Source organism: Mycobacterium sp. IS-2888 (assembly GCF_001954215.1).
GTDB lineage: Bacteria > Actinomycetota > Actinomycetes > Mycobacteriales > Mycobacteriaceae > Mycobacterium.
Genome location: NZ_MBET01000026.1, coordinates 1 through 55000, shown reverse-complemented (window position 1 = coordinate 55000; position 55000 = coordinate 1). Strand labels below are relative to the sequence as shown.

The 55000-nt window shown below is 66.2% G+C and carries 60 protein-coding genes and 1 pseudogene (1 of these 61 cut by a window edge); 36 read left to right on the top strand and 25 right to left on the bottom strand.

The genetic code is table 11. From position 1 onward, the window contains the following. Positions 1-477 carry the 5' portion of a methylated-DNA--[protein]-cysteine S-methyltransferase gene (locus A5745_RS04775; RefSeq protein ID WP_076115283.1) on the bottom strand. Its footprint begins 123 nt before the window's first position, so 477 of the gene's 600 nt are visible here — the first part of the coding sequence; it begins with the start codon at positions 475-477; the stop codon falls past the left edge of the window. Beyond that, on the bottom strand, positions 474-977 hold the full coding sequence (locus A5745_RS04770; RefSeq protein ID WP_076115282.1) for an RNA polymerase sigma factor: 504 nt from the start codon (positions 975-977) through the stop codon (positions 474-476). Before A5745_RS04770 ends, A5745_RS04775 begins: the two co-directional genes overlap by 4 nt. Positions 978-1115: 138 nt before the next feature. Between A5745_RS04770 and A5745_RS04765 the strand changes: the two genes are divergently transcribed. From A5745_RS04765 to A5745_RS04730, 8 genes are all read left to right on the top strand, one after another. Continuing rightward, on the top strand, positions 1116-1790 hold the full coding sequence (locus tag A5745_RS04765) for a S9 family peptidase (protein ID WP_076115356.1): 675 nt from the start codon (positions 1116-1118) through the stop codon (positions 1788-1790). A gap of 52 nt (positions 1791-1842) precedes the next feature. Continuing rightward, positions 1843-2355, top strand: a complete 513-nt coding sequence (locus A5745_RS04760) for a methylated-DNA--[protein]-cysteine S-methyltransferase (RefSeq protein WP_076115281.1) — start codon at positions 1843-1845, stop codon at positions 2353-2355. Further along, positions 2355-3068, top strand: coding sequence for a 2OG-Fe(II) oxygenase (locus A5745_RS04755; protein ID WP_076058633.1), 714 nt, complete (start codon positions 2355-2357; stop codon positions 3066-3068). Before A5745_RS04760 ends, A5745_RS04755 begins: the two co-directional genes overlap by 1 nt. A gap of 31 nt (positions 3069-3099) precedes the next feature. Next, complete coding sequence (locus A5745_RS04750; RefSeq protein WP_076115355.1) at positions 3100-3765, top strand: nitroreductase family protein; 666 nt, start codon at positions 3100-3102, stop codon at positions 3763-3765. A 48-nt stretch (positions 3766-3813) separates the two neighbouring features. Next, positions 3814-5619 (top strand): N-acetylglutaminylglutamine amidotransferase, encoded by a 1806-nt coding sequence (locus A5745_RS04745; protein ID WP_076115280.1) that lies wholly within the window; start codon positions 3814-3816, stop codon positions 5617-5619. After that, positions 5616-7409: an N-acetylglutaminylglutamine synthetase gene (gene ngg / locus A5745_RS04740; RefSeq protein ID WP_076115279.1), complete on the top strand. Its 1794-nt coding sequence runs from the start codon at positions 5616-5618 to the stop codon at positions 7407-7409. Before A5745_RS04745 ends, ngg begins: the two co-directional genes overlap by 4 nt. 131 nt (positions 7410-7540) lie before the next feature. Further along, a complete protein-coding gene (locus A5745_RS04735) occupies positions 7541-9181 on the top strand; it encodes a PPE family protein (RefSeq protein ID WP_076115278.1) in 1641 nt (546 codons plus the stop codon). Between the two features lie 99 nt (positions 9182-9280). After that, positions 9281-10144, top strand: coding sequence for an SMP-30/gluconolactonase/LRE family protein (locus tag A5745_RS04730; RefSeq protein ID WP_076115277.1), 864 nt, complete (start codon positions 9281-9283; stop codon positions 10142-10144). A gap of 342 nt (positions 10145-10486) precedes the next feature. Here the strand turns inward: A5745_RS04730 and A5745_RS04725 are convergent, their stop codons facing one another. The 5 genes from A5745_RS04725 to A5745_RS24580 all read right to left on the bottom strand — a co-directional run bounded on the left by A5745_RS04725 (position 10487) and on the right by A5745_RS24580 (position 12261). Beyond that, on the bottom strand, positions 10487-10909 hold the full coding sequence (locus A5745_RS04725; protein ID WP_076115276.1) for an SRPBCC family protein: 423 nt from the start codon (positions 10907-10909) through the stop codon (positions 10487-10489). A gap of 16 nt (positions 10910-10925) precedes the next feature. Next, complete coding sequence (locus A5745_RS04720) at positions 10926-11144, bottom strand: hypothetical protein (protein WP_076115275.1); 219 nt, start codon at positions 11142-11144, stop codon at positions 10926-10928. Between the two features lie 129 nt (positions 11145-11273). After that, on the bottom strand, positions 11274-11438 hold the full coding sequence (locus A5745_RS24585) for a hypothetical protein (RefSeq protein WP_170874419.1): 165 nt from the start codon (positions 11436-11438) through the stop codon (positions 11274-11276). Between the two features lie 287 nt (positions 11439-11725). Then, entirely contained in the window at positions 11726-11971 is a 246-nt protein-coding gene (locus A5745_RS04715; protein WP_076115274.1) for a hypothetical protein, read from the bottom strand. Positions 11972-12087: 116 nt separating this feature from the next. Further along, entirely contained in the window at positions 12088-12261 is a 174-nt protein-coding gene (locus tag A5745_RS24580; RefSeq protein WP_175879760.1) for a hypothetical protein, read from the bottom strand. A 99-nt stretch (positions 12262-12360) separates the two neighbouring features. Between A5745_RS24580 and A5745_RS04710 the strand changes: the two genes are divergently transcribed. Further along, positions 12361-13188, top strand: coding sequence for a DUF1906 domain-containing protein (locus tag A5745_RS04710; RefSeq protein ID WP_076115273.1), 828 nt, complete (start codon positions 12361-12363; stop codon positions 13186-13188). Between the two features lie 29 nt (positions 13189-13217). On the opposite strand, the gene A5745_RS04705 is transcribed toward A5745_RS04710, so the two are convergent. Continuing rightward, positions 13218-13826, bottom strand: coding sequence for an LGFP repeat-containing protein (locus A5745_RS04705; protein ID WP_076058646.1), 609 nt, complete (start codon positions 13824-13826; stop codon positions 13218-13220). A 323-nt stretch (positions 13827-14149) separates the two neighbouring features. Here A5745_RS04705 and A5745_RS04700 point away from each other — a divergent pair, with 323 nt between their 5' ends. The 3 genes and pseudogenes from A5745_RS04700 (at position 14150) to A5745_RS25300 (ending at position 15722) form a co-directional block, all read left to right on the top strand. Further along, complete coding sequence (locus A5745_RS04700; protein ID WP_076058648.1) at positions 14150-14605, top strand: DUF1942 domain-containing protein; 456 nt, start codon at positions 14150-14152, stop codon at positions 14603-14605. Positions 14606-14726: 121 nt separating this feature from the next. Further along, positions 14727-15245: pseudogene (locus A5745_RS25305) on the top strand (peroxiredoxin); the annotation flags it as partial. Positions 15246-15257: 12 nt separating this feature from the next. Further along, positions 15258-15722: a DUF742 domain-containing protein gene (locus A5745_RS25300; RefSeq protein ID WP_254848501.1), complete on the top strand. Its 465-nt coding sequence runs from the start codon at positions 15258-15260 to the stop codon at positions 15720-15722. Between the two features lie 17 nt (positions 15723-15739). Here A5745_RS25300 and A5745_RS23940 read toward each other — a convergent pair whose 3' ends face one another. The 5 genes from A5745_RS23940 to A5745_RS25295 form a co-directional block, all read right to left on the bottom strand. Then, positions 15740-17779, bottom strand: coding sequence for a serine/threonine-protein kinase (locus A5745_RS23940; protein WP_083662725.1), 2040 nt, complete (start codon positions 17777-17779; stop codon positions 15740-15742). A 58-nt stretch (positions 17780-17837) separates the two neighbouring features. Next, entirely contained in the window at positions 17838-18509 is a 672-nt protein-coding gene (locus tag A5745_RS04660; RefSeq protein WP_076115272.1) for a zeta toxin family protein, read from the bottom strand. Positions 18510-18522: 13 nt separating this feature from the next. Then, entirely contained in the window at positions 18523-18906 is a 384-nt protein-coding gene (locus A5745_RS04655) for a type II toxin-antitoxin system Phd/YefM family antitoxin (RefSeq protein WP_076058651.1), read from the bottom strand. Positions 18907-19021: 115 nt separating this feature from the next. Continuing rightward, the gene (locus A5745_RS24575) at positions 19022-19171 is read right to left on the bottom strand and encodes a hypothetical protein (RefSeq protein ID WP_175879759.1); all 150 of its coding nucleotides are present in this window, start codon (positions 19169-19171) and stop codon (positions 19022-19024) included. 421 nt (positions 19172-19592) lie between these two features. Beyond that, complete coding sequence (locus A5745_RS25295; protein ID WP_369805162.1) at positions 19593-19850, bottom strand: hypothetical protein; 258 nt, start codon at positions 19848-19850, stop codon at positions 19593-19595. Positions 19851-19923: 73 nt separating this feature from the next. Between A5745_RS25295 and A5745_RS04645 the strand changes: the two genes are divergently transcribed. After that, entirely contained in the window at positions 19924-20520 is a 597-nt protein-coding gene (locus A5745_RS04645; protein WP_254848499.1) for a nuclear transport factor 2 family protein, read from the top strand. A gap of 127 nt (positions 20521-20647) precedes the next feature. Next, positions 20648-21508 carry an alpha/beta fold hydrolase gene (locus tag A5745_RS04640; RefSeq protein WP_076058655.1) on the top strand — a complete coding sequence of 287 codons (861 nt, stop codon included), beginning with the start codon at positions 20648-20650 and terminating at the stop codon, positions 21506-21508. Here A5745_RS04640 and A5745_RS04635 read toward each other — a convergent pair. Next, positions 21505-22308: a PPOX class F420-dependent oxidoreductase gene (locus A5745_RS04635; RefSeq protein ID WP_076115271.1), complete on the bottom strand. Its 804-nt coding sequence runs from the start codon at positions 22306-22308 to the stop codon at positions 21505-21507. The two genes, A5745_RS04640 and A5745_RS04635, sit on opposite strands and share 4 nt — an antisense overlap. Before the next feature lie 163 nt (positions 22309-22471). Between A5745_RS04635 and A5745_RS04630 the strand changes: the two genes are divergently transcribed. The 3 genes from A5745_RS04630 (at position 22472) to A5745_RS04620 (ending at position 24292) form a co-directional block, all read left to right on the top strand. Then, on the top strand, positions 22472-23158 hold the full coding sequence (locus A5745_RS04630) for a DUF899 family protein (protein ID WP_076058659.1): 687 nt from the start codon (positions 22472-22474) through the stop codon (positions 23156-23158). 9 nt (positions 23159-23167) lie between these two features. Beyond that, positions 23168-23644, top strand: coding sequence for an SRPBCC family protein (locus tag A5745_RS04625; RefSeq protein ID WP_076058661.1), 477 nt, complete (start codon positions 23168-23170; stop codon positions 23642-23644). Positions 23645-23716: 72 nt separating this feature from the next. After that, positions 23717-24292, top strand: a complete 576-nt coding sequence (locus A5745_RS04620; protein ID WP_076115270.1) for a cyclic nucleotide-binding domain-containing protein — start codon at positions 23717-23719, stop codon at positions 24290-24292. Between the two features lie 8 nt (positions 24293-24300). On the opposite strand, the gene A5745_RS04615 is transcribed toward A5745_RS04620, so the two are convergent. Both A5745_RS04615 and A5745_RS04610 read right to left on the bottom strand, forming a co-directional pair. After that, positions 24301-25104, bottom strand: coding sequence for a lytic transglycosylase domain-containing protein (locus A5745_RS04615; protein WP_371336855.1), 804 nt, complete (start codon positions 25102-25104; stop codon positions 24301-24303). Positions 25105-25286: 182 nt separating this feature from the next. Next, a complete protein-coding gene (locus A5745_RS04610) occupies positions 25287-26519 on the bottom strand; it encodes an osmoprotectant NAGGN system M42 family peptidase (protein WP_076058664.1) in 1233 nt (410 codons plus the stop codon). A gap of 125 nt (positions 26520-26644) precedes the next feature. On the opposite strand from A5745_RS04610, the gene A5745_RS04605 reads away from it, so the two are divergent. Beyond that, a complete protein-coding gene (locus A5745_RS04605) occupies positions 26645-27886 on the top strand; it encodes a triacylglycerol lipase (RefSeq protein WP_076115352.1) in 1242 nt (413 codons plus the stop codon). On the opposite strand, the gene zwf is transcribed toward A5745_RS04605, so the two are convergent. Beyond that, positions 27883-29391, bottom strand: a complete 1509-nt coding sequence (zwf, locus tag A5745_RS04600) for a glucose-6-phosphate dehydrogenase (RefSeq protein WP_076058666.1) — start codon at positions 29389-29391, stop codon at positions 27883-27885. The genes A5745_RS04605 and zwf overlap by 4 nt on opposite strands. A 95-nt stretch (positions 29392-29486) precedes the next feature. On the opposite strand from zwf, the gene A5745_RS04595 reads away from it, so the two are divergent. The 5 genes from A5745_RS04595 to A5745_RS04575 all read left to right on the top strand — a co-directional run bounded on the left by A5745_RS04595 (position 29487) and on the right by A5745_RS04575 (position 33654). Further along, positions 29487-30152: a cutinase family protein gene (locus tag A5745_RS04595; protein WP_076115269.1), complete on the top strand. Its 666-nt coding sequence runs from the start codon at positions 29487-29489 to the stop codon at positions 30150-30152. A gap of 70 nt (positions 30153-30222) precedes the next feature. After that, positions 30223-30816 (top strand): DUF1345 domain-containing protein, encoded by a 594-nt coding sequence (locus A5745_RS04590; RefSeq protein WP_175879761.1) that lies wholly within the window; start codon positions 30223-30225, stop codon positions 30814-30816. A 36-nt stretch (positions 30817-30852) separates the two neighbouring features. After that, a complete protein-coding gene (locus A5745_RS04585) occupies positions 30853-31401 on the top strand; it encodes a thioredoxin family protein (RefSeq protein ID WP_076115267.1) in 549 nt (182 codons plus the stop codon). Positions 31402-31438: 37 nt separating this feature from the next. Further along, positions 31439-32644 (top strand): glycosyltransferase, encoded by a 1206-nt coding sequence (locus A5745_RS04580; RefSeq protein WP_076115266.1) that lies wholly within the window; start codon positions 31439-31441, stop codon positions 32642-32644. Further along, positions 32644-33654 (top strand): D-2-hydroxyacid dehydrogenase family protein, encoded by a 1011-nt coding sequence (locus tag A5745_RS04575; protein WP_076115265.1) that lies wholly within the window; start codon positions 32644-32646, stop codon positions 33652-33654. The genes A5745_RS04580 and A5745_RS04575 overlap by 1 nt, the downstream gene beginning before the upstream one ends. A gap of 64 nt (positions 33655-33718) precedes the next feature. On the opposite strand, the gene A5745_RS04570 is transcribed toward A5745_RS04575, so the two are convergent. Further along, on the bottom strand, positions 33719-34042 hold the full coding sequence (locus A5745_RS04570; protein ID WP_076058678.1) for a DUF732 domain-containing protein: 324 nt from the start codon (positions 34040-34042) through the stop codon (positions 33719-33721). Positions 34043-34201: 159 nt separating this feature from the next. Beyond that, a complete protein-coding gene (locus A5745_RS04565; RefSeq protein WP_076115351.1) occupies positions 34202-35002 on the bottom strand; it encodes an MOSC domain-containing protein in 801 nt (266 codons plus the stop codon). 71 nt (positions 35003-35073) lie between these two features. On the opposite strand from A5745_RS04565, the gene A5745_RS04560 reads away from it, so the two are divergent. Continuing rightward, positions 35074-36261 carry a glycosyltransferase gene (locus A5745_RS04560; protein WP_076115264.1) on the top strand — a complete coding sequence of 396 codons (1188 nt, stop codon included), beginning with the start codon at positions 35074-35076 and terminating at the stop codon, positions 36259-36261. Between the two features lie 61 nt (positions 36262-36322). Then, positions 36323-37315 carry a bifunctional 2-polyprenyl-6-hydroxyphenol methylase/3-demethylubiquinol 3-O-methyltransferase UbiG gene (locus tag A5745_RS04555; RefSeq protein WP_076115350.1) on the top strand — a complete coding sequence of 331 codons (993 nt, stop codon included), beginning with the start codon at positions 36323-36325 and terminating at the stop codon, positions 37313-37315. 27 nt (positions 37316-37342) lie between these two features. On the opposite strand, the gene A5745_RS04550 is transcribed toward A5745_RS04555, so the two are convergent. Then, positions 37343-38848, bottom strand: coding sequence for an FAD-dependent oxidoreductase (locus A5745_RS04550; protein ID WP_076115263.1), 1506 nt, complete (start codon positions 38846-38848; stop codon positions 37343-37345). Between the two features lie 60 nt (positions 38849-38908). Continuing rightward, entirely contained in the window at positions 38909-39664 is a 756-nt protein-coding gene (locus tag A5745_RS04545) for a hypothetical protein (protein WP_076115262.1), read from the bottom strand. 88 nt (positions 39665-39752) lie between these two features. Here A5745_RS04545 and A5745_RS04540 point away from each other — a divergent pair, with 88 nt between their 5' ends. The 3 genes from A5745_RS04540 (at position 39753) to katG (ending at position 43744) form a co-directional block, all read left to right on the top strand. After that, on the top strand, positions 39753-40973 hold the full coding sequence (locus A5745_RS04540; protein WP_076115261.1) for an Ig-like domain-containing protein: 1221 nt from the start codon (positions 39753-39755) through the stop codon (positions 40971-40973). 97 nt (positions 40974-41070) lie between these two features. Then, complete coding sequence (locus A5745_RS04535) at positions 41071-41511, top strand: Fur family transcriptional regulator (RefSeq protein ID WP_076058687.1); 441 nt, start codon at positions 41071-41073, stop codon at positions 41509-41511. Beyond that, positions 41504-43744 carry a catalase/peroxidase HPI gene (gene katG / locus A5745_RS04530; protein WP_139329451.1) on the top strand — a complete coding sequence of 747 codons (2241 nt, stop codon included), beginning with the start codon at positions 41504-41506 and terminating at the stop codon, positions 43742-43744. The genes A5745_RS04535 and katG overlap by 8 nt, the downstream gene beginning before the upstream one ends. Positions 43745-43817: 73 nt before the next feature. Here the strand turns inward: katG and A5745_RS04525 are convergent, their stop codons facing one another. Next, on the bottom strand, positions 43818-44588 hold the full coding sequence (locus A5745_RS04525) for a DUF1906 domain-containing protein (RefSeq protein WP_076115259.1): 771 nt from the start codon (positions 44586-44588) through the stop codon (positions 43818-43820). Between the two features lie 169 nt (positions 44589-44757). Between A5745_RS04525 and A5745_RS04520 the strand changes: the two genes are divergently transcribed. The 3 genes from A5745_RS04520 to A5745_RS04510 are packed head-to-tail and all read left to right on the top strand — an operon-like array spanning position 44758 to position 47802. Further along, on the top strand, positions 44758-45987 hold the full coding sequence (locus A5745_RS04520) for a glycosyltransferase family 4 protein (RefSeq protein ID WP_076115258.1): 1230 nt from the start codon (positions 44758-44760) through the stop codon (positions 45985-45987). Continuing rightward, a complete protein-coding gene (locus A5745_RS04515; RefSeq protein WP_076058695.1) occupies positions 45981-46739 on the top strand; it encodes a class I SAM-dependent methyltransferase in 759 nt (252 codons plus the stop codon). The genes A5745_RS04520 and A5745_RS04515 overlap by 7 nt, the downstream gene beginning before the upstream one ends. Then, positions 46726-47802, top strand: a complete 1077-nt coding sequence (locus A5745_RS04510; protein ID WP_076115257.1) for a prenyltransferase — start codon at positions 46726-46728, stop codon at positions 47800-47802. Before A5745_RS04515 ends, A5745_RS04510 begins: the two co-directional genes overlap by 14 nt. Before the next feature lie 10 nt (positions 47803-47812). Here the strand turns inward: A5745_RS04510 and A5745_RS04505 are convergent, their stop codons facing one another. Then, the gene (locus A5745_RS04505) at positions 47813-48475 is read right to left on the bottom strand and encodes a class I SAM-dependent methyltransferase (RefSeq protein WP_076115256.1); all 663 of its coding nucleotides are present in this window, start codon (positions 48473-48475) and stop codon (positions 47813-47815) included. A gap of 89 nt (positions 48476-48564) precedes the next feature. On the opposite strand from A5745_RS04505, the gene A5745_RS04500 reads away from it, so the two are divergent. Further along, entirely contained in the window at positions 48565-49236 is a 672-nt protein-coding gene (locus A5745_RS04500; RefSeq protein ID WP_371336854.1) for a cutinase family protein, read from the top strand. On the opposite strand, the gene A5745_RS04495 is transcribed toward A5745_RS04500, so the two are convergent. After that, the gene (locus A5745_RS04495) at positions 49233-50540 is read right to left on the bottom strand and encodes a cytochrome P450 (protein WP_076115255.1); all 1308 of its coding nucleotides are present in this window, start codon (positions 50538-50540) and stop codon (positions 49233-49235) included. The genes A5745_RS04500 and A5745_RS04495 overlap by 4 nt on opposite strands. Before the next feature lie 125 nt (positions 50541-50665). Between A5745_RS04495 and A5745_RS04490 the strand changes: the two genes are divergently transcribed. Further along, positions 50666-51331 carry a TetR/AcrR family transcriptional regulator gene (locus tag A5745_RS04490; RefSeq protein ID WP_076115254.1) on the top strand — a complete coding sequence of 222 codons (666 nt, stop codon included), beginning with the start codon at positions 50666-50668 and terminating at the stop codon, positions 51329-51331. Positions 51332-51934: 603 nt separating this feature from the next. Next, the gene (locus A5745_RS04480; protein ID WP_076115252.1) at positions 51935-52783 is read left to right on the top strand and encodes a glycoside hydrolase family 16 protein; all 849 of its coding nucleotides are present in this window, start codon (positions 51935-51937) and stop codon (positions 52781-52783) included. A 4-nt stretch (positions 52784-52787) separates the two neighbouring features. On the opposite strand, the gene A5745_RS04475 is transcribed toward A5745_RS04480, so the two are convergent. Next, a complete protein-coding gene (locus A5745_RS04475; RefSeq protein ID WP_076115251.1) occupies positions 52788-53453 on the bottom strand; it encodes a hypothetical protein in 666 nt (221 codons plus the stop codon). Between the two features lie 128 nt (positions 53454-53581). On the opposite strand from A5745_RS04475, the gene A5745_RS04470 reads away from it, so the two are divergent. Both A5745_RS04470 and A5745_RS04465 read left to right on the top strand, forming a co-directional pair. After that, the gene (locus A5745_RS04470; protein WP_076058710.1) at positions 53582-54595 is read left to right on the top strand and encodes an NADP-dependent oxidoreductase; all 1014 of its coding nucleotides are present in this window, start codon (positions 53582-53584) and stop codon (positions 54593-54595) included. Positions 54596-54705: 110 nt separating this feature from the next. Continuing rightward, positions 54706-54960, top strand: a complete 255-nt coding sequence (locus A5745_RS04465) for a hypothetical protein (RefSeq protein WP_076115250.1) — start codon at positions 54706-54708, stop codon at positions 54958-54960. Positions 54961-55000 lie beyond the last annotated feature (40 nt).

Here is a 55000-nt window from a genome sequence, read left to right as displayed (position 1 = left end):
GCACGCGGTGCCGACGGCGCGCACCGCCTTGGGAGAGCCGGACAGCCGGGCCAGCGTGGCATAGCTGGTGGTGGTGCCGTAGCCGATGTCGGCGTTGAGGCGTTCCAGCACCGTGCGCCGAAATCCCTGCGACAGCGACCAGTCCAGCGCGACGTCGAAGCTTCGGCGCCGGCCGGCGAAGAATTCCTCGAGTTGCCGCGCAACCGGATCCAGCCGCGCGGGCGCCTCCAGCACTCGCGGGCTGATGCGTGCGGAGAGGTTCTGCAGCACGGCGTCGGGACTTTCGTTGGCGAATGCGACCCGCAGCAAGCCGAGTGGGGTCGCCGCCAACAGCAGCGGGCCGAGCGCGGAATCCACTGTGCGATAGGCGATGTCGAGTAGATCCCCGTTCTGGGCGTCCCTTTCCAGGCGCACGTGCAGCCGCTTGAGATGAGCCGGGTCAACGGGGAAGTGCCGGGACAGGCTTGGTGTGGTCATCGATTTTTCCTTGCTGTGTCGAGAAGCGGATAGGTGCGTCGCAGTGTGGCGATCCCGTCGGCGGCGGCGCGCCGAGCGGCGGCCTCGCTGCTGTCGAGGATCAGCGCGATCTCCGCATAAGGAAGACCGGCCAGGTAGTGGTAGGCCACCGCCTGGCGTTGTTTGGGTGGTAGCGCGCCGACCGCGGCGTCCAGGTCGAGGTCGTGGCTATCTGCCCGCTCGGAGGCGGGGACGTCGGGCGGGTCGGCGACCGGGACGGCCCGGCGTGATGCTGTGCGGGTGATGTCGATGGCCTTGCGATGCGCGATCGTCACCAGCCACGCCTCGATGTTGGCCTCGGGCGGCAGCCGCGGGTAGGCCTTCAAGGCGGCCAGGAAGGTGTCCGACCATGCGTCATCGGCGTCGCTGTGGCCGACCACCGCGCGAACCACGCGCAGCACCGTGGCGCCGTGCCGTGCCACAACGGCCTCGAACGGCGGCTTCGGATGCCGGCGGGCCATCACCCCGACATCACCGGCGGGCTCGGGTATGCATTCGCGCTCCTCCGTACGGATTAAACAACTCAACTATGAAGACGTCGGCGTGCCACGGAATGTGAGAAACGATTGGATCCGCCGCGCCTGGGCACCCTGGTGTCCGTGCAGACGGTCGAGTACGCCCCGGAACGATTGGCCGATGTTTACGGCGACGCGACGCAACCCGCGGTCTTGCTGTGGCACGGCATGCAGTCCGATGCGCGCACTGTTGTACGGCCCCTTGCCGGTTTGCTCGCCGGCCACGGCGTTGCGGTGGTCGTCCCGGATTGGAACTCCCATGCGCACGACGGCGGCCGCGCGGACTTGTTGCGATCGGTGGACTTCGTCCGGCAGCGAGCCAGCGACACGGGCGGCATCGTGCTTGTCGGGTGGTCTTTAGGAGGCGCGGCCGCGGCGGCCCTGACGCTCGACGCCGAACAGTTCGAAATCGTTGTCGCCCATACGGTTTGCCTCGCAGGCGCTTTCATGGTCCCCGATCCCATTTCGGGCAAGACCCTCACCGATGCATTGCCTTCTGCGCGTGTCGGCGCGCCGTTTACGTTGTTGCACGGCCTCGCCGACGACGCGGTGCCGGTGGCAGCGAGCAAGGCCTTCGCCGACGGCCTCGAACGGATCGGCTGGCCGGTGGATTTGGTGGAGCTGGAAGCCGATCATGGGTCGATCGCCGGCGCGGTGTACGACCCGCTCGCCGATCGCTACGAGCCGGCGGAGGGCGGAGTGGCTCACGATGTGGCCGGCGAGGTCGCCGCCCGGATCGCAGCGATACACGGTCGTTGATCGATCTCACGCTTTCGGCTCGGTCGTCGTTTACCCAGAAGGAGGGAAAACGATGACAACACGACACACGGTGATCGACAGTCCGCTGGGCGAGCTGACACTCGTCGCCGACGGCGACGCCCTGACCGGTGTGTATTTCCGGCAGCACTGGCACCCGCCCACGACAGACAGGCTGGGCAGCTACGTCGAGGCAACCGCCGACGAGTTGTTCGACCGCACCAAAAACCAGCTCGACGAATACCTCGCCGGGAAGCGGATCGAGTTCGATCTTCCCGTCGTAGCGACAGGCGCCCCGAACGACCGGCGAATCTGGGACCTGCTGCCCGGCATCGCCTATGGCCAGACCGCCACCTACGGTGAGTTGGCTGCCAAATTGGCCGACGGCACCACCGCATACGACGTCGGCCAAGCCGTCGGGCGCAACCCGCTCAGCATCGTGGTGCCCTGCCACCGCGTCGTCGGAAAGAACGGCGCCCTAACCGGTTACGCTGGCGGCCTGAAGCGCAAGCGATTCCTGCTGGATCTCGAGGAGCCGACGCCCGCGGCGGCCGGCAGGTTGTTTTGATGCCGTCGACGTGGTGCCGGCGCGTCGACGGCGCCGACTGGGACGCGGTCGCCGCGGAGATGGACGATGTCGGCGGCGCACTGCTCCCACGGCTGCTGACCCCACGCGAGTGTGGCAAGGTCCGTGAGCTCTACCCCGACGACAGCCTCTTTCGCGCGACGATCGACATGGGTCGTCACCGCTATGGGCAAGGCGAATATCGCTACTTTCAACAGCCCTACCCACACCCGATCGAAGCGCTGAAGCAAGCTCTCTACCCCCGGCTGCTGCCCATCGCCCGCGACTGGTGGACCAAACTGCGTCGCGAAGCCCCGTGGCCCGACACCCTCGACGAATGGTTGGACATGTGCCATCGCGCCGGCCAAACCAAGCCCACTGCTCTGATGCTCAAGTACGGGCCCGGGGACTGGAATGCCCTGCACCGAGACCTCTACGGAGACCTGGTCTTTCCGCTGCAGGTCGTCATCAACCTCAGCGAGCCGGGCGCGACGCACACGGGTGGCGAATTCCTGCTCGTCGAGCAGCGGCCTCGGGCGCAGTCACGCGGCACGGCCACTACGCTGCCGCACGGCCACGGCTACATCTTCACCACTAGAGAACGACCGGTCCGCTCGACGCGCGGATGGTCGGCCGCCCCGGTCCGCCACGGAGTGTCGGCGGTCCGCTCCGGCGAGCGCTACACCCTCGGGTTGATCTTTCACGACGCCGCCTGAAAGGCGCTTCGTTTCGGGCACCATGATGCTCATGGAGCTTTACGACGTCATGCGCACGACGCCCGCGGTGCGCGAATTCACCGACGACCCGCTGCCCGACGACATTCTCGAACGGATACTCGACAGTGCCCGCTTCGCGCCGACGGGCGGCAATCGCCAGGGCGTACGCGTCATCGTGCTTCGCGATCGGTACACCCGGTCGGCATTGGCGGACCTGGGGCTTACCGCCGCCCGCCGCTATACCGCCCAGCTCGCCAAGGGCGAATCACCGTGGAATCCGTTGCAGCCCAGCGCCATAGACCGATCAACGATCGAGGCGACCGAGCCGCCGCCGCAGATGTCGGCCCCGCTGCGCGAAGCGCCCGTGACGCTGGTGATCTGCTTGGATCTCGCCGTCGTCGCCGCAACCGATCAAGACCTCGATCGCATCGCCGTCGTACCCGGCGCGTCGGTGTACCCGTTCGCGTGGAACGTGTTGCTGGCCGCGCGCAACGAGGGCTACGGCGGTGTGCTCACAACGATGGCCGTGGCCGAGGAACCACGCGTCAAAGAGCTTCTCGGTGTGCCCGACACGTTCGCCATCGCCGCGATCCTGCCGCTGGGCAAGCCGGTGCGCGAAGTCACGAAGCTGCGGCGACGGCCCGTCGCCGAGTTCGCTACCTGCGAGCGCTTCGATGGCCCGCCGTTCGCTGGCTGAACAAGGCGGCGTGCGCGCGCCGGAATGGCTCTCGGTACGCTTGAACGGATGTGTGGAGCCACCGGTGAGGTGCGACTCGACGGCCGCGTCCCAGATGTAGCGGCGGTTGCAGCGATGGCTGAGGTCATGGCGCCGCGGGGGCCGGACGGGGCGGGTGCCTGGTCACAAGGGCGGGTTGCCCTAGGTCATCGTCGCCTCAGAATCATCGATCTGACCGAGCACGGCGCCCAACCGATGGTCGATTCCGACCTGGGCCTGGCGCTGGCCTGGAACGGCTGCATCTACAACTACAAGGAGCTCCGTCGCGAACTCGAGGGTTACGGCTACCGCTTCTTTTCCCACAGCGACACCGAGGTGCTGATCAAGGCCTACCACCGCTGGGGCGACGACTTCGTGAGCCACCTGATGGGGATGTTCGCGTTCGCCATCGTTGAACGAGACAGCGGCCGGGTGTTGTTAGGTCGCGACCGGCTCGGGATCAAGCCTCTGTACCTGACCGAAGACGATCACCGGATCCGCTTCGCGTCGACTTTGCCGGCGTTGCTTGCCGGCGGCGGCGTGGACACCAGGATCGACCCCGTCGCGCTGCACCACTACATGACGTTTCATTCCGTCGTGCCGGCACCGCTGACCATCCTGCGTGGAGTTCGCAAGGTCCCGCCCGCGTCGCTCGTGGCCATCGAGCCCGACGGCAAACGCACTACCACCACGTACTGGACGCCGGACTTCACGAGGCGAGCCGACCGCGCGGACTGGTCCGAACGCGACTGGGAGGACGCCGTGCTGTCCTCACTGCGGGTCGCGGTCAAGCGCCGCCTCGTCGCCGACGTGCCGGTCGGCTGCCTGCTGTCCGGCGGTGTCGACTCCAGCCTGATCGTCGGGCTGCTCGCCGAAGCCGGGCAGCACGGCCTGTCCACCTTTTCCATCGGCTTCGAATCCGCCGGCGGCGTCCAGGGTGACGAGTTTCGCTGGTCGGACATCATCGCCGAACGTTTCGGCACCGACCATCATCAGATCCGCATCGGGACGGACCGCATGCTGCCCGCGCTCGACGGGGCGATCGCCGCGATGAGCGAGCCGATGGTCAGCCACGACTGCGTCGCCTTCTACCTGCTCAGCCAGGAGGTGTCCCGTCATGTCAAGGTCGTGCAGTCGGGTCAGGGCGCCGACGAGGTGTTCGCCGGCTATCACTGGTACCCGCCGATGCAGTCACCCGCCGCGGCCACCCTGGATGGCGCGGTCGCGCAATATCGCGGTGCCTTCTTCGATCGCGATGCGGAAGGCGTTGCGGCGCTTCTCGGGCCAGGCAACGCGGCCCCGGGTGATCCCAGCGTGCGTTTTGTCACCGAGCATTTCGCGCAGGCCAATGCCGATACCGGCGTCGACCGTGCGCTCCGGCTGGATACGACGGTGATGTTGGTGGACGACCCGGTCAAACGGGTGGACAACATGACGATGGCCTGGGGGCTGGAGGGCCGGGTTCCCTTCCTAGACCACGAGTTGGTCGAGCTCGCGGCGACCTGCCCGCCGGAGCTGAAGATCGCTCAAGGCGGCAAAGGAGTTCTCAAAGAGGCCGCGCGGCGGGTAATCCCGTCGGAAGTCATCGATCGGCCGAAGGGGTATTTCCCGGTGCCCGCCCTGACTCACTTGGAAGGCCCGTACCTCGACTTGGTTCGCAATGCACTGTATTCGCCTGAGGCCAAGGAACGCGGGCTATTCGACACAGACGCGGTCGATGCGCTCCTGGCCGACCCCAACGGCAAGCTCACCCCACTGCGCGGCAATGAGCTCTGGCAGATCGCGTTGCTCGAACTCTGGCTGCAGCGCCACGGTGTGACGGGATCTGCGGCGTGACCGCCATCGAACCGTCGGAGGAGAATCCCGAGGCGATCACGCTCAGCCTGCACGATGCGTCGCCGGACCACCTGGCGAAGGCGATGGCCGAGGACGTCGAGCTCGAATTGGGCTGGGGGCGGCTGATTTTCGGCCAGACTTTCGTCGATGCCGGCAAGCTGACCGAGACGTTGCGACGGGAAGCGCCGGGGCGGCGGGACATCTGCATCTACGCCCACGAGTCTCACGTGGTGGTCGCCGGATCCCCGAGCGAGCTCTTTATCGATCCCAGCCACACCTATCGGCTGCGCTTCGGCGAATCCGATCAGGAAGACTTGACACCCTCCCCGCTCGGCGTGACCGTCCGTACGCTGAACGATCCGGACGACGCCGACGCGATGAACCGCGTATTCGTGCGCTGCGGAATGGTTCCCGCGCCCGTCGAAACGATTTGGGACAACCACCAACACGTGGAGGCGGTGACATATCTACTCGCGGTGCGCGACAACGACGGCGCGGTGGTGGGCACCGTCACCGGTGTCGATCATGAGTTGCTCTTCAAGGATCCGGAGCGCGGATCCAGCCTGTGGACACTGGCCGTCGACCCCGCCGCGGCGCTTCCCGGCATAGGCGAAGCCCTGACCCGGGCTTTGGCCGAGCACTTCCGCAGGAAGGGTCGCGCCTACATGGATCTGTCGGTGGCGCACGACAATGCCGGCGCCATAGCGCTTTACGAGAAGCTGGGCTTTCGACGAGTTCCGGTGCTGGCCATCAAGCGGAAGAACGCGATCAACGAACCGCTGTTCACGCCGCCGCCCGAGACGGTCGAGGACCTCAATCCCTATGCGCGGATCATCGCCGACGAGGCGCTGCGCCGCGGCATCTGGGTAGAGGTCCTCGATGCCGAAACGGGCGAGATGCGACTGGCGCACGGCGGCCGCACCGTGATCACCCGGGAATCGCTGTCGGAGTTCACGTCGGCGATCGCGATGGCCCGCTGCGACGACAAGCGTTTGACGCGACGCCTTGTATCCGAAGTGGGCATCACGGTGCCTCGTGCCCGGCTGGCCACGTTCGACAAGAGCGACTTCGATTTTGTGACCGAGGTCGGGGAGGTTGTCGTCAAGCCGACGCGCGGCGAGCAAGGCAACGGCATCACCGTCGGCATCACCGCAGACGATGGTCCCGATGAGCTCACCGCCGCACTGAGACGGGCGCTAGCGGAATACCACGAGGTGCTGATCGAGGAGCGGGTGCGCGGCGACGATCTCCGGTTGGTGGTGATCGACGGCCGGGTGATCGCCGCCGCGCTGCGGATGCCGCCCGAAATCATCGGCACGGGTGACCACACGGTGCGGGACTTGATCGCTGCCGAGAGTCGGCGGCGGTCCGCGGCCACCGGCGGTGAGTCCCGGATCCCGCTCGACGAGGTCACCGCGGCGACGGTCGCCGAGGCGGGTTGGACGCTTGACGATGTGCTGCCGAAGGGGACTCGACTGCGCGTTCGCCACACCGCCAACCTGCATCAGGGCGGCACGATCCACGACGTCACCGCCCGGGTGAATCCGGAACTATGTCATGTCGGGGTGGCGGCCGCCGCGGCGATCGGTATCCCGGTGACCGGCATTGACCTCATCGTGCCGGACGTGGCCGGCACCGAATACGCCTTCATCGAGGCCAACGAGCGCCCGGGGCTGGCCAACCACGAACCGCAGCCCACGGCCGCGGCCTTCCTTGACTATCTCTTTCCCAGTCAGCCGGGCAATCCGCTGGCCTGGACTCCCGAAGAGGCCCAGCACCCGCGCGACTGACGTGATTTGTATTGCCGTGCGCACCAAGCGAATTCATCACTGTGACGATTCGGCGGGGTAGCGGGGCCTGCACGTCGAGTTAGCTTGTGCTAACTTGACCGCCTACGCGTTGGGGGTAGGGGGCTGGGCGTATGGCCGCGCCTATATGGATGGCCGCACCGCCGGAGGTGCATTCGGCACTGCTGAGCGCTGGGCCCGGTCCGGCATCGTTGCTTGCGGCGGCGGACGCATGGAGCGCCTTGAGCACGGAATATGCCTCGGTGGCCGAGGAGGTCACCGCGGTGTTGGCCAGTGTGCTGGCGGGGGCATGGGAGGGGCCGACCGCGGAGTCATATGTGGCCGCCCACGTGCCGTATCTGGCGTGGTTGATGCAGGCCAGCGCCAACAGCGCTGCGGCTGCCGCTCAGCATGAGACGGCGGCGACGTCCTACACCGCCGCATTGGCGGCCATGCCGACGCTGGCCGAGCTGGCCACCAACCACATCGTCCACGCTGTGTTGGTGGCGACCAACTTCTTTGGGATCAACACCCTCCCGATTGCGCTCAACGAGGCCGATTACGTGCGGATGTGGATCCAGGCCGCGACCACGATGAGCACTTATGAAGCGATGTCTAGCGCGGCGGTGTCGTCGACTCCACCGACCACGCAGCCGCCCGTGGTGGTGAACCCGGTGTCGACCTGGCTCAACTCCGTGACCAGTGCCGTCCAAACCGCTGAGCAACTCGCCCACGACGCATCCACACTGAACCTGTCCGACCTGGGGTCGGCGATCCTGAACTTGATCCAAAACTTCAGCATCGCGGCCTTCATGGCGGATCCGATCGGGTACTCGCAGCAGGTCGTCGAGTCCTTCGTGGGGCAGTTCCCTCTGCTGTCGGACCTGTATTTCGGGTTCGGCGGCGACCACGTCTTCGAATTCGCGGCCGATCCGGTGGGTTTCGTCGAGAACATCATCAATAAATTCCTCGCGGATCCGGCGACGGCACTGAGCAATCCGTTTTTGTTGGTCCTGAGTCCCGACGATTTTGCATCGATCGGCTACAGCGCTTTTTCTCCGTTCATCCCCGCGGCGGTCGCTCCCGTCGGGGCGGTGGGCGGCATCGCCGGATTCGCGGAGCTGGCTCAGCCGACCGCCCTGACTGGCGCGCCGCCACCCGCAATCGCACCGGCGGTCCCGCCCGTGGTGGCCGCGCCCGCCGCGTTGCCGCTTGCCGGGATGGCTCCCACCGCAGGCGCACCGGCCGTCGCCCCTGGCGCGGCCCCGGCGCCCGCACCCGCGGTGAGTACGGTCGCCACGCCGGCGGCTCCAGCGCCGGTAAGCGCGGGCGGGACGGGTTTCATGCCCCCCTACGCCGTCGGGCCTCCCGGCATCGGCTTCGGCTCCGGGCAGGGCGCTAGGGCTAGCTCCAGCGCGAAAACGCAAGCGTCGCAGCCGGATAGCGCTGCGGCGGTCTCCGCGGCGGCCGCGCGAGAGCGGGTCCGGGCCCGGCGGCGGCAGGCCGCGAAGCAGCGCGGGCACCACGACGAGTTCATGGATATGGATGTCGAGGTTGATCCCGACTGGGCTGCGCCGTCGGGCGAGCCACCGGTCGTCTCGACCGCGGCGTCGGAGCGCGATGCAGGGCCCTTGGGATTTGCGGGGACGCTATCGAAGGGCAGTGGCGAGCCGACGGGGTTGACCACGCTGTCCGGCGACGAGTTCGGCGGGGGACCGACGGCGCCCATGCTGCCAAATACGTGGGATCACGACGGTCCCGGGGAAAAGGACTGAACCACAACACAATTCGTCACACTGACGAATCGAGGTCGATGTCTCAGGCGGAAAGGGCGCGTCGGGGGAGTCGTAGCGCGGCGACTACGCTGTGGCCTCATGGTCGAGCACCTGCCCCCCGTCCGCACTCTGCTGTCCGGCCTAGTAATGGTCGAGTCAGCCCGGTGGCACGAGGGTCGATTGTGGTTCGCCCACTGGGGTGTGGGTGAGGTTGTCGCCGTCGACATGGACGGCAGGGCTGAGGTGATAGCCGAGGGGCCGCCCCAGATGGGTTGGTCGATCGACTGGCTGCCCGACGGGCGCCTGATCACGACCGGTCCGACTGTGACTCGGCACGAACCCGATGGGGAGACGGTGACGCAGTGCGAGCGGGGCGGCAATGAGATCGTGATCGATCCGCGGGGCCACATGTATGTCAACGGCTTCGACTTCGACTTCCTCGGCGGCGGCACACCAGAGCCCGGCTGGATCAACCTCGTCGCGCCCGATGGCACCTATCGTCAGGTTGCGGGTGACATCGAGTTCCCCAACGGCATGGTCGTGACGCCCGACGGATCCACCTTGGTAGTCGCCGAGTCATTCGCCGGAAGGCTGAGCGCATTCGTCATTCAGGACGACGGTTCACTTTCGGACCGCCGGGTGTGGGCCGAGGGGCTGGGACCGGACGGCATCTGTATCGACGCCGAGTCGGCGATCTGGTCCCAGACCGCTGACGTTTTTTCGCATACGGGCGATCCGGATGCTCCCGCTGGCGCGTGCGTGCGGGTGCTCGACGGCGGCGAGATCACCCATCGCGTCGAGACCGAGCTGCCCTGCTTCGCCTGCACCCTTGGCGGCCCCGACGGTCAGCACCTTTTCTTGCTCTGCAACGAATTCGAAGGTGTCGACCAGCTGGAGGCGGTGCAGGCCCGCCGGTCCGCCCGGATATTCGTCACCGAGGCGCCTGTCCCGAGGGCAAGCTGAGGTCACGGTATCCCTTGCGGCCCAGGGCATTTCGTCACAGTGACGTATTAATGGTGCCGCGGCCAGGCGCGGGGACGGGCGGTCGAATGGCGGCTTCACGGATTGCCGTCCACCTCCAAGGCGGTCACCTGACATCCGAACCATCCACGCGCTCTGTGGCTTTCTTCGGCACAGTGCATTCCGGGTGGGTCCGGGGCGGGATGGCACCGATGCCGGCGGTATCCGATCACCGGGGATGCAAAGTTCTTTCAAACCACATGCGACCTGGACATGCATTTACCGATAAGCGACATTATGTCAAGTCGGCCAGAGGCTGGTGCCGCCGCGCCTGATCCCACCCCGCTATCCCTCGACGGTCTTCTTTAGGCCCGACAGCATCGAATTCCAGTTCGCCTCGGCTCGGTTGGCTTCGTCCGGGCTGGCGTTGTTGTCCTGGGACAGCTTCACCCGGGTGCCTGAATTCGTCGGCGTCAGTTCGTAGGTGAGTGTGTGGTAGTTCTCGGGCTTGTCGGGCAGGCCGGTCATCGGGCTGAAATGCGTGACTCGCAGCAGATGCGGCTCCTCCACGTCGATAACCGACCCCTTGTCCTGGTACGCGGTTCCGTTATATTCGCCGGACCATGTGATAGGGCTACCTGGTTTCCAGTCGGTATCCACGTGGGTTCCGAAGAAGTACTTTTCCACGATCTCCGGATCAGTCAGCGCCTGCCACACCCGCTCAGCGGGTGCGTTGATGTCGACTTCAGCGGTGGCTGTGAACGTCATCGAGGGACCTCCTCTTCTAGATATATGACTGAGTCATATATCGACTACCCTGTAACGCGAAGAGAGAAACCAGGCGGCGGATGCGATGGACAACCACGACGGCGAGCAGCTGATCAACTGGGTCGCGGTAGCTGCGCTCGCCATCAGCGACGCCATTTACGACTCGCTCGAAGCGTCGACCCGACAGGATCGCAGCGCCGCCGTAGCGCTGGTCGCGTTGGCGGATCTGGCGCACGCGGGATCCGTTCAGTCGTTGAGCTCGATGATGGGTGTCACTCACTCGGGTTGCGTCCGGATCGTGGATCGACTGGCTCGCGACGGGCTCGTTGACCGCGGGCCCGGTGCGGACGGCCGCACACGCTCCCTAGCGCTGACAGCCGAAGGACGACGACTTGCGCACCGGCTGCGACGCGCTCGCCACGACGCGGTCGTCGCCGCGCTCAGGCGGCTCAGTGGCGAGCAACGGAATCAGCTTCGCGGGATAAGTCGTGCGGTCGTTGCGACGTTGGCGCACGACCGACTCGAACATCGCCGAACTGGGCAGTCACCGGGCGGCGGTTGGCTGTGCCGGCTATGTGATGCGGCAGCCTGCGGGCGCGATGTCGGTCAGTGCCCAGCCGCGAACGTGGCCCACGGGCGTGATGCATGAACAGAGCCGCAACCGATCAGTGCTTGCGCTTCCCTGTCAACTGCCGACCGTCCACCGATTTCGGCTGCCGCCCAAGGCGTTCCGCGTACTCCGGGTCGAGCAGGCGGTCTTCGTGTGTTGCGGTCTTCGAGGCCAGACGGGGCGAGCCTTCCGTGCCGTATCCGCTGCTAACCCATTGTTAAGATCGTGGCCGCGGCGACGCCAATCACCGTTACAAGAGCCACCAAAATCACCGCGATCGCCGCGCGCACGATCTCTTCTTCCGTGAGTCGCCAGCGCGGCTTCGATTCGACGAGAACGGTGTCCCCTCGACGGGCAATTGCGTTCACTTTTGCGACCGCCAAGAAGACATCGTCACGCCCGTCGGTCGCGTCCTTGTCGACTGGGTTGTGCGCGGCGATTGCGGTGGTCATATCAGCCCCCGGGCGTACGAACGCCGATCGGCGTTATTAGGTAGGGAGGTCGAAAGGTTCGGCCTTCTCGTATATCCGAAGATACGAGTGCGAGATCACGATTGCGGTAACGCTCCTTAACGGTCACAGCACACAACGCGGTGCAGTCCCCGCATGATCACCTCGACAAGACCATCGAATTGTTTCGACGTCGTCGCGTCGGCCTCGAGGTGGGCCAGCATGCGGTAGACCAGGGCGCGATTCAGTCCAATTGCTACGCCGAGCCATTCGCGCGCCGTGTCCGAGGTCATAGCCGAACGGTCACCGTTTGGTATCCGTTTGGGAGCGCAACCGCGTTTCGGCTGGCGCAGCCCTATCGGTAACAACAGTCACATCGTTAACATCGCGCGATGCACAGTTTGCCCCCGCTGGCCAGCGACGTGCGACTGCGAGCGCCTTCTCGGCGCGACGCGCTGCGCTACGCAATAGCGTTGGCCGGTTTGGGTGTCGGATCATTAGGCTGCGGGATGCCGGCGGCGGCCGCCGCCGCTCCTCCCCAGCTGGTCGACTTCGCCGCGCGCCAAATTCCTGCGCAGCAGATTCGAGCTGCCGGCTATAGCGGTGTGGTCACCTACGTTTCGGAGTCGCGTCCTGGCTCATCGTTTGGCGCCAAGCCGATCACTCGGCCCTACGCCGACTCATTGAAAGCCGCAGGCCTGGTAATCGTCAGTAACTACCAATACGGCAAACCGGGTGGGTCGGCACCGTCGGACTTCACGCGCGGCTACGCCGGCGGCATCGCGGACGCGCGCACCGCCTGGCAGCTGCACACCGCCGCGGGCGGCAGCCAAGGTGCACCGATTTTCTTCACCATCGACGAGGACATCAATCGCGACACCTGGAATCGCAGCGCGCTGCAGTGGTTTCGCGGAATCAACTCGGTTCTTGGGGTTCAACGCACGGGGGTCTACGGAGGCGTGAGGGTGTGTGAGTGGGCCGCGGCCGATGGCGTTGTCGGGTCTTCGAGCACACCTGGTCGCCGTTGGGTTTGGCAAACTCGCGCCTGGTCCGGCAATCAGGTCCACCCTGCCGCTGTTCTCTACCAGCGAGTCGTGAGCACCTCGTCCAATCCCGGGCCAAAGGTCGGCGGACTCGAAGTCGACGTCAACGATGTCCTGGCTTCCGATTGCGGCCAGTGGAACCTCCATGCGAACCATCCCAGTGGCGATGTGCGGTAGTGGCGAGATCGCTGAACGCCTGATTCGGGCTATAGCCCGGATGGTACGACCTTGCCGTTCACCGTCACCTCGACCTGGCCGGTCTTCGGGTTGTACTCGATCTTGCCATGCTCGAAGTTCGACACGACCAGATCGCCGACGGTGTTCGCGTCGCTGGTGGGCAAGCCCAGCGGACCTGCCGAGCCGTTGGTGCCGGTGACCGCGGGCGTGCCGTCCGGGTCGCGTGGGACATTCCACGCCTCCCGGATCTTGCCCACGGTGATGTATGCAGGCGTGCCGGCCGCGCCGTTCTTGGCGGTGATCACGCCGCCCTGGAACTGCTGGAACACCACGCCGCTCTCCCGTGTCCCCGCGTTGCGGTCACCCGTCAGCGGCTTGCCGAGGGCCTTCTTCTGATCCTCGGTTGCCGCCGAGTACTTGGCAGCGATCGGGCCGGTCAGAGTCACCTCGACGTCGCTCTCCCCGATCAGCTTCACCTCGGTGGGTGGCGCCGGGGTTTTAGACGTGGAGGTGCCGCTCGCCCCGACCTGAGACGGTGGCGACGCGTCGACGCTGTTGCCATTGCTGCAGCCGACAGTGATCAGCGCGACGGCGGCCAGACCGACGACTGCCGGGTGGCGGTATGCGATCGTTCTCATGAGCTTTCCTCCTAGCGTCTTGCTGTGGTGTGGGTCGAGTCGCCCCTTATCCCCCTGCCCGACCGGGACCACGACCGAACCACCTGAGTGGCGCAGGCGGCCGCGGTCGTCGTAGCTCCGAACGACCTTACGGCGCGGTCATAGCCGGCGAGGCAGAGCACCTGAGGAGGGATCACGGTGCTCGATGAAGTCCACCATGGGCTCGGCGGCCGCGTCCCGTGACCCTCCCATCGATGGTTTGAAATTCGGAGCTCTGGATAGACCTCACCTGTGAATCGGCTGCTGCCATTCGCCAGGCGGCACACTCACGAAGGGAGCCCGACGTGGCGTTCTCACACATTGCATCGAAAACAATGACAGCAACGGCCGCACTGGCGGCGGCCGGAATCCTCGCGGCGACGCCGGCATTCGCCGATCCGCAAGTGCTGCAATTCGGCCAGATGGCAGAGCTGTCCAGCAATGGCGGCACTATCGACTACACCGTGAGCAACCTGCGGCCCAGCGGCCACAACGACGGCATCTGGTACTCCGACGTCACGGCCACAGGCGTAAGCGGTAACGCAACTCCGAACATCGCCGACTTCAACGCTCGGGCGGTCAACAGCTCAACGTTCGCGGTGATGAAGGGCAACCAGATCGACGGCCTTCCCGAGGGGCCACTCCCCCTAGGAAGCCCTGTTAAGGGGCGCATCTACTTCGACGTTCGCAACGGTACGAACCCTGACAGTGTCGTATACCGGGACGCCGGAGGCACTGACAAGGTCGTCTGGAAGGGCTAGCTAGCAACTCGATACGCGTCCCCGCCTTCGAGTGTGTCGGCCATCCCCTGGCAGCTGTTAGGCGGTGGCCGAATCGTCCCAGTCGTTCCGCTTCCACGCCTCCCCGCGCTACTCTTTGCCGATGATCGCGGGCGAGAAGGCGCCTGACTTCACTCTGCACGATCACACCGGTCAGCCTCGGACACTGGCGGCGCTCCTTTCCGACGGCCCGGTGGTGCTGTTCTTCTTCCCCTTAGCGTCTTCACCGATCTGTACAGCCCAGGCCTGTCACTTTCGGGACCTGAGCAACGAATTCGCCCGGGTGGGCGCCCAAAGGGTCGGCATCAGCACCGATACCGTCGACAAGCAGGCCCACTTCGCCCAGCAGCGGTCTTTCGACTATCCACTGCTGTCCGACGCGGACGGCGTGGTGTCCGAGCTGTTCGGGGTGCGCCGAGGCAGGCTCGCCAAGCTGCGTAGATCCGTCGTGGCGCGTGAGGCGACCCGGCGCGGCCGGCACAGCCGGCGCCGCGGCCTGCTGGCCCGGCTGCTGCCGGTCAGACGGACGACATTCGTCATCGACACCGACCGCACCGTACTCAAGGTCGTTTCCAACGAGCTGCGCGCATCGGTCCACGCCGACCAGGCCCTGTGGTTCTTGGAGCACCACAACGTGTCGCATGGTTCGCCGCATGTCCGGGAGAAGCACACCGACGCGCATCAGCAGTCGGAGGGCAACGGCGAACCGATCGGCGACTGGTTCACCGAATCGCAATCCGCGGACGAGCCGAGCCCGGTCCGGCCATACGCGCTGACGGCGGGTCGCACCGACTCTGGTGTCGAACTGCCACTCGAGGCGCGCATCGAAGCGCTCAACACCGCAGCGAAGCCGTCGCGCTGGCCGAGAAATGATGTGCGTGGCCAGATCCTGGCATGGTGCGCGGACAGCCCCTCGGTCGCGGAGATCGCTGCGCGTCTGGCCTTGCCGCTCGGTGCGACGCGGTTCCTGGTCGGCGACCTAGTGACGCAAGGCTATTTGCGGGTGCACGCCCCCCTCGGTGACTCGATGACGATCGACGAACGGCGTGAACTTATAAAGAGAACGCTGCGCGGCCTACGAGCACGCCACTCGGCTTGACGAAGTGTCCTCGCCCCTCACCCGCGTTCGATCACCGACACCGAACCGTGGTTGAGGTCGCTGGTGACGTACGCGAAGTGTGTGTTCGGGTCGACGGCGATGGCGAGCGGATTGTTGCCGACGGGAAGGATTCCGGTGACGGTGCGTTTAGCGGTGTCGATCACCGACACGGACGCACCGCTGTAGTTGGCCACGTACGCGGTCTTCGTCGGCGGGTCCACCGCCACACCGGCGGGGCGTTGTCCGACGGGCACACTCGCGGTGACAGCGAGACTGTTGGTGTCGACGAAGGACACCGACGCGTCGTCGCCGCTGGCTATATACGCAGTGTGCGATTCAGTATCGATTGCGATGCCGGCCGGGCGGCCGCGAAGCGCGACGGAACCGATGACGGTTCGGTTCGTCGTATCGATAACCGTCACTGTCGGATCCGCGGTGGTGACAAACAAGCGGTGCGCGGTCCGATCGATGGCCACCCGGCTCGGACCTTTCCCGGTGGGCACCGTCGCCGTCACGGCATGCGTCGTCGCGTCGATGACCGACACCGATGCGCTATCACCATTGGTGGCATAGACGACTCGGGCATCCGGGTCGACCACTACCCCACCGGGATGGATACCGACACCAATGGAGGCGACGACCTTATTGCTCGCGATGTCGATCACCGACACGGAGGAGTCGTCGTAGTTGGTGACGTAGATGGTCTTGCTCGACGGATCCGCCGCCAGCCCCACGGGGTGGCGTCCTACCGTGATGGTGGCTGTGACTGTGCGGCTGGCGGTATCGACCGCCGAGACGGAGTTGGAACCGGTGTTCGCGACGTAGACGCTGTGTTCGGCGGAGTCGACCGCGATGCCGAAGGCGCCGTTACCTACCCGGATTGAGCCGGCGATTGTGGGCGGACCACTCGGCGGTGCCGTGGCCGTCCCGCTCGGTGCCGAAGGTGTTACGGGTGCCAATGGTGGTACGGCGACCGCCGGGGATGCCGTCGTCCGCGTAGTTGCAGTCGTGGATGTGTGTGTGCGGAGAAGGTATACGCTCGCGCCCGCCAGGGCCACGATCACCGCGATCACCGCGGCGACTGCCCATGGCCGTCTGGCGCGTTTGAGGTTTCCCTCCACGAACTGGAATGTGTTGGGGGGCAACGGTTGCTGTATGTGCTCCGTTGGCTCACCGGCCGTGTGCGCCTGCACCGTCGAGTCCGGTCGGCGCATCGGCATGGTGATCGCGTCACGAGCGGCCCGTGCCATTTCCACCGGGGTGGCGTAGCGGCGGTCAGGGTCCTTGGCCATACCCGTGGCGATGACCGCATCGAACCCCGGTGGCGCGCCGCAGTCGGACGGTCGCGGCGGCGGGGCCGACAGATGCCCTGCCACTTGTTGCTCGATGCTGTCACCCGGAAACGGGGCGCCTCCCGTCAAGCACTCATACAGCACGCAGGCCAGCGCGTAGATGTCCGAGCGTGCATCGGCCTGACCGACACCGAAACGCTCGGGCGCCATGTAGCGCAGCGTGCCCACCACCACGTCCGTCCCCGTCAGACCCGTCTCGCCCACCGCGCGCGCGATCCCGAAATCGATCAGATACGCAAAATCGTTGTCGTCGAGCAAGATGTTGGAGGGCTTGATATCCCGATGCACCAATCCGATCTTGTGCGCGGCGTACACGGCGTGGGCCAGCTGCTCGACGATGTGGACCGCGCGTGCGGGTGGCATCGAACCCGAGGCCAGCACGGTTGCCAGGTCGCGGCCCTCGATCAGCCGCATGTCGACAAATAGCCGCCCGTCGATCTCGCCGTAGGTGTGAATCGGCACTATGTGAGGGTCGTTTAACCGTGCGGCTGCGTGGGCCTCGCGACGGAATCGCTGTTGAAACGTCCTGTCCGCAGCAAAATGCGCGGGAAGCACTTTCAGCGCCACGATCCGATCGGTGACGGTGTCATAGGCTCGCCAGACCTCACCCATGCCACCTCGGCCAAGCAAGTTGATTAGCCGGTACTGGCCGAACGGGGTCCCTTCCACCGAAACCTCCCGACAGCAGCGAGCCAGCAACACCATAATCCACCGCTGACGCAGTTTGGGGAAACCCTCGCAAACGTGGTTCGGACGGCGCTGCTCACCTATCCCGGCGGACTCCCCTCCCGTTTACGAGCTCCAGCGCCGCCGCGACGAGGGGCTTGGCCCACTCCGGTGTCGAGGTCAAATCGCGCGGCCCTACGATCCGGCCGCGCTGCATGTGCAGCACCAAGACCGGCCGCGGTGTCTGTCCCTTCGCCGGGTCGGCGGTCGCGGAGTTGTCATACACCCGCAGCTCGGTCAGCACAGGCAGCAATGTCACGAGATTGATCAGGCTGTGGCGGCAGCGGCGTCGGATGTCGGCTTCGGGAATGTCATGCCCGCCGCCGCGGACCCGTTGCCGGACTCGCGCGATATGGGCGTCGTCGGTGTCGAGCCCGACGTAGAAGACGTGGATTTCGATGCCACGCTTGGCGGCATCGGCCAGCAGCCGCGGCATGGTGTTGCCGCCGAGTGTGGTCTCGAAGGTGAAATCGAGGCCTTCATCAATCGCCCGCTCCAGCAGCTTTCGGCCCTGGTCCCAGGCCGCCGCGTTCGCCTCGGTCTGGCCCAATTCGGGGTTGGCCGCCATGATCTCGCGCGCGGCCTCGTCGGGGTTGTAGTACTCACCGCCCTTGTCGCGGATCGTCGCGCCGATGATGCTGCTCTTGCCGGCGCCGTTGACGCCGGCCAACACGTGGATCTGCGGCGGCGCCGTTGGTTTGCGAACCATGGCCCGCCTTGGATCACCGTCGCCGGGCCGCGCGCGCCGCCTTCACCGCCGCGGCTCCCAATTCCTCCGGCGTGGCGTCGAAGGCCGCGGCGACCCCGGCTTTTGCTTTCGGTGTCTGCATGGTGGCCAGCAGCTTGTCGAAGCGCTCGCTGAGGTCGTCGAGGGCAGGTGTGACCGGCGCGGTCAGCGCCTCGAATTCGGGATACGACAGCAGCACCGCCCGAGGGGTGTCGTGCTTGGTGATCACCACTGCCCCGTTGAGTGCGGCCTCCTCAAAGACCGTGCCAAACTCGTTTTTGAGGCGGCTGGCGGTCACCCTGGGCACGTCGACCAGCTTGCCGTCGCGATTGCGGAACGAGACGGTGGACGCGGCGCCCGCCTTGGTGGTTGTCTGCATACGAGCTATTTTAGCCGTTTTGTCTATTTTGCGCATAGGCCAAAACTGTGCGGACGGCGTGCCAGTTAGCCGAGATGGATTGCGGTGAAAGCGATAAGTTGTCGGTCCGGAACGGTCACATAAAGCGCTGGCGGTACGTCTCGTCGTTGATCCCGTTGCGCGCGAAAGGATTTGCCGCGACGGCGGGTGATTCGCCCTCTTCTGCCGGCCGGCGGTGTTCCCCTTCACGAGGTGCCAGATGGCGCGCGGTAAGGGCAATGAGCATGATGACGACGGTCGCCCAGCAGTACCAAGGCATAGACGCGGCCTCCCCCGATCGGATCCCGTCAGAGTAGGCAGCTGTTGTTGCGGCAACGCTGCCCGTGGTGATCTGCTTGCTACAACCTGCTCACCGGCAACTCTTGAGGGCGGTGAGGTCGTCAGCGATTCGAGGTTGCCCGGATGGACGCGCGCCAGGGCTTGCGCCGCTCGATGACGTACGTTTCACGATGCTGGCGCGCCCACCATAAGCGCAGGGTCCGCGTATCGATAGGTGCAGTCGGCTCGTCAAAGGGCGATGGTGCGCTGTACATGCGGCCGTTCCTGCTCAATTGTAGACGTATCCGTTCACTATGTGAATGGAGCATACTCGCGCCGCCGAAGGAACGCTAGCGGCCACTAAGGGAGCTTTGGAAGGCACGCAGCGCCTAGCCGGCGGGCGGTACCACTGGTGGACGGCAGATGTTGGCGGTCGGGTCCCACCACCAGCCGTTGTCACACGCCAACGGTTGCGGTCCCACCCCGAGCGGCCGGCACACGTTCGCCGTGGGGTCCCACCATTGGCCCGGGTCGCATGCCAAGGGTTGCGGCCCGACACCCAGTGGCCGGCATACGTCGCCCGTCGGGTCCCACCACTGACCTGGGTCGCATTGCTGAGGTATCGGCCCTCCCGCGGGCCGGCACACCTCGGCCTTCGGGTCCCACACATCGCCGTTGCCGCAGTCGGCCCAGCTCACTGCCGGAGTTGCGATCGTTACGGTGGCCATCGTTGCCCACGCAACCATGGCGACGGAAACCAGATGGCGAATGAATGTCCTCATTGCGGGCCTCCCCCTAGCCGTATGCATTATCGAACCCGGCCCAGCCGGACAGGTCAAGCACCGGTTTGCTCCGGCTACCGTGAATTCTATGACCACGCCTACCGAACAGCCGGCTGACGAAGCTGACATTCGACACCGGATCGACGCACTCGCCGGTGCCATTCGCGCCCGGGATCTCGAGGCCGTGATGTCGGCTTACACGACAGATGTTGTGTCGTTCGACATCGAGCCGCCCCTACAACACGTGGGGACGGAAGCGAAACGGAAGAACTGGGAGCGCGTATTCGCTGCCTACGAGCAGCCGGATTACGAGATTCGCGACCTGACGATCACCGTGCGCGGCGACGTCGCATTCGCGCACAGCCTCAATCGGCTCAGCGGCACCCTGAAGGGGGGAAACACGACCGCCGGTTTCTGGGTTCGAGCGACGGTGTGTCTCAAGAAGGTCAACGGCCGCTGGCTCGTCGCGCATGACCACGCGTCGGCACCCCTGGATCCGGCAACCGGTGCGGCGCTGCTGAATCTCGAGCCCTGACCGGGCGTTGGCGCCGCGCCTTCGGGAGATTGGCAGTATTTGGCAGTTCGCGGGGTGGCCCCGGCAGCTGCTCTCGGGCTTCGATTGAGGGTGGGTCGGCACCGAAGCACGAGGAGGAACAACCGACATGGCAGAGCTGGCGCTCCCCCAGGGCACGATCGAATATCAGGAGTTCGGACCGCAGGATTCTCCGCATGCGCCGGTGCTGTTCGTCCACGGCATCCTGGTCGACGGGCGACTGTGGCGCGAGGTCGCTGAAGGCCTGGCGCGCCGCGGTTTCCGTTGCATCGTGCCGACGTTGCCGCTCGGCTCGCACACCATCCCGGTCAGAGATGCCACGGCGCTCTCACTGCGCGGTGTTGCGGAGATGATCAACGACGCGATCGTGGCCCTCGACCTTTCCGATGTGACCCTCGTCGGCAGCGACACCGGTGGCGGGATATGCCAACTGCTTGTCGACGCTCATCCGGACCGGATTGGACGGCTGGTGCTCACCAACTGCGACGCCTTCGACAAGTGCCCGCCCTTCCCGTTCGACCTCGTGTTCGCGTTGCTTCGCGGCCCCATCTCGATCAAGGCGCTGTTCGGACAGATGCGGTTGCGGGCGCTGCGCAACTCGCCACTCGGCTTCGGCCTGCTGATCAACCATCCCGATCCGGACGTCACCGCCGCGTGGCTGCAGCCCTGCCTCAAGGACGCACGCATCTGCCGCGACCTGGCGGCCCTGTTGCGTCAGGTCGCGGTCACCGATCTCACCGACGTGGCCACCCGACTTCCCCGGTTCACCAAGCCCGTCACGCTCGTATGGGGACAGCGGGACCGCTGCTTTACCCCGGGCTTGGGCCGGCGCCTGGCCAAGCAGTTCGTCGACGCCAAGCTGATCGAGGTTCCAGACGCGAAAACCTTTGTCTCACTTGATCAGCCGGACGCGGTCATCGACGCGATATCGGATATCGCCGCCCGCAGGCCCGGGGCTGGGCTGAGCTAGTCGGTCGACGGGGTGAGCTCCACGTGCACCGTGCGACCGAACTTGGACCGCATGAGACGGTGCGTCAGCGGCACCACCACGCCATGCAGGATGGGATATTTTTGCCGCAGCAGCCGCCCCACGTTGCGGTACTCAGCACCTTCCAGGATGCGGGCAGTGCCGGGTTGTACGGATCCCGTTGGCTTGCCCGATGCTGTCGCGGGGCCGAACTCGACGCTCGGGTTGCGCCGAATCCGGCGAACTTTGATCGCCCGCTCGAAGCTGCGGAAGTAGGCGCGGTCGCCGTCGACCACGATGCTGACCGGGCTCGAGCCGGGTGTGCCGTCTTTGCGAAACGTGATGAGCCGGATCGTCTTCTGCCGCACGAATCGCGCCAACGCCGGAGTGGTGGCGGTGCCAACGGCACCCAGAACGTAGCCGAGTTGACGCAGCCGCAGCGCGAATGCCGCCACCAGCAACACCGACACCACGCCGAGCGCCCACGCCTGCGCCGCCGAACCGCCCAGGTCGAGGTCCATCACGTGGTTCACGGTGTGCAGGGTGTTGGCCACCAGAAAGCCCGCGAGCGTGGTGGCCAGGGCGTCCGCCCAGATCAGCGCGAGCAGGAGCCCCACTCCTAGGCCTATCTGGAACGCGCCGAGATCGTGCAGGAAGTGCCGGTGCACATCAAAGCCAACCGCATTCGCAAATGATGTCGGACCGATGAGGCACCAAATCCCGATCCCCGCGGTGATCGTGCCGACCAGTGCCGTCACCGCGACCAGGTATACCCGCGCCAGGCTGCTCAAGCGATTCATCACGCCCCCTCGTCCGCGTTGCTTGTTTGTCTTCAATCGCTAGACGTAGTAGCGCGCCGACATGTGACATCACGACCGAAGGTCAACCGACGATCCAGCGATGAATTCTTGGGCCGCCACCGGTCATACCTTTGAGACTGACAGATCGAGAGCAAAGGTTGATTCCATGCCTAACGCCCTACCGCCAATTGTTGATCACCAGACGTGGCGCGCCGCCCTCGACGAACTGCGCAAGCGCGAAAAGGCCGCCACCCGCGAACTGGACGCGATCGCCGCCCAGCGGCGCCGTCTGCCGATGGTCGAGTTGCCCGATTACACGCTCATCGGCGCCGACGGCCCGATCCGGCTGGTCGATGTGTTCGCTGGCCGCTCGCAGCTCATCACCTACCACCACATGTGGTCGGACGGCGCGGAGTGGCAGTGCAGCGGGTGCACGGGCTTCACGTCGCAGTTCACCCGGCTCGAGTTCCTCGACAGCTATGACGCCCGCTTCGTCATCGTCACCAACGGACCGATCGACGAGGCACTCGCGTACAAGCGGAAGGTCGGCAACCGGATGGAGTGGTACTCGTCGTCGGAGAGCTCGTTTGGCGCCGACATGGACGCGCCGCCGGGCGGCGGCTTCGCCGTCAACGTGTTCCTGCGCGACGGCGACACCGTGTATCGCACGTGGCATACGAACGGGCGGGGCACCGAGCAGCTCAGCCACAGCTTCGCGCTGATCGACATACTTCCGTGGGGCCGTCAGGAGGAATGGCTCGATTCGCCCGAAGGGTGGCCGTCGCGCCCGACATACTCGGGTTGGCTCGACTCTCCCGATATCGCCCGCGCCTACGGATCCAGCGACAAGTAAGGAGAACGGATGACCATGACCGCCGAACGCTACGTCGTCACCCGCACGATCGGCGCGAGCCCGGCAGCGATTTTCGCGGTCCTCGCCGATCCGTCCCGGCACGCCGCCACCGAGCCCACCGATTGGGTCCGCGATGCCGTGGACACCACACCGATCACCGCCGCGGGCCAGATGTTCGCGATGAACATGTACTTGATCCGAGCCGGCGGCGACTACGTCACCTACAACCTGGTCAATGTGTTCGAGAAGGATCGCGCGATCGGGTGGATGCCGGGTGTGCTCGACGACGCCGGCAACCACAATCCCGGCGGCTGGTTCTGGCGCTACGACCTCGCGCCGAACGGGGACGGCACCGACGTCACGCTGACCTACGACTGGAGCGGCACGCCCCAGGAGTTCCGCGAGCGGGTCGGCGAGATGCCCATCTTCGGTGAGGACTATCTTGCCGATTCGTTGGCGTCCCTCGAGCGATCCGTCGCGGGCTAACCTCTGCTTTTTCAGCAAATCCAGCGTTAGGCTCCTCGGTGGCACGGTCACATCGCGCATCGGGAGCCCGCTATGAAGTCAGACGCGCACGAACCGGCGATAGACCCACGCCGGCTACGCGAATTCACCGCATTCGACAAGTTTTCGGATCACGAGCTGGAGCGGCTCGTGCAAGCGGCGCATCACACGTCGCGGTCGGTGCCATGGCCGCTGATTCGTGAGCAGACGCCGTCGGACGCGTGCTACATCCTGCTCAGCGGGGAGGTAGGGGTGTACGTCGGCGACGACCGCATTGCCGTCTTGGGGCCGGGTGAGGTGATCGGCGAATCCGCGCTGCGCCGTGGGAAATTGCGTTCCGCGACCGTGACGACGATGGGGCCGGCCGAAGTACTGCGCATCGAGCGCGACGATCTCGCCCGCTTGCTCGACCAGATACCCGCGCTCCGTGAAACCATGGACGCGACCGCCGCGCAACACGTCCCTGTCACGCCGCCACCGAAACCGAAACCGGCGCGCTCCAAGCTAAACGCCTCGCTCCCAACGGGATTGGTCGAGCGGTTCGAGCGGGCCGCAGACCATGCCGGTGTGGACGTCGCGGGCGCGCTGGAGGCGGCGGTCTCCGAATGGATCGAACGACACGGCACATAGGTGCCGGACTACTGCGGGTGGGATGCCAGGTAGTCCCCCACCGGGATCGGTGATGTCGCGGCATACCCGATGGGCAACAACACGTCGCCCGCGTTCGTGTAGCAATAGACATCCCACCGGTAATAGCCGGCAAACGCCGCGGGATCGGCGGCGATCAGCGTCGCGTATTGATCGACCGCGCGCACGTATTCGTTCGCGTGGTTGTACCGGTAGATGGCGCGATCACGGTCGCTGGCAAAGCCATTCGCGGCGAGGTAGCGGCCCGCCGCCATGATGCTGTCGTGGGGCGACCCGATGTCGCCGCCCGCCCCGTAGGTCGCGAACGTCGCGGGCAGGAATTGCATGGGCCCTTGCGCGCCGGCGGTGCTCGCGCCCACGATGCTGCCGAAGCGAGTCTCGATGAAGTTGATGGCGGCCAAATAGTTCCAGCCGACGCCGGTTTCCGACTCGGCCTGATGGTAGAAGCCCAGCAGCTGGTCGGCCGGAGCCGGCGACTCGACGCGCCACGCGGGAAGCGTGCTTCGCACCGGTGTCATCGCGGTGAGCTGTCGGCGGGCGTCGACATTGCGGTCGTAAACGTCGAGCAATGACGACGGGATGCGCGGTCGGGTCGTCGCATCCCATTCGGGGTGCCGACCGATGGCCCGATAGGCGGCCTGCTGACGATGCGCCGCCGCTACCAGCGCCGCCTCCCCCGTCGCTGGGTCACGCAGCGCGTTTTCGTCGGCGACGAGGTCGTCGGCCAACTGCGCGGGGTCGGACGCCAGGTGTGGCTGCGCGCCGTCGGACGCGTACGGCGCGTCGGCCAGCATGGTGATCGAGGCGAGCTCGATGCCCACTGGTGCGGGATGCGTAGACCCTGCGAGTGCGACCACGATCGCACCCACGCCCACGACAGCGACTGCATGGTTACGGCTCACGTTGTTCACTCCCGTCGAGAAGTCGGGATAGGTCAACGGTAGCCGGTGTGTCGAGGTGCCGAGCGGCCGCAGCCTCAGCTCTGGGGCCCCGCGGGCGGCCAGGGCGAACCCGGTGACGGTTCGCCGGGCTCGCCGTGCTCGCCTCGGGACAGGGGCACCCACTGCTCGCTCGGCGCGGGCTGCTTCGAGGAGGGGAAGTCGCGTAGCTTGCCGGACGGCTTCGCGTCCCATTTGGCGAACGTCAGCGGTGTCTGCAGCCAGCTGTGCAGCAGGCTGTAGGTCGCCTCCAGCGAGTCCATGTGGGTGCGCTCCCAGCCGTGGCTGCCGTCAAGGCCGAAGCCGACTAGTGCGGCCCGGGTGCCTGCGCCGGCCTCGATCGCCGCGGCGGCGTCAGACCGGTAGAAGCGGAACACATCGCGCGCGTACGGGATGCCCCGCTCCTCGGCGAGCCGGCACAGCTTCCGGGTCAGGTGATAGTCGAACGGGCCGTGCATATCGGCCATCGGGATCGTCACCCCGTCCTCGATGGACTGCTGGCCGGGCGCACACACCGCGTTGTCGACCGAGATGAGTTCGGCGACGTCCGCGGGCAGGCCATGGCTGGCCCCGTGGCCGACCTCCTCGGTGATGGTCACCATGATCATGGTGCGGTGAGGCAGCATGACCCGTTTCTCGGAGAAGTTCTTGGCCAGCGTCAGCGCAATCGCGATGCCGGCCTTCCCGTCGAGGTGGCGGGACACGATGAAGCCGTCGGCGGTGAGCTCGGGGCTGGTGATCAACGCGACGAAGTCACCGACCTGCAGGCCGAGCCGAACCAAGTCCTCCCGCGACGACACCTTGCGGTCGACCCGCACCTCGACGTTCTCCCAGTCCGTGGGTTGGGTGTCGATCGCGTGGCCGAAGGCGTGCCCACTGGCCTTGAGCGGCAAAACGGTGCCGGTGATGAACTCGTCGGGGTCGTCGGGGAAGATCCGCACGCGGGCGCCCGCGGCGAAGCGGGCCGAGAACGTGCCGACCGGAATCACCTCGAGTCGGCCGTTGTCCTTGAGACTTCGCACCATGCACCCGATCGTGTCCGCGTGCACCACCAGCGCGCGGTCGATGGTCGGCGACTCACCCGTGAGTTCGGCGGTCAACGCTCCGCGGCGGGTCAGCGAGAATGGGACGCCGAAGTGATCGAAAGTGTCGCCGATCAGCTGCATCACGGCGTCCGTCCGCCCCGACGGGCTCGGGGTCTGCAGCAGCGCGAGCAGTGTGTCGACCATCCACGCGCGGTCGGCCTCAGTCATGGCCGCGGTGTGGCCCACGGTGCCTCCCTTCGGGATTCTGCGGAATCGCGTTCAACCTACCGCTTGTCGGCCCCCATTGGCCCCGCGGGCGCTAAGACGCGCGCAGAATGGGAACCCATGGTCAGAGCAGGGAGGAGCAGCTCGTGCAGCGACAGGAAATCCGGTCACTCGCAGACCTCGCGGGCGAAGGCACCCGCATTCTCACCACTTTCGTGCGGGACACGCACAGCGGCATCGCGGAGCGCGTTTTCGGCGCCATAGGGCCGGCGTCGAAACCCGTGGAGATCGTGCACAACACGATTGCCGCGGCGACGTACTACGCCGTGGACCGCGGGGTGCGAGCCTCGTTGCACGGCGTCGGTGAACTGGCCGCCGAAGTCCGCGGCAGCGACGAGGACGACACGGTCCAATCGCATCCCACGGTCGCCGGCGTCGTCGCCGCACTCAATGGAATCTACGGCGACGAGCTAACCAACCGCCGCAACGAATTCGCGCTGACGATGCAGATCCGCCAGCGCGGGAAGCCCGTCGCGCTGGATGCCGCCGCCGTCGCGGCCGCGTTTCCCGAAGCCACCGGCCGGATCGCGGTGTTCGTCCACGGCTGGTGCATGACCGAAATGTCGTGGCGGCGGCAGCCGCGCGACGGCGAGACCGCGCCCCCCTACGGCACTCGGCTGCGCAGTGATCTGGGCTTCACACCGGTGTATCTGCGCTACAACACGGGGCTGCACATCTCCGACAATGGCAAGGCGTTGGCCGCGCTGATCGACAAGCTGCGGGCGCTGTGGCCGGTGCCGGTCGAGGAGATCGCGTTGATCGGTCATTCGATGGGTGGCCTGGTGATCCGCAGCGCCTGCCACTACGGGGTCGAGCAATCGCAGCGCTGGCCCGACGACGTTCGCCACGTTGTCTGCCTGGGTTCGCCGCACTTGGGAGCCGACCTGGAAAAAGGAGTCAACGCCGCGTCCTGGGTGCTGGCCCGGCTGCCCGAAACACGCGCCGTCTCTTCATTTCTCAATGCGCGTAGCTCGGGCACGAAGGACCTGCGCTACGGCGCTTTGCTCGACGAGGACTGGAGCGAATGCGATCCCGACGAGTTCCTGCGGGATCGCTGCCATGAGGTGCCGTTCCTGCCCGGCGCCGTCTACCACTTCGTGGCGAGCAGCGCGGGTCCGCGGGCCGTCGGGGTTGTCCTCGGCGACCGCCTGGTACGCCCCGCCAGCGCGTCGGGTGTGGGTAAGTCCCGCACGGTTCCGTTCGACGCGGCGCATGGACTGACGCTAACGGGCCTACACCACTTCGATTTGCTCAATCACTCAACCATCTACGCGAAATTGCGTGAGTGGCTCGGTGAGTCGGCGAGGTCGACGGAGTTCACCGGCTAGGCGTCTTGGCCCCTGGACTCGCGCCATCCCCGCTCGAACGGTAACCGCCACGCATTGGGAGCGATCAATTGGTGAATGGCGTTGGGGCCCCAGGTGCCGGGCTGGTACATCTTGGCCGGCGGCGGGTCGTCGAGCAGTTCCTGCGAACGCTCCCACAACGATTCGATGCCCTCAGCGGTGTTGAACAGCGTGTGGTCGCCCCGCATGGCATCGAGAATGAGCCTTTCGTAGGCCTCCAGCACATCGACGACGGTGTCGATCTCCTGAGAGGAGAACTGCATGGACAACTTGTCCAGCTTCATCCCGGGGCCGGGTCGCTTGCCGTAGAAGGACAGTGAAACCTTCGAGTTGTCAGCGAGATCGAACGTGAGGTGGTCCGGGCCTTGGGTTCCCACTCCCGATCCCGGCGGGAACATGCTCCGGGGAGCCTCTTTGAAGGCGATCGAGATGATGCGGATGCCCTCGGCCATCTTCTTGCCGGTGCGCAGATAGATCGGCACCCCGGCCCAGCGCCAATTGTCGATGCCGACCTTGAGCGCGATGAACGTCTCGGTGTCGGAATCCTTTGCCACGCCCTTTTCTTGGCGGTAGCCGTTGTACTGGCCGCGCACCACATTTGACGGCTTTACGGGGAGCATCGATCGGAACACCTTGTTCTTCTCTTCGCTGATGGCATACGGCTCGAGGGCCGTCGGTGGTTCCATCACGACGAAGGCCATCACCTGAAAAAGGTGCGTCACGACCATGTCCTTGTAGGCGCCGGTGCTTTCGTAGAAGTTGGCGCGCTGATCCAGACCCAGGGCTTCGGGAATGTCGATCTGGATGTGGTCGATGAAGTTGCGGTTCCAGATCGGCTCGAACAGACCGTTGGCGAAGCGAAACGCCAAGATGTTCTGGGCCGCCTCCTTGCCCAAGAAGTGGTCGATGCGGAAAATCTGGGATTCCTCGAATGTTTCGTGCAGAAAGTCGTTGAGTGACACCGCGCTGGGCAGGTCGGTGCCGAACGGCTTCTCCATCACGACGCGGGAGCGTTCGACGAGTTTGGCGTCGCGCAGCATGGTGATGACGTCTCGCGCCGCCTTCGGAGGGACCGACAGGTAATGCAGGCGGCGCACGTTGACGCCCAGGCTGGCCTCGGCGTCGGCGACCGCGTCCGCAAGCGCTTCGGGCCCGGCGCTTTGCGGGACGTATCTGACGATTTTCGCGAAGCTGGCCCACTCTTCGGGAGTGAGCTTGTGCATGCCGAACGAGTCGATCGCGGTCTTGGCGAGTTCGCGGAACTCGTCGTCGCTGAAGTCTTCCAGCGACGTCGCGACGATTTGGATATCGGGGGCAAGCTCCGACTGATCCAAGTAGGCCAGGCCGGGCAGCAGCTTGCGTTTGGCTAGGTCGCCCGTCGCGCCGAACAGGACGATGACGTGGGGGTCGAGCGGCTGCTCGCCGTGGCGGCGCGGCCGCGCGTCGGGTGCCGGGTAAGAGATCGTCTGCGGTTTCTTGGTGGCCACTTCTGCGATACTTCCACCGCCGCGCTGCCTGCGCACGACTGATTGCGGCCGAACCGCCCGCGTCATGGTCGCGGGCCGTATGTCAGGATTCGGACATGACTGCACGCAGCTTGGCTCGCATCGGTGGTGTTTTGGTGGCAACGGCGTGGGCGCTGCTCAGCATGCCCCTCAGCAGTCCGGCCGCGGCCGCCGACCCATGCTCCGATGTCGCCGTCGTTTTCGCGCGCGGCACCCACCAGGAGCCCGGTCTCGGCAACATCGGACAGGCCTTCGTCGACTCGCTCACCTCGCAGGTCGGCGGGCGATCCGTCGGGGTCTATGCGGTCAACTACCCCGCCAACGACGACTACCACAACAGCGCGAACGCCGGCGCCGCCGACGCCGGCGCTCACATCCAGGACACGGTGGCCAGCTGTCCGAACTCGAAAATTGTGCTCGGTGGATACTCTCAGGGCTCCACGGTGATCGACCTGGCCACCAACGCGATGCCCGCGTCGGTCGCTGACCACGTCGCCGCCGTCGCGCTTTTCGGCGAGCCCTCGAGTGGCTTTTCCAGCATGCTGTGGGGCGGCCAGCCGCTGCCCACGATCAACCCGGTGTATACCGGCAAGACCATCAGCTTGTGCGCCCCCGACGACCCGATCTGCTCTGGGGGCGGCAACATCATGGCGCACGTTTCCTACATCGATGCCGGGATGACTAACCAGGCCGCGACATTCGCGGCCAACCACCTCAATCAAGGGACGCCGCCGCGCACGTAGCGAGTGCTGACCCGTGAAATCCCTAGCTACCTCCTCACGCGACACCGTCGCGATTCGGATATTGATCGCCATGGTGCTGGGAGTCGCCGTCGCCGTCGCGGTGGGTAACACGGTCGGCTGGCGATTCGCCCTTGTCGGCTGGGTCGTGACCGCCGGGGTGTATGTCGTGTGGACGCGGCTCATCCTGGGCGGCATGGATGCCGAGGAAACCCGCAGATATGTGACACGCGAGGATCCGACTCGGTGGATCGCAGACGTGGTCGTCGTGTCCGCAAGCGTTGCGAGCCTGGCCGGGGTCGGCTACGTGGTGGCCGCGGGGACGCACGCGGGTGCCCCAGCCATAGCAGCCGCCATTCTCGGCATCCTGGCGGTCGCCGCGTCCTGGTTCGCCGTGCACACGCTCTTCACGGTGCATTACGCGCGGCTCTACTACTCCGACCAACCCGGGGGCATCAACTTCCACGACCCCGAGCCGCCCCGTTTTCGCGACTTCGCGTATGTGGCTTTTACCGTCGGCATGACCTTCCAGGTGTCGGACACGGAGATCGGGCTGACATCCATCAGGGCGACCGTGTTGCGCCATGCGATGCTGTCCTACCTGCTCGGCGCCGTAGTTCTGGCCGTCACCGTCAACTTGATCGCGGGGCTGGGCGCCAAGCTCTGATCGGCCCGCTCACCTTGCGGCGGTTAATCTGGCGGCATGGCAATCGAGTCCACCATGCTCGCCCTCGGAACCCCCGCGCCACAGTTCGCGCTGCCCGAGCCGGCCACCGGCGCCACGGTCAGCCTCGATGAGCTCACCGGTCCCGCGCTCGTCGTGACCTTCATCTGCAACCACTGCCCGTACGTCCAGCACGTCGCCGCCGGCCTCGCCGCGCTCGGCCGCGACCTGGCCGATCTGGGGGTCGCGATGGTCGGCATCTCCAGCAACGACGTCGTCACCTACCCGCAGGACGGCCCCGACCAGATGGCCGAGGAGGCCCGCCGCCACGGCTGGACGTTCCCCTACCTTTATGACGAGACCCAAGACGTCGCCCGCGCGTTTTCCGCAGCGTGCACGCCGGACACTTTCGTCTTCGACGGCGAGCGCCGGCTGGTCTATCGCGGTCAGCTCGATGACTCCCGGCCAAAGAACGACCTGCCGGTGACGGCCGCCGACGTTCGGGCCGCCGTCGACGCCGTGCTCGCCGGTCGGCCGGTCGACCCGGACCAGCGACCGTCGATCGGGTGCGGCATCAAGTGGCGCTGAGCCACGCGCACGCCGGGCCGCGAGCCGCGCTGCGCCGTTGAAAATCGTGCTCGCTGCCTACGGAAGTCGCGGCGATGTCGAGCCGTTCGCCGCCGTCGGGCGGGAGATGCTGCGGCGAGGTCACGACGTGTGCCTGGCGGTGCCGCCGACCATGGTTGGTTTCGTCGAGTCGGCGGGGCTGGCGGCGGTCGCGTACGGGCCGCAACCCGCTGCGTTCCAATCGGATTCGTTGAAGTGGTTCTTCGGCGGGTGCCCGCCGGGCCCGGGCGTCGGGAGTTTCGACGGCGACACGAACACCCAGAATCCGTTGGGCGCGATGGTCGAAGTGATGGAGCATGTCGCACGGGCCTGGGCGGATTGGGGCGCCGCGCTGACGACGCTGGCGGAGGGGGCCGACCTGATACTTACTGGCAAGGGCGCGCAGGGGCTGGCCGCCAACGTCGCGGAGTATTACGGCATTCCGATTGCCGTGCTGCATTTCTTCCCGGGTGGACGGTCGCGCTCGGGTGGCATGCTCGGGAGCGTCATCAAGGATGCCGAAGAAGCCCAACGCCGCGCGCTAGGCCTGCCGGAGGCGATAGGATCTTTCGATTCGCTGGAGATCCACGCATACGACGAGTTCTGCTTTCCCGAAATGGCGACGCAATCCACGGGTGGGCGATCGTTTGTCGGCGCACTGACCCTGGAGTTGCCCACCGAGGCCGACGACGATGTGCTGTCGTGGATCGCCGCGGGAACGCCACCGATCTACTTCGGCTTCGGCAACAATGTCCAGCTCCCGTCCCCCGCCGAGACGATCGCCGCAATCAGCAGGGCCTGCGCGGAATTGGGCGAGCGGGCCCTGATTTGTGCTGGGGCGAGCGACTTCTCGGGTATCACGCTTTTCGACAACATGAAGGCCGTGGGCGCGGTGAACCACGGCGCCATCTTTCCGGCGTGCCGCGCGGTCGTTCACCATGGCGGTGCCGGCACCACGGCGGCGGGCCTGCGCGCCGGAATCCCCACCTTGATCCTCTGGTTCTCGCTCGAAGATCAGCCGATGTGGGCAGCCGCAGTCGAACGACTCGAAGTGGGCGCCGGCCGGGCTTTTTCGGCCAGCACCGTCGCATCACTGGTCGCGGACCTGCGTTCCGTTCTCGTCCCGCAATGCGTCGCTCGCGCTCGCGAGGTCGCCGCCCGGATGACCAAGCCCGCGCAGAGCGCCGCCGCCACCGCAGATCTTCTGGAAGAAGCGGTCGCGTAATGGGAGAACGGCTACCCCGGGTGGCGATACTCGACGACTACGCGGGCGTGGCCCTCGAGCTCGCCGACTGGTCGCCGGTGCTTAGCCGATCCGAAGTGACCGTCTTCGACCGCCACCTTTCCGAGGAGGAAGCCGCGGACGCGCTGTCGCCGTTCGACGTGGTATGCACGATGCGCGAGCGGATGGCCTTTCCGCGCGGCCTCATCGAGCGGCTGCCCACCCTCAAGCTGATCACCATCGTCGGCAAAAATCTGCCGAACTTGGACATGACCGCGGCCACCGAACACCGTGTCCTTGTTGCCCATTCGGATTTCGCCCATCCGCGATTCAGATCCGTCCCTGATGCCACTCCGGAATTGGCCTGGGGGTTGATGATCGCGACGGTGCGCAATCTGGCCGAAGAGCACCGTCACATGCGCGAGGGCGCGTGGCAGACGACCACCGGTCGCACGCTGTCCGGCAAGACGCTGGGACTTCTTGGTCTGGGCAGGATCGGTAAGCGTATGGCCGAATACGCGAAAGTGTTTGGCATGGAAGTCATTGCGTGGAGCCAAAATCTCACCGACGAGGCGGCCGCGGCGGCCGGCGCTCGCCGCGTCGAGAAGGCAACGCTCTTCGAACGATCCGACGTGATCTCCATCCACCTGGTTCTCTCGGAGCGCACGCGCGGACTGGTCGGCGCGCCCGAGCTGGCCATGATGAAGCCGCACGCCTACTTGATCAACACCTCCCGGGGGCCGATCGTGGACGACGAGGCCCTGATCGACGCGCTCGCGGCCGAGCGCATTGCCGGGGCCGGCCTCGATGTCTATGACATCGAACCGCTTCCGGCGGATCATCCATTGCGTCGTCTACCGAACGTGACGCTGTCTCCCCACCTGGGCTACGCCACCCGCGAAATGCTGGGCGCCTTCTACGCAGACACCGTCGAAGCGGTCGCGGCGTGGCTGACCGGGACGCCCGTCAGGATCGCCAACCCCGAGGCATTGCAGCGGCGAAAGTCGAACTAGCAAAAACGCAACCCCGTGGCCGGCACACAAGCCGACCACGGGGTTGATCGCCGGAAGTTGCGGGCTAACCCGGGCAATAAGTCGATTCGGCGGCGCTCACCATCGAGGTGACATCCGCGAACGAGATGCCTTTCGCGCCGAGCGTGGAGTGGATGTCCGCGGCAATAGCGTCCGGAGTTTTGCCTGCCGAGCGATCGGCGCATATTTGATGGCCCATCGCGACGATGTCGGAGTCGTCTCCGGACGGCCAGGTAAAGCCGAGAGTGTGCATTTTGCTGAGGAATGTGTCATCGGTGGCATCCGCGACCGCAATCGCAGTGCTCGTAAGAAGGGCAGCACCGACCATCATGGGGACAGACAGTCTGGCCAGCCAGCGGGGTGAGGGCATTTGCGCGCTTCCTTTCATCGGGGCGTTAACGGAGTCCCAGTATGAGCGCTAAAAGAGGCGTAAATATGAAGAACCGTGAAATCTGTGAAACAGCTTGCGGAGATCTGAATAGGCAATTCTTTTGGCGTAATTTGTGTAAATGCGGGCCGCGCGTCGCGCCTAGTCCAGTGCGACGGGGTCGCCGACGGCGAGGACGCCCTCTTCGAGCACCTCGAGATACACGCCCGCGCAGGGCTGTGCCCCGGAACCGCCTGCGGGCAAACGATTTTCGGCCGCGGGCGTGCGAAGCGCTTCCGGGGCTCGCGCGAGCGTCCCGTGCTCGAGCGTCGGCACCACACACCGAGAGGTGGACGCAATGACACGCAGCCGTACCTCACCGGCCGTCAATTCCCGCCCGAGCCAGTTGTCTTCGTCATACGGCGGGTAGCCCGCCGGGGTCGCGATCACCAGGTTGGGTCGGTAGCGCAGCGCCTCGACGCCGATGCGCTCCAGTGTCGCCGTGGTGATCGCGTGCAGCGGGGCATCATCGGTAAACGAGTCGCCCGGGGTTGCCTGGCCGATCGTCAAGATGCGGCCCGCGACCTCGGCGTCCACCCCCAGCTCGAGCAGCTTCTCCGGATCCGGGCGTTCGAGCGTTGCGCCGTCCGGCCGTTGGCTGATCAGCCGGACCGGGCGCCCCAACAGCCGCGACAGCAGCTCATCGACACCCGGGTCGTCGGCCGCGACGCTTGTCCCGTCGGGCAGCCCGATGTTCACGTGCCCGGTGCTTCCGTTCGCGGTGCACTTGAGCAGCCCACGCCACAGCCGGGCCTGCTTGGCGCTGGCCACATGCCCGGTCTGGGTGTCGACAAGTGCCAGCCGCCGGTCTCCTTCGGCGCCTCGTTCGTCGACGAACAGGCGGTTCACAACTTCGCCCAGCATCGATTTCACCGGGTAGCGGAGCAAACTCTCGACCCGCATCTGCTTTTCCACCACGCAGACCAGTATGCGGCGGCGACCTACGGCGCGCGCCGAGCGGTACGGTAACGGCGATGAAATTTGTGCTGGCAGCCTACGGAGGACGGGGCGACGTCGAGCCCTGTGTCGCCGTGGGTCGGGAGCTGCTGCGCCGCGGTCACGAGGTGCGCCTGGCCGTCCCGCCCAACATGGTCGCCTTCGCCGCATCCGCGGGGCTCACTGCGGTCGCATACGGGCCCGACACGCGGGAGCAGATGGACGGCGCCATGAATTTCATTGGCGGCGTAGGGAATCTGATCAGTGCGTTGCCCCAACTCGTAGAGCGAGTCAGCCGGGTCTGGCTGGACAAAAGCGCGACACTGACGTCGCTGTCAACGAGCGCCGACCTGCTGGTGGCGCACATGAACGATCAGATGCTCGCCGCCAATGTCGCTGAATACCATGCCATTCCGCTCGCCGCACTGCACGTCTTCCCGGCGCGGATCCTGGCATCTGGGCCGCTTTATTCCGGCATAACGAAGGATGCTGAAGTCGCCCAACGCCATGCACTCGGCTTACCGGCGGACGCCGGACCCTCAGCGCCACAACTGGCGGACGGCGGACTGCTGGAAATCCAGACCTACGACGAGCTCTGCTTGCCCGGGCCGTCGACCCAATGGGTGGAGCCCGGCCGACGCCCCTTCGTCGGCGCGCTGACCCTGGAGCTCCCGACCGACGCCGACGACGACGTCTTGGCCTGGATTGCCGCTGGAACGCCGCCGATCTACTTCGGCTTCGGCAGCACGCCGATCGACTCTCCCGCCGACACCGTCGCCATGATCGGCGCGGCCTGCGCGCAGCTGGGCGAGCGAGCGTTGATATGCAGCGGAGCAAGCGACTTCAGTCGCGGTCCGCATTTCGACCACGTCAAAGTGGTGGGCGCGCTCAACTACGCGGAAATCTTTCCGGCCTGCCGCGCAGTGGTGCACCACGGCGGCTCGGGCACCACGGCCGCGGGCCTGCGCGCCGGAGTCCCGACACTAATCCTTTGGGCTGTGTGGGACCAGCCGATGTGGGCGGCGGCCCTCGAGCAGCTGAAAATCGGTGCCGGGCGCCAATTTTCGGCCGCCACCCGGGAATCACTGGTCACCGACCTGCGCTCGATACTGGTTCCGGAGTGTGTCGCCCGCGCGCGTGAGGTCGCCACCCAAATGACGACACCGGCCGAAAGCGTTGCCAGGGCGGCCGATCTCCTCGAAGACGCCGCCCGCTTGGGCCACTAGGCTCAGTCTCGTGGAGGATCGGGGCCCGACATCTTTCGATCCGTCAGTGCTGCGCGAAGCGATGGCCCGGCGGTTGTATCGCCGCGCGGAGGCCGAGGGTCAAATCAGGCTGCCGGCCGTCCCGGGACTGCTCGACGAGTATGTCTCGATGTGTCAGAAGCTCTTTGCCAGCTTGGGCATACAACACACGGCCGACCAAGCCGCTCAGCTCAAGGCCGTGCTCCAGCACGAGTTGGAAAAGGCATTCAAGGCCTCGTCACGGTCGAACATCGTCATCTCGTTTGACACCCCCTTCGGGACCGGGCTGAACTATCGCGTCAAAGCCGAGGTGTCGACGATTGCGGTCGAATACGACCACTGGGTCGCCACTCGTAAGGGGCCGCTGTTTGGGACCGAAGCGGATGCGCGGGTGGTGGCATTGGCCGACGAGGCCGCCGATCCCCGGTCCACCCGGGTGCTCGACATCGGCGCCGGAACCGGGCGTAACGCCCTGGCGCTGGCCCGGCGGGGTCACCCGGTGGACGCGGTCGAGATGGCCCCGAAGTTCGCCGAGATCATTCGCTCGGAGGCAGAACGGGATTCGCTGCCGGTGCGTGTGATCGAGAGCGATGTCTTTACGGCCGTGGAGGGCGTCCGCGACGAGTATCAGCTCATCGTTGCCTCCGAGTTGGTGCCCGACTTCCGGACGACGCGGGAGCTGCGCGGCATGTTCGAACTCGCCGCGGACTGCCTGGCTCCCGGAGGACGCCTGGTGTTCAACACCTTCGCGGCGCGCCAGGGCTACGCCCCCGACGACGCCGCGCGGGAATTCGGACAGCAATGCAACAGCACGATCTTCACCCGCGACGAGCTCGCGCAGGCCGCGGCCGAGCTCCCCCTTGCGCTCATTGCCGACGACTTCGCCTACGACTATGAGAAAACCCACTTGCCGCAAGGCGCTTGGCCGCCCACCGCCTGGTTTGAGGGATGGGCCCACGGCCTGGACGTGTTTGACGTGGAGCGTGACGAGTCGCCAATCGAGTTGCGCTGGCTCGTCTACCAGAAGGAAGGTTAAGTTCTTCGCGTTCGGCGGACCCGGCGGCTAGGCGGTCAAATCGCGAGTCGCGGGCCCTTCAAGCAGCGTGCCGTCGGGGGCGAATCGCGAACCGTGCAGCGGGCACTCCCACGCCTGGTCCGCGTCGTTCCAGTTCACGATTCCGCCGAGGTGTGGGCACACCGGCGAGACGGTGTGCTCGGTGCCGTCGACCCGGCACCTGGCCTCCAAATGCCAGGGGGGCCCGCTCACGACCCCGCCCTCGCCGTTCACGGGGGTGCGATGGCCGGTGCGAATGACCGGCGTGATCCAGCCCTTGGTCAGGTTGAAGCCGACCTCGAGGTTGGCCTGCACCGCGGTCAGCAGACCCGACAGCTCGTGGGGGCTCCAGCTCGCGAACGCGCCGGCCCAGTCCATCTGGCCGCCCAGGATGCGGCTCGACAATGCCAACGCCGCGGCGGGGCCGTTCGTCATGCCCCACTTGTTGAAACCCGTTGCGACGAAGATGCTTTCGCTGTTCGGAAGGATGGGGCCCACATACGGCAAATGGTCGATGGGTGTGTAGTCCTGCGCCGACCAAAAGTGAGTCTGCGCCGCACCGGGGTAATGCTTGCGCGCCCACGACGACAGCTCCGCCAGCGCCTCGGACGGGCTCTTTTTCCGGCCCACCGTATGGCCCGCCCCGCCCACGATCAGCCGCTCCCCGTCCGCGACCGGCGCGTAGCGCACCGACCGCGTGGGCGAGTCGGCGGAGATCATCATCGGCCGCGTGACGTTTCCGGGAACCTTGAAGGCCAAGCAGTAGGAACGGCTCGGTTTCACCCGCGCGAAGTAACCACCCCGATCCAAGATCGGGATCCCGGTGGCAAGCACCAGCTGCCCGGCGGCGAGTTCCACGTCCTGCTGGTCGGCGTCGTTGACGTGCACGTGCACCCCGGCGCCGCGTGTGGAGACCCGCCGGACACGGGTGTGCTCGACCAATCGTCCACCGCGGTTGAGTAACTCCGTGGCCAACGTGTCCAGGAACGGCATCGGGTCGAACTGCGCCTGGTTCGGCAGCCGCACGCCGCCGTGGTACGGGAATGGCACGTCGGCGTCGTCCTCCCATACCGCGGGCAGGTCGACGGCCTGGCAAGCCTCCAATTCCCGCCGCGCGGACGGCACGCCCTTGGCGGACTGCGCATAGGTGTAGGCGTCCTCGCGTTGGACTGCGATGCCGTGTGACTCGCAGTACTCGAGCACCCAGTCTTGGCCTTCCCGGTTGCCGTCGATGTAGGCCCGCGCCACCTTCTTGCCATGCCTCGGTAGAACCTTCGACAGATGGGTCCCCTGCAACAAGCTGATTTTGGCGGTGGTGTTGCCGGTCGCGCAGGAACCGACGGTATGCGCCTCCAAGACCAGCACGTCCTTGCCGGCACGGCTCAGCAGAACCGCTGTCATCAGCCCGGTGATGCCGGCGCCCACGACGAGGACATCGGCGGACGCCGGGCCGTCGCCAAGCCGGCTTGCGGTCCAAGGTTGTTCGGCTCGCTCGGCGAACCATAAAGAAGTCATGCCTGGGCTGGTACCCGGCGGCGGCGTCGGGAAACGGGGCCCTCGGCCGTGCACGCTCGCTTATGCGCGCTTCAGCTGCGCTTTCGCGTGCTTCAGCGAGTCCTCGGCGGCGCGGTTTTCCTGCTCCGCTTTGTCGTAGCGGTCGTCGGCTCTCTTCAAGTCGCGCTCGGCCTCACGCAGACTATCCGCCGCGTCGTCGCGACGCTGCCGCGCCGCGTCCCGCTCGGCGCGACGGCGCGACAGCACGCGCTCGGTTTCGTCTTTGGCACGCTCCGCGGCGGCAAGGGCCGCGTTCAACTTGTCCCGGCGGGCGTCCTGGTGGCGCTCCGGCTCCTTCGCCACCGGCGCCGCGCCGCCGAATTCGCCGAAACCCGACCATGTTTCGGCCCTGGTCAGCCGGCCGAGCCGCGTCCTGACGTCGGGGTCGGCGACCGCGGCTTGCAGTGTGCCGGTCAGGTCGTCACGCAGCGTTGCCGACGGCTTGTTCACCTCGGCGGCTTCGAAAGCGGCCCGCACGAGTTCGCCGATGAGCCGGTGTTGTTCGGCGGACAAATCGCGGATACGGTCGCCATCCATTGCGGAGTGCGCGGCGCGCAGGCGATCACCCAGGTCGGCCAGGCGCTGTTTGGCGTCCTTGTGTTGGAGCACGAGCCGGTTCGCGATCCACGCCGCCGTCGTCGGTTTGCGTGCCGCGGAGATCCGTTTGGCGGCGGCTTCGTCACCGCGCCGCCTGGCGGCGGCGGTCAATTGGGTGCGCTCCGCGGTGAATGCGCCGGGCTGCACCCAGTACAGACGGTCAAGTTCCTCGTCGGCCATGACGCCATGATCCCCTCGGCGTGCGGTTTCAGGTGCCACGCACCGCGGGTACCTGATCAACAACAACGTGAGGATTCGGCCAACTCTTATGACATCCACCAACCGTGCGCGACTCATCCATCGGTACCTGCTGGCCGTCTTCGCTGTCGTGGGGGTGGTCGGTGTCGGCTGCGCCCGTCCGACGCCGGAGGCGTCCGGGCCGGCGCGAGTGACGATCATGCCCGGGCCCGACACGCGTGACGTCGATCCACTCACGCCGGTCATGGTCAAAGCCGACACGGGGAAGCTGACCGGTGTACGCATGGTCAACGATGCCGGCAGACCGGTCGAGGGGATCATGACCCCGGACAACACCGTCTGGAAGCCCACCGCTCCCCTGGGTTACGGACGGACGTACACGCTGACGCTCACCAGCGTCGGGCCGAACGGCGTTGCGGCCACCCAAGTGTCGACGTTCTCGACCTTGCTGCCGCCCAATCAGACCAAGGTCTCACTGACCACGACATCTGAGGCGGCCCTGCAAGAAGGCGGCACCTACGGTGTGGGAACGGTTGTCGTCGCCCACTTCGACGAGCAAGTCGCCGACCGGGCCGCCGCCGAACGACAGCTCAAAGTGACCACCAACCCTCCCGTGCAGGGTTCGTGGTTCTGGGTCGACAGCCAAAACGCTCACTGGCGACCCGAGCACTACTACGCGCCGGGCAGCACCGTCACCGCCGAAGCCAAGATCTATGGAATTGCGTTGGGCGACGGCCTATTCGGGCAAGAAGACACCAGAGTGTCATTCCGTATCGGTGACGCGCACGTGTCGATCGCGGACGATGCCACGAAAATGGTCAGCGTCTTCAACAACGGTGCCCTGGTCCGGACCATGCCCACGTCGATGGGAATGGGCGGCACCGAAACCATCGGCTCGCAGACGATTTCGTTGTGGACTCCCCCGGGCGTCTACACCGTGCTCGACAAGGGCAACCCGGTCGTGATGGACTCCTCCACCTTCGGATTGCCCAAGAATTCCCGCCTCGGATATCGCGAGACAATCAATTACGCCACCAAAATCAGCAACGACGGTATCTATCTGCACCAGCTCGACGCGACGGTGTGGGCCCAGGGCCATACCGACACCTCCCACGGGTGCTTGAACCTCAACGGCGACAACGCGAAATGGTTCTACGACTTCTCGGTGCCCGGCGACGTCGTCGAGGTCCGCAACAGCGGCGGACCGCCGTTGAAGCTGTCGCAGAACGGCGACTGGACGCTCAGCTGGGACCAATGGCGCAAGGGCAGCGCGCTGGCGCCGCCGTCCTGAGGTGCTCGCCGCCGGCTCTGCGCCGACCGGCCTGACTCGTCCGGATCCCCGCCAGGAAACTCTTGACTGATTCCAGATAAGGGGCCATATTGGCAGGGTGTCCTCATCGGCGGACTACGCGGAACAGCTGCGGATGGCCGATCTGCGTGTGACACGGCCCAGAATCGCCGTGCTGGAGGCGGTACACGCCCATCCGCATGCCGACACCGAGACGATCTTCTCGGCGGTGCGGCTGGGGCTGCCCGATGTTTCCCGACAAGCGGTATACGACGTCCTCAACGCGCTGACCTCCGCGGGCCTGGTTCGGCGGATCCAGCCGTTGGGCTTGGTCGCCCGCTACGAGTCCCGGGTCGGCGACAACCATCACCACGTCGTGTGCCGATCCTGCGGCGTCATCGCCGACATCGACTGCGCCGTCGGTTCGGCGCCGTGCCTAACCCCGTCGGATGGCGACAACGTCCTGGATGGTTTCGTTCTCGACGAGGCCGAGGTCATCTATTGGGGCCTATGCCCCGACTGCTCGACGGCAGATTCTTGATCACTCCGGTGATCGTGGCCCGATTTACCCACCACCCGAAAGGAATGTTGTGTCAGAGAGCGAAAACCCGACTATCGAGGCGCCGAAGCCGAAATCGCATGCGCCACTGACTAATCGGGACTGGTGGCCCGACCAGATCGATGTGTCGACGCTGCACCCGCACTCCCCCCAGTCCAATCCGCTCGGCGATGACTTCGACTACGCCGAGGAGTTCGCCAAGCTCGACGTCGACGCGCTCAAGGCCGACGTGATCTCGGTGATGACCACCTCGCAGGATTGGTGGCCCGCCGACTACGGCCATTACGGCGGCCTGTTCATCCGGATGAGCTGGCACGCCGCCGGTACCTACCGCATCCATGACGGCCGCGGCGGCGGCGGACAGGGCATGCAGCGCTTTGCCCCGCTCAACAGCTGGCCGGACAACGTGAGCCTGGACAAGGCCCGCCGGCTGCTGTGGCCGGTGAAGAAGAAGTACGGCAACAAGATCTCCTGGGCGGATCTGATCATCTTCGCCGGCAACTGCGCCTTGGAGTCGATGGGCTTCAAAACCTTCGGCTTTGCGTTCGGCCGCGAAGACGTCTGGGAGCCAGAGGAAATCCTCTGGGGCGAAGAGGACGAATGGCTGGGCACCAACAAGCGCTACTCCGGCGAGCGGAACCTCGCGCAGCCCTACGGCGCGACCACCATGGGCCTGATCTATGTGAATCCGGAAGGCCCCGAGGGCAAGCCGGACCCGATCGCGGCGGCGATCGACATCCGCGAGACGTTCGGCCGGATGGCGATGAACGACGAGGAGACCGCCGCGCTGATCGTCGGGGGCCACAGCTTCGGCAAGACCCACGGCGCCGGCAGTGGCGACCTGGTCGGCCCCGAACCGGAGGCCGCCCCGATCGAACAACAGGGCCTGGGCTGGAAGAGCTCGTTCGGCAGTGGCGCCGGCGAGGACGCCATCACCAGCGGCCTGGAGGTGGTCTGGACACCCACCCCGACGAAGTGGGACAACACCTTCCTGGAGACCCTGTACGGCTACGAATGGGAGCTGACCAAGAGCCCCGGCGATGCCTGGCAGTTCGTCGCCAAGGACGGTGCGGGCGCGGGCACCATCCCCGACCCGTTCGGCGGGCCGGGTCGCGCCCCGACGATGTTGGTCACCGACATCTCGCTGCGGGAGTCCCCGATCTACCGCGATATCACGCGTCGCTGGCTCGACCATCCCGAGGAGCTGACCGAGGCGTTCGCCAAGGCCTGGTACAAGCTGCTGCATCGCGACATGGGACCCATCACCCGCTACCTCGGGCCGTGGGTCGCCGAGCCCCAGCTCTGGCAGGACCCGGTTCCGGCCGTCGATCACGAGCTGGTCGACGAGAAGGACATCGCGGCGCTGAAAAAGAAGGCGCTGGAATCCGGCCTGACGGTTCAGCAGCTGGTCAAGACCGCTTGGTCTGCCGCGTCCAGCTTCCGCCGCACCGACAAGCGCGGCGGCGCGAACGGCGGGCGGTTGCGCCTCGAGCCGCAGCGCAGCTGGGAGTGCAACGAGCCCTCGGAACTGGACAAGGTGTTGCCGGTGCTGGAGCGCATCCAGCAGGACTTCAACACATCGGCGTCCGGCGGCAAGAAGATCTCGCTGGCCGACCTGATCGTGCTGGCCGGTTCCGCGGCGGTCGAGAAGGCGGCCAAGGACGCCGGGTACGAGATCGCGGTGCACTTCGCGCCGGGCCGCACCGACGCATCGCAGGAGAACACCGACGTCGACTCGTTCGCGGTGCTCGAGCCGCGCGCCGACGGATTCCGCAACTACATCCGTCCGGGCGAGAAGGCGCCGCTGGAGCAGCTGCTGGTCGAGCGGGCGTACCTGCTGGGCGTGACGGCTCCGGAATTGACGGTGCTGGTCGGTGGTCTGCGGGCCCTCGGTGCCAATCACGGCGGCAGCAAGCACGGCGTCTTCACCGACAGGCCCGGCACGTTGACGAATGACTTCTTCGTCAACCTGGTCGACATGGGCAACGAGTGGAGGGCATCGGAGTCGGCGGAGAACGTCTACGAGGTGCTGGACCGCTCAACGGGGCAGCTGAAATGGACGGCCACCGCCAACGACCTGGTGTTCGGGTCCAATTCGGTGCTGCGCGCGCTGGCCGAGGTCTACGCACAGGACGACGCCCAAGGGAAGTTCGTGGAGGACTTCGTCGCGGCGTGGGTCAAGGTCATGAACGCCGACCGGTTCGATCTCAAGTAACGCCGATTCCGGTCAGCGAGACCACGCGACGCCCCTCGAGCATCGGCTCGGGGGGCATCGTCGTTTGGTTACGTCAGCGGTCCAGATCCCACTGGCCGTAGTCGGCCGCGAGGACCTCGTCGACGTCCACGTTGATGCCGCCCAGCAGCGGACCCGGGTTCGACGGGCTGTTAACCACGGCCTGATACAGCACGGCCATCGGTTCACGCGCGCCGTTCGACCACGACCTCGTCTGCCAGGCCCAGCGGTGACCCGGGGTGGTCGAGTTTCCGATGACCCCGTCGCGGATCGCCCAGCCGCACGCCCGGGCATGCCCATAGATGCCGGTGCGGCCCACGCCCAGCACCGAGTTGATCCCTCGAAACCATTGCACCGCAGGGCCATTCCAAGTGTTTTCGTCGATGTTGTCGTCGACACTGAAGAAGATCGGCGCGGAATTCGTACCCCCGGCCGCACCGTGCAGGCGCAAGGCGGTCTGGGCGTCCGCCACGCCGCCGTCGTACCCGCGGGTGTAGTCCGACGGCGTGGGCCAACCGGGCTTGCCGTACTGGAAGTTGCTGACGATGTGAAGACCCGCGGCGCGCAGCGCGTCCGCGTACTCGCGGGTGATGGGTTTTGCCTCGAAGTGCGCGCCCGGCCGCTCCTCGGACACGTAGTTCACGACCCCGTCGTAGCCTGCCGATTTGATCTCGCCAGGCGCGATCCTGCGCTCCGCAAAGTCGATCAACGTAACGCCGGCGGCTCGCGCGTTCGGCTCGTCGACCGTCGCGGCGACCGACCCCAGGCCCAGCAGAACCGGTGCAGCGTACTTAAGGACATCGCGTCGCGAAACGGAACCGCGCACCGCGCGATGGTAGCAAACGGCTCGACCACCCTCGTTGCATCAATTAGCTGATCGAACTATAGTCTGGACACATGTCCAGTTTGCTGTCACCGCGTTCGGGAGCGCGTTGATGGCGGTGGATTCGGGGGGTGCCCGTCGGCGTGCGTCGGCCAGCGGATAAGAGTTGAGTATGCGAATTGCCCTGCTGTCCTACCGGAGTAAGACCCATTGCGGTGGACAGGGCGTCTACGTGCGCCATCTCAGTCACGGTTTGGTGGAACTCGGTCACGAGGTCGAGGTGTTTTCCGGCCAGCCCTATCCGGAGCTGCTCGACCCGCGGGTACGGCTGACGAAGGTGCCAAGCCTTGACCTGTACCGCGAGCCCGACCCGTTCCGGGTGCCACGCCCGAGCGAGATTCGCGACTCCATCGACCTGTTGGAACTCCTCACCGTGTGGACCGCGGGTTTTCCCGAACCACGGACCTTCACGTTGCGTGTCGCGCGGCTGTTGGCCGAGCGGGCGGGAGATTTCGACGTCGTCCACGACAACCAGAGCCTGGGCACCGGACTGCTGAGCATCGCCCGCGCGGGGCTGCCGGTGGTGGCGACCGTGCACCACCCCATCACGCGGGATCGGGTGCTGGATCTCGCCGCCGCGCGGTGGTGGCGAAAACCCTTGGTGCACAGGTGGTATGGATTCTCCACCATGCAAGAGCAGGTGGCGCGCCAGATCCCGGACCTGTTGACGGTGTCGTCGTCCTCGGCGGCGGACATCGTCGCCGACTTCGGTGTCGCGCCGGACCAACTACACGTCGTGCCGTTGGGCGTGAACACCGACCTGTTCACGCCGGGACCGACGCCACGGATTCGAAACCGCGTCATCGCGATCGCCAGCGCCGATACCCCCCTCAAGGGTGTCCGCACCTTGCTGCACGCGGTCGCCAGACTACGCACCAACCGAGACCTGGAATTGCGGCTCGTTGCCAAGGTGGAACCCAATGGCCCCACCCACAAACTCATTGCCGAACTCGGCATCTCCGACATCGTCCACATCACCAGTGGCCTCTCCGACGGCGAGCTGGCCGCACTGTTCGCGTCGGCCGAGGTCGCGTGCATTCCCTCTCTCTACGAGGGGTTTTCGTTGCCCGCGGTCGAAGCCATGGCGAGTGGCACCCCGATCGTCGCGAGCCGGGTGGGCGCACTGCCCGAGGTCCTGGGCACCGATGGTGCCTGCGCCGAGTTGGTGCCACCGGCCGACGTGGATGCGCTCACCCGCGCCCTCGGCGAGCTGCTCGACTCCCCCGAAAAGCGCCGCAATCTGGGGAAGGCGGGACGGGCGCGCGCCGTCGACGTCTTCAGCTGGGAGGCGGTGGCCGCGCAGACCGTGCGGGTCTACGAACGGGCGATCGCGCGATGCTGACCGTCGATTTCGACCGGCTGGGCATCGGCCCCTCGACCAAGGTCATCGACGTGGGCTGCGGGGCGGGCCGGCATGCGTTCGAAGCGTATCGACGCGGCGCCGACGTCGTCGCCTTCGATCGCGCCGAGTCCGAGCTGCGTTCGGTGGACACCATCCTGCGGGCGATGGCCGAGGGCGGTGAGGTGCCGGCGACCGCGTCGGCGAAAGTGGTCGTCGGTGACGCGCTGAGCCTGCCGTATCCCGACGGAACATTCGACTGCGTGATCGCGTCCGAAATCCTCGAGCACATACCGGAAGACGACGGCGCCATCGCCGAATTGATCCGGGTGCTCAAGGTGGGTGGCACATTGGCGGTCAGCGTTCCGAGGTGGCTTCCCGAGCGGGTGTGCTGGCTGCTGTCCGACGAATATCACAGCAACGAGGGCGGCCACGTGCGTATCTACCGGGCCAGCCGACTGCGCGACAAGATCACCGGCGGCGGAATGGAATTGACCCACGCCCATCATGCACACGCGCTGCACTCCCCCTTCTGGTGGCTGAAATGCGCTGTGGGCGTGTCGAATACCGATCATCCGGCAGTGGCCGCCTACCACAAACTCCTGGTGTGGGATTTGATGCGCCGCCCCAAGGTAACGCAGCTGGCCGAGTCACTGCTCAACCCGATCGTGGGCAAGAGCGTCGCGATGTATTTCGTCAAGCAGCAGGTGGCCGAAAGCCAGGAAGCCGCGGGGTATTCAGTTGCATCGGTTTAGCCCGCCGGCGGTTCCGGGCGTCCTTACACCCGAGCAGTGTCGGCAGACCGCGCTTTCGATCGCCGCGGCGCAGGAAACCTCGGGCGCGATTCCGTGGTTCGAAGGTGGTCACACCGATCCGTGGGACCACGTGGAGTGCGCGATGGCGCTCACGGCGGCGGGACTGCTGGAGCCGGCGCGGGCCGCCTTTGAATGGAGCCGTCGCACCCAGCGGCCGGACGGCTCGTGGCCCATCCAATTCCGTTCGGGGACAGTCGAAGACGCCAACAGCGATAGCAACTTCTGCGCGTATATCGCCACCGGTGTCTGGCATCACGTGCTGGCGACGGACGACGAGTCGTTCGCTGCGGCGATGTGGCCGGTGGTGCACAAGGCGATCGACTTTGTCATCGACTTACAGGTCGGATATGGCGAGATCTGCTGGGCGCGAAGCGAAGCCGGACCTCTCCCAGAAGCGTTGGTGACCGGGTGCGCCAGCGTGTTCCACAGCATTCGCTGCGCGTTGGCGCTCGCCGCCCTGATCGGGGACCCTCAGCCGGAGTGGGAGCTGGCGCTCGGCCGGCTGGGACACGCGATCGTCGCACATCCGGAGGCGTTCACCGAAAAGGACCGCTATTCGATGGACTGGTACTACCCCATCCTCGGCGGTGCGCTGCGGGGCCCCGCGGCGGCGGCGCGAATCCGGCAGCGGTGGGACGACTTTGTGGTCCGCGGCCTGGGCATCCGCTGCGTTGACGACCGGCCCTGGGTTACCGGTGCAGAGACATGCGAACTGGTGATGGCCCTCGAGGCCATCGGCCATCGGTCCGCCGCACATCAGCAATTCGCCGCGATGCACCATCTGCGCGAAGAAGACGGATCGTACTGGACGGGTTTGGTGTTCGCGGATGGGAAGCGCTGGCCCGAGGAGCGCACCACCTGGACCGGAGCGGCGATGATCCTTGCCGCCGACGCGCTCTCGGACACCACGCCGGGCGCGGGCATCTTCCGCGGCGACGAGCTGCCGATTGGCCTGCAGACCGACTTCGATTGCGAATGCGTGGTCGCCGGGCCCGGCCGCTGACCGAAACGGGTTAGACCTGGTGGCCCGCTCGCCCGCCGGTGCGTTCGAGCACCCGCAGCGACCCCGTCACCGAAACCTCCCGGAACTGACCGGAATCGATGGCGCGGCAATAGATGTAGTACGGCGGGCGCCCGCCGTCCTTGGGGTCCGGGAACACATCGTGGATCACTAACGCGCCGCCGGCGGTCACCCACTTCGCCCACCCGTCGAAGTCCTGTGTGGCAGCGGCCTCAGAGTGGCCGCCGTCGATGAACAAGAACTGCAGCGGTGAGCGCCAGGCACGCGCCACGACCGGTGACTTGCCCACGACGGCGACGACGTGGTCGTCCAGACCCGCGGCGTCGAGGGTGCGGCGGAAACTCGGCAACGTGTCGAACAGCCCGGTGACCTCGTCGACTAGCGAGGCGTCGTGGAACTCCCAGCCGGGCTGGTGCTCTTCGGAGCCGTGGTGATGGTCGACGGTGTAAAGCACGCCACCGGTTTGCGCTGCGGCCGCGCCGAGCAACAGGGTGGATTTGCCGCAGTAGGTGCCGATCTCGACACCGACGCCGCCGCCGAGGTACCCCAATGCGGCGTCGTACAGCGCGCGGCCCTCGTCCGCCGGCATGAAACCCGGCACCCGTTCGGCCAGCGCGAACAGCCGCTCGGGCGCGCAGGCGTCTACGTGACTCATCAGCTGATCGTAGAAGAGCCTTGGGCTGCCCAGCGGCCGGCCCGCGTTCGCTTTACCATCATGCTGTGCATCTCTTTCCCCTCCGTAAATTGGTCGACGTCGGCCTGGCCGCAGCCACGGTCACGGCCGCGCTGACGATCGCCGCCGTTGTGCTACCGCCCGGAACACCGGGCGCCGCGGGGCTGGCCGCCGCGGCAAACTGCCCCCAGGTGCAAATCGTGTTCGCCCGCGGCCGTAACGAGTCACCGGGGCCCGGCGCCCTCGGCAACGCGTTCATCAACGCCGTCGAATCCAAAGCCGGCAACCGAACCATCGGCACCTACGCCGTGAAGTATCCCGCCGACACCGAGGTCGACGTCGGCGCCAACGACATGAGCCACCACATCCAGGACGTGGTCAACAACTGCCCGAACACCCGGCTGGTGCTGGGTGGCTACTCGCTCGGGGCGGCGGTCACCGACGTCGTGCTCGCGGCGCCGATCTCGGCCTTCGGTTTCGACAGCCCCCTGCCGCCGGGCACCGACCAGCACATCGCCGCCGTCGCACTGTTCGGCAACGGGAGCCAATGGGTCGGCCCGATCACGAACTTCAACCCGACCTACAACGACAGGACCATCGAGTTGTGCCACGGTGCCGATCCGGTCTGCAACCCCGCGGACCCGAACACCTGGAAACAGAACTGGCCGGCACACCTCGCGAGTGCCTACATCGATGCGGGAATGGCAAACCAGGCGGCTGATTTCGTCGTCAGCAAGCTTTAGACGGTCGCCACGTTCCTGCTGCCGAGATTGACGGGCAGCCGGGCAAATCCGCGGAGGTTGACCAGTCCACGCCGTGGTGTGGGGCCGCTCAGCTGTAGGTCGGGGTATGTCTCGAACAATGCGCGAAGCGCCGTAGTCCCTTCGACGCGTGCCAGGGCGGCGCCCAGGCAGGCGTGGATCCCCGACGCGAATGCCAGGTGGTCGCGGGCATTGGGCCGGGCGATATCGAATCTCGCGGGCTCGGGGAACACCCGCGGGTCGCGGTTGGCGCCGCCGAGGAGCAGCGCCACCATGTCCCCCGCAGCGACGCGGTGACCGGCCAAGTCGAGGTCACAAAGCGCGGTGCGCGACGTCATCTGCACCGGGCTGTCCATTCGAAGGATCTCCTCGACGGCCGACGGCCACAGCTCGGGGTCCGCGCGCAGGCGCACGAGTTGATCGGGGTTTTGCAGGAGCAGAATGATGCCGTTGCCGATCAGGTTGACGGTGGTTTCGAAGCCCGCGCCGATGAGTAGGGCGGCGTTGGCGGTGAATTCGTGGTCGGTGAGCGTGCCGTGGGCGGCCAGCCGGCTGAAGGGATTGTCGTCGCCCGCCTCACCCGCGCGGAGTTGATGGAAGCGTTCACGCAGTTCGTGATCGGCGCCGCGCAGGGTGTCGATGGCCCGCCGGTAGGTCCGCCATCCGATCCCGATGTCCAGCAGCGGGGCGCCGCTGTGTCCCCACTCCAACATCCACCGGTGGGTGTCCGGGGGCAGGCCGAGAATCTCGGCGATGATGGCCACCGGCAGCTGGGACGCGAAGTCTGCGATCAGATCCGGATGTGGCGTTCCCGCAAGGCGATCGATGAGCTCGTCCGTCACCTCGACGACGCGGGCGCCGAGCCGGTCGATCGCCCGCGGGGTGAAGCTTTGCGCCACCGCCTGCCGGTACCGGGTGTGCTCGGGAGGGTCGACGACGACCATGGCGGGCGGTTCGACCGGATTTGCCGCCACGGCGTCGTCCGTCCTTGATATCACCGTCCGAAGTGGGCGGGGCAGGTCCATTGCGGACGGCCCCGTCACGCCGAAACGTTTGTCGCGCAACACTTCGCGGCACACACCGTGGTCGACGCTGATCCAGGTGAACGGTGTGCGCACCAGCGCTCCCCCCGCCCGGATCTCCTCCATCAGCGGGTAGGGATCGCCGGCCCGGCCGTGACCGGCGATCAGGCGGGCCAAGGGGTCGCCGCCCAGCGCCCGAAGCTTCATGAACGTTCCGGGCACGCCATGCATGGCCGCCCACCGAACCCACATACGAACGCCCATAAGAGCCCCCTAGCAGCGAAGATTCGCTATACTCACCATTGTTCGATACAAATAGACGATTTATGTCTCAGACGTATCAATCGCCACGATACGACGACCCGCACGGGTGAGCAAGGAGCAATCAAGTGACCACGAGCCGAACGGCGGAGTTTGTGCGGCGCCTCGCCGCGCCCGAGCCTGCGGTGCTCGCGCAACTGCACCGCCCCGACGAGATGACCACCCGCATCCTGGCCGCCACCCTCGAGCAGGCCGAACTCGTCGGAATGCGGCGCATCACCATGGAAGACGTCGCCCGGCGCAGCGGGGTCGGCCGCGCCACGTTGTACCGCCGCTTCCCCACCAAAGGCGCGCTGATCGACGCCGTCGTCCTGGCCGAAGCCCGCCACTACTTCGATGGCCACGCGCAAGCCTGCTCGCAAGCCACTGGCCTCGAAGACCGCCTGGTCTACGGCACCGTGTTCACCGTGACGTTCCTGCGCGAGCACGCGTTGCTCAAGAAATTGCTGCGCACCGAGCCCGAGACCATCTTGCCGAGCCTGACCACCGACGCCGGCCCCATTCTCGACTTCGCCATCGATCAATCCGCGGCTGAGTTGAGGGCCGAAATCTACGGCACGAAGACCACCACGCCCGACCAGGAGCGCCACCTACGCACCGTCGCCGAGCTGCACACCCGCCTGACCCTGTCGTTCATCGTCACCCAACACAGCGGCATCAATCTCGCCACCGTCGACGACACCCGCGCATTCGTGCGTCAATACCTGCTTCCGATGATCACCGGGCCCAGCTGATGCGCCGACGGCATTCGTGCGGCGAATCGGCGCGTGGAATGGGGAGTCTTACCAATACGGGATAGTAGAAAAAATACGCGAAGTTATTGCGTTGCGGCGCAGTCTAATTCGCTGCCGACTCGGGCCGCCTAAGCGTTCTCAGGCCGGTGTGTCGGTACCGGTGTACACCTTGAAGTCGCGGACAACAGGCGGGGCGTCATCCGCCGAGGTAGCGCGGCGCCGAGCGGAAAATGACGGATGCCGATGCATCGCTTCGTTGCGCTCGCGTGCGCGCCGCTGAGCCGCGGCCCAAGCGGGATGCGAACGAAGGAAAATTACCGTCGCTCCTGATGCATTCGCCACGATTGTCAACTCCTTCCAGAGCTACTCAACTCGCTGCAAAGCCACCACTGGGGTTATCGATTCGTGATTCCAGAATGCCCAGCCAATCCTGAGACCAAACCATCGGTCATCTTGAGAATTGGCCATGAATTCCTGGTAAATCCCGAGCCATTACCGCGCCGCCGTCCCTTTTGGGGCGACCGCGATCCACACGGTAACGACACCCACCGACAAATTGCTGTTTCGACCGCGTGCTGGCTGGGCTGCTATCGTCGCTTGCTTATGCCTGAGATGGATCGCCGCCGCATGATATTGACGGCAGGGATCGGCGTGCTGGCGGCCGCGCTCCCCATCCCTGAGGGCCGTGCTCTCCCTGCCCGAACGGATGCGCCGTTGGGCCGGATGCCACTGCCCGCCGCGCCCAGCGGCCAGACCGGGACCTACATCTTCCAGGACGAATTCGACGGCCCGGCCGGCTCGGCCCCCGATGCGTCGAAGTGGGCGGTGGCCAAGGCCCGCGAGACGATCAAAGACCCGACGTATTGGGAGCTGCCCGAGCACATCGGGCAGTACCGCGATGATCGCAAGAACGTCTTCCTCGACGGCAACTCCAACCTGGTCCTGCGTGCGGCGAAAGAAGGACCCACGTACTACAGCGGCAAGGTGCAAAGCCTCTGGCGGGGCGGAGTCGGCCACACCTGGGAAGCCCGGATCAAGCTCAACTGCCTGACCGCCGGCGCCTGGCCCGCCTACTGGCTGGGCAACGACGACCAGGGCGAAATCGACGTCATGGAGTGGTACGGCAACGGCAAATGGCCCTCGGCCACCACCGTCCATGCCAAGGCGAACGGCGGCGAGTGGAAGACCCACAACATCGCGGTGGACAGCGGCTGGCATACCTGGCGCACCCAGTGGGATGCGGCGGGCATCCGCTTCTGGAAGGACTACGCCGACGGCGCGCAACCGTACTTTGACGTGCCCGCGAGCTCGCTACCGGACTGGCCGTTCAACAACCCCGGCTACACCGCTTTCCCGGTGTTCAACCTTGCGGTTGCCGGTTCCGGGGGCGAAGACCCCGGGCCCGGGGCCTATCCCGCCGATATGCTGATCGACTGGATTCGAGTCTGGTAGACGCTCACATCGCGTTTCCGGCGAACCACGCGCTGGTCACCGCGCGCGTCTCAGGTGGCGGGAAGTGGGCGCCCGGGGCGCCAAGTTCTCCGACCTTGACTGTCCAGGCCGCCGCCGAGCGGTCGATGCAGCTCCCGGCGCCTTGGCTCGGAAGCCATAGCACCCGCAGGTTCGCCCTCGGGGCCTCGCACCAGTAGGCGCCCTCGTACCCGTCGTCGCGCGAGCCCCAGGCGCCGCCGTTGCGAAGCAGGCAATGTGTGCCGTCGTCGAGGGCGAGCGCGAACGGATCCGGCGTGGCGGTGGGCTGCACCGGCGGGAGCGAACCGCCGTAGGTCACCCGGTGCAGGCTCTTGTCCCATGGATTGTCCACGCACAGCAGCGATCCGGGCGTCGACGGCCAGCACGTGCCGGCGCCGGCCGCGCTGGGCGAGCAAGAGTAGATGTTGTCTGCGACCGCCGACGGTGACGGCGTCGAGCAGTCGTTGACCGCGACGACGTTGCCCTGCGCGGGCGCCTCGCGGTAGCCGTTGATGGGTTGGCCGCTAGGTCCGATGGCCACCGTGGTGATCGCTTGGGTCGGCGGCGGTTCCGCGTTTGCCGCTCCGGCCGCCGCGAAGACGGCGATGGCCATCGAGGTGATCGACACTGTGGCAACTCGCAACGCGTCCATCTGGCTGACACTCCTCCGCAGCGGCCCCCTCTGAATGGTCGCTCCAAAAGCCGTCCGGCTCAATGGGTGAGCACTTCCCCTGCGCTCGAACGTGTCGCGAGCGGTGCCGAGTCCGGTACCGTGCGCTCATGTCTGATCGAAACCGTCGCTTCCTGCTCCGCGAGCGCCCCTCCGGGCGCATCGGCCCGGACACGTTCGAGCTCACCGAGGAGGCCGTCCCCGAAATCGGGGATGGCGAGGCGCTGGTGCGCGTCGACTGGATTTCCCTCGACCCGACCAACCGCGCGTGGATCAACGACACGCCCACCTATCTGCCGCCGGTCGGGATCGGCGAGGTGATGCGCGGCGGCGGGCTCGGCGAGGTCGTCGCGTCGAAGAATCCGAACTATGCGGTCGGCCAGACCGTGCAGGGTCTGGTCGGCTGGCAGGAGTACGCGGTCGCCTCGGATGCGATGCCGTTGTTCCCAGTCGACGTCGCCGAGGGTGTTTCGCCGACCGCCTACATGGGCGCGCTCGGTATGACCGGGCTCACCGCATGGGTGGGAATCCGCGACATCGGCAAGCCGAAACCCGGTGAGACGGTGGTGGTCTCGGCCGCGGCCGGCGCGGTCGGTTCGGTGGCAGGTCAGCTTGCCAAGGCCGACGGCGCCCGCGTCGTCGGGATCGCCGGCGGGCCGGAAAAGTGCGCGCTGCTGACCGACCAGCTCGGCTTCGACGCGGCGGTGGACCACCGCGCCGACGATTGGGCCGGCCAGCTCGCCGCCGCGACGCCCAACGGCATCGATGTCGACTTCGAAAACGTCGGCGGCGACATCATGGACGCGATCTTCGCGCGCCTCAACATCGGTGCCCGCGTCGCGCTCTGCGGCCTGATCTCCGGCTACAACTCGGCCGACCCGCCGCCCGGACCCCGCGCGTTCGGAAACCTGCTGATCCAGCGGGCGACGCTGCAGGGGTTCATCGTCCTGGACCACTTCGGCCGTGCCCCCGAGGCGATCCGCGAGATCGCCGGCCTGATCACCCAGGGCAAACTCACGCCGCTAGAGACCGTCGTCGAGGGCTTCGAGCAGCTGCCGACGGCGATCAACATGCTGTTCGACGGCAAGAACGTCGGCAAGCTCGTCGTCAAGACGTCGGGCTAGGTCGTCGCTTGCCAGTCGTCCGGTTGTTGGGATCGGTAGCGGTTCGGCCGGGCTGTACTGATCGCAACGACGCCGCCACCGAGGCGGCGCGTGACGAAAGGAAGTCAGCAATGAGGATCGTGCCGGCCAGCATCGAAGAACAGATCAACCGTGTCGATCGCCAGCGGAGCCTGTACATCGGCATCAGCGCCGCCCTGATCGGGCTGTGGAGTGTCTACCGAGTGCTCTGGACGCTGTACATCGGGATGACGTTTGGTTGGTTCTTGGGATCGATGGTTTTCCCGTTGGTGCTGTGGGGTGTCATCGGAGCCGCCGCGGGGGTCGCGGCCACCGGCTTCCTGACCCGCTACTCCAGGGGTTCATGAACCTGCTCGACGCAACGGAAAGTTCCGAACCTCAAGCAGG

Coding starts and splice junctions, on each gene's coding strand:
- A5745_RS04730 (WP_076115277.1), top strand. CDS start 9,281: ATGGTCGAGCACCTGCCCCCCGTCCGCACTCTGCTGTCCGGCCTAGTA.
- A5745_RS04715 (WP_076115274.1), bottom strand. CDS start 11,971: ATGACCACCGCAATCGCCGCGCACAACCCAGTCGACAAGGACGCGACC.
- A5745_RS04555 (WP_076115350.1), top strand. CDS start 36,323: ATGGCCCGGCGGTTGTATCGCCGCGCGGAGGCCGAGGGTCAAATCAGG.
- A5745_RS04705 (WP_076058646.1), bottom strand. CDS start 13,826: ATGAGAACGATCGCATACCGCCACCCGGCAGTCGTCGGTCTGGCCGCC.
- A5745_RS04515 (WP_076058695.1), top strand. CDS start 45,981: ATGCTGACCGTCGATTTCGACCGGCTGGGCATCGGCCCCTCGACCAAG.
- A5745_RS23940 (WP_083662725.1), bottom strand. CDS start 17,779: ATGGTGTTGCTGGCTCGCTGCTGTCGGGAGGTTTCGGTGGAAGGGACC.
- A5745_RS04620 (WP_076115270.1), top strand. CDS start 23,717: ATGAAGTCAGACGCGCACGAACCGGCGATAGACCCACGCCGGCTACGC.
- A5745_RS04750 (WP_076115355.1), top strand. CDS start 3,100: ATGGAGCTTTACGACGTCATGCGCACGACGCCCGCGGTGCGCGAATTC.
- A5745_RS04540 (WP_076115261.1), top strand. CDS start 39,753: ATGACATCCACCAACCGTGCGCGACTCATCCATCGGTACCTGCTGGCC.
- A5745_RS04565 (WP_076115351.1), bottom strand. CDS start 35,002: ATGCGGGTCGAGAGTTTGCTCCGCTACCCGGTGAAATCGATGCTGGGC.
- A5745_RS04755 (WP_076058633.1), top strand. CDS start 2,355: ATGCCGTCGACGTGGTGCCGGCGCGTCGACGGCGCCGACTGGGACGCG.
- A5745_RS04725 (WP_076115276.1), bottom strand. CDS start 10,909: ATGACGTTCACAGCCACCGCTGAAGTCGACATCAACGCACCCGCTGAG.
- A5745_RS04655 (WP_076058651.1), bottom strand. CDS start 18,906: ATGCAGACAACCACCAAGGCGGGCGCCGCGTCCACCGTCTCGTTCCGC.
- A5745_RS04660 (WP_076115272.1), bottom strand. CDS start 18,509: ATGGTTCGCAAACCAACGGCGCCGCCGCAGATCCACGTGTTGGCCGGC.
- A5745_RS04495 (WP_076115255.1), bottom strand. CDS start 50,540: ATGGGCGTTCGTATGTGGGTTCGGTGGGCGGCCATGCATGGCGTGCCC.
- A5745_RS04480 (WP_076115252.1), top strand. CDS start 51,935: ATGCCTGAGATGGATCGCCGCCGCATGATATTGACGGCAGGGATCGGC.
- A5745_RS24575 (WP_175879759.1), bottom strand. CDS start 19,171: ATGCTCATTGCCCTTACCGCGCGCCATCTGGCACCTCGTGAAGGGGAA.
- A5745_RS04465 (WP_076115250.1), top strand. CDS start 54,706: ATGAGGATCGTGCCGGCCAGCATCGAAGAACAGATCAACCGTGTCGAT.
- A5745_RS04545 (WP_076115262.1), bottom strand. CDS start 39,664: ATGGCCGACGAGGAACTTGACCGTCTGTACTGGGTGCAGCCCGGCGCA.
- A5745_RS04560 (WP_076115264.1), top strand. CDS start 35,074: ATGAAATTTGTGCTGGCAGCCTACGGAGGACGGGGCGACGTCGAGCCC.
- A5745_RS04615 (WP_371336855.1), bottom strand. CDS start 25,104: ATGCTGGCCGACGCGCCGTACGCGTCCGACGGCGCGCAGCCACACCTG.
- A5745_RS04550 (WP_076115263.1), bottom strand. CDS start 38,848: ATGACTTCTTTATGGTTCGCCGAGCGAGCCGAACAACCTTGGACCGCA.
- A5745_RS24580 (WP_175879760.1), bottom strand. CDS start 12,261: ATGACCTCGGACACGGCGCGCGAATGGCTCGGCGTAGCAATTGGACTG.
- A5745_RS04710 (WP_076115273.1), top strand. CDS start 12,361: ATGCACAGTTTGCCCCCGCTGGCCAGCGACGTGCGACTGCGAGCGCCT.
- A5745_RS24585 (WP_170874419.1), bottom strand. CDS start 11,438: ATGTTCGAGTCGGTCGTGCGCCAACGTCGCAACGACCGCACGACTTAT.
- A5745_RS04630 (WP_076058659.1), top strand. CDS start 22,472: ATGCCTAACGCCCTACCGCCAATTGTTGATCACCAGACGTGGCGCGCC.
- A5745_RS04770 (WP_076115282.1), bottom strand. CDS start 977: ATGGCCCGCCGGCATCCGAAGCCGCCGTTCGAGGCCGTTGTGGCACGG.
- A5745_RS04575 (WP_076115265.1), top strand. CDS start 32,644: ATGGGAGAACGGCTACCCCGGGTGGCGATACTCGACGACTACGCGGGC.
- A5745_RS04475 (WP_076115251.1), bottom strand. CDS start 53,453: ATGGACGCGTTGCGAGTTGCCACAGTGTCGATCACCTCGATGGCCATC.
- A5745_RS04625 (WP_076058661.1), top strand. CDS start 23,168: ATGACCATGACCGCCGAACGCTACGTCGTCACCCGCACGATCGGCGCG.
- A5745_RS04640 (WP_076058655.1), top strand. CDS start 20,648: ATGGCAGAGCTGGCGCTCCCCCAGGGCACGATCGAATATCAGGAGTTC.
- A5745_RS04735 (WP_076115278.1), top strand. CDS start 7,541: ATGGCCGCGCCTATATGGATGGCCGCACCGCCGGAGGTGCATTCGGCA.
- A5745_RS04585 (WP_076115267.1), top strand. CDS start 30,853: ATGGCAATCGAGTCCACCATGCTCGCCCTCGGAACCCCCGCGCCACAG.
- A5745_RS04520 (WP_076115258.1), top strand. CDS start 44,758: ATGCGAATTGCCCTGCTGTCCTACCGGAGTAAGACCCATTGCGGTGGA.
- A5745_RS04745 (WP_076115280.1), top strand. CDS start 3,814: ATGTGTGGAGCCACCGGTGAGGTGCGACTCGACGGCCGCGTCCCAGAT.
- A5745_RS04590 (WP_175879761.1), top strand. CDS start 30,223: ATGGTGCTGGGAGTCGCCGTCGCCGTCGCGGTGGGTAACACGGTCGGC.
- A5745_RS04470 (WP_076058710.1), top strand. CDS start 53,582: ATGTCTGATCGAAACCGTCGCTTCCTGCTCCGCGAGCGCCCCTCCGGG.
- A5745_RS04595 (WP_076115269.1), top strand. CDS start 29,487: ATGACTGCACGCAGCTTGGCTCGCATCGGTGGTGTTTTGGTGGCAACG.
- A5745_RS04505 (WP_076115256.1), bottom strand. CDS start 48,475: ATGAGTCACGTAGACGCCTGCGCGCCCGAGCGGCTGTTCGCGCTGGCC.
- A5745_RS04760 (WP_076115281.1), top strand. CDS start 1,843: ATGACAACACGACACACGGTGATCGACAGTCCGCTGGGCGAGCTGACA.
- A5745_RS04570 (WP_076058678.1), bottom strand. CDS start 34,042: ATGCCCTCACCCCGCTGGCTGGCCAGACTGTCTGTCCCCATGATGGTC.